This window comes from Sporacetigenium mesophilum DSM 16796, assembly GCF_059569055.1.
Map to the genome: position 1 here is coordinate 519,045 of NZ_JCANUR010000001.1, position 57,671 is coordinate 576,715.

General features: G+C 29.9%; 59 protein-coding genes, 1 pseudogene and 1 riboswitch (2 of these 61 cut by a window edge). Of the genes and pseudogenes, 48 read left to right on the forward strand and 12 right to left on the reverse strand.

Annotated elements, in window-relative coordinates; genetic code table 11:
- Positions 1–532 carry the 3' portion of a cysteine hydrolase family protein gene (locus tag BS62_RS02635; protein ID WP_496489684.1) on the forward strand. Its footprint begins 80 nt before the window's first position, so only the last 532 of its 612 coding nucleotides appear in the window; its start codon lies off the left edge, out of view; its stop codon occupies positions 530–532.
- Positions 533–663: 131 nt separating this feature from the next.
- Positions 664–765: riboswitch (purine riboswitch) on the forward strand.
- 92 nt (positions 766–857) lie between these two features.
- A complete protein-coding gene (gene tnpB / locus BS62_RS02640) occupies positions 858–1,961 on the forward strand; it encodes an IS200/IS605 family element RNA-guided endonuclease TnpB (RefSeq protein ID WP_496489685.1) in 1,104 nt (367 codons plus the stop codon).
- Positions 1,962–2,139: 178 nt separating this feature from the next.
- Here tnpB and BS62_RS02645 read toward each other — a convergent pair whose 3' ends face one another.
- Both BS62_RS02645 and BS62_RS02650 read right to left on the reverse strand, forming a co-directional pair.
- Positions 2,140–2,766: a DUF6143 family protein gene (locus tag BS62_RS02645; protein ID WP_496489686.1), complete on the reverse strand. Its 627-nt coding sequence runs from the start codon at positions 2,764–2,766 to the stop codon at positions 2,140–2,142.
- Between the two features lie 84 nt (positions 2,767–2,850).
- Positions 2,851–3,462, reverse strand: a complete 612-nt coding sequence (locus tag BS62_RS02650) for a DedA family protein (RefSeq protein ID WP_496489687.1) — start codon at positions 3,460–3,462, stop codon at positions 2,851–2,853.
- 220 nt (positions 3,463–3,682) lie between these two features.
- Here BS62_RS02650 and BS62_RS02655 point away from each other — a divergent pair, with 220 nt between their 5' ends.
- From BS62_RS02655 to BS62_RS02690, 8 genes are all read left to right on the forward strand, one after another.
- The gene (locus BS62_RS02655) at positions 3,683–4,324 is read left to right on the forward strand and encodes a M15 family metallopeptidase (protein ID WP_496489688.1); all 642 of its coding nucleotides are present in this window, start codon (positions 3,683–3,685) and stop codon (positions 4,322–4,324) included.
- Between the two features lie 105 nt (positions 4,325–4,429).
- Positions 4,430–4,951 carry a VanZ family protein gene (locus BS62_RS02660; protein WP_496489689.1) on the forward strand — a complete coding sequence of 174 codons (522 nt, stop codon included), beginning with the start codon at positions 4,430–4,432 and terminating at the stop codon, positions 4,949–4,951.
- A gap of 66 nt (positions 4,952–5,017) precedes the next feature.
- Positions 5,018–5,713, forward strand: a complete 696-nt coding sequence (locus BS62_RS02665) for a response regulator transcription factor (protein WP_496489690.1) — start codon at positions 5,018–5,020, stop codon at positions 5,711–5,713.
- Positions 5,703–6,812: a sensor histidine kinase gene (locus BS62_RS02670; RefSeq protein ID WP_496489691.1), complete on the forward strand. Its 1,110-nt coding sequence runs from the start codon at positions 5,703–5,705 to the stop codon at positions 6,810–6,812. The genes BS62_RS02665 and BS62_RS02670 overlap by 11 nt, the downstream gene beginning before the upstream one ends.
- Before the next feature lie 31 nt (positions 6,813–6,843).
- The gene (locus BS62_RS02675; RefSeq protein ID WP_496489692.1) at positions 6,844–7,269 is read left to right on the forward strand and encodes an acyl-CoA thioesterase; all 426 of its coding nucleotides are present in this window, start codon (positions 6,844–6,846) and stop codon (positions 7,267–7,269) included.
- A gap of 133 nt (positions 7,270–7,402) precedes the next feature.
- Entirely contained in the window at positions 7,403–7,924 is a 522-nt protein-coding gene (locus BS62_RS02680) for an RNA polymerase sigma factor (protein WP_496489693.1), read from the forward strand.
- Positions 7,917–9,212 carry a DUF4179 domain-containing protein gene (locus tag BS62_RS02685; protein ID WP_496489694.1) on the forward strand — a complete coding sequence of 432 codons (1,296 nt, stop codon included), beginning with the start codon at positions 7,917–7,919 and terminating at the stop codon, positions 9,210–9,212. Before BS62_RS02680 ends, BS62_RS02685 begins: the two co-directional genes overlap by 8 nt.
- 207 nt (positions 9,213–9,419) lie before the next feature.
- Positions 9,420–10,607: an MFS transporter gene (locus tag BS62_RS02690; RefSeq protein WP_496489695.1), complete on the forward strand. Its 1,188-nt coding sequence runs from the start codon at positions 9,420–9,422 to the stop codon at positions 10,605–10,607.
- 44 nt (positions 10,608–10,651) lie between these two features.
- On the opposite strand, the gene BS62_RS02695 is transcribed toward BS62_RS02690, so the two are convergent.
- The gene (locus BS62_RS02695; protein WP_496489696.1) at positions 10,652–11,716 is read right to left on the reverse strand and encodes a 4Fe-4S dicluster domain-containing protein; all 1,065 of its coding nucleotides are present in this window, start codon (positions 11,714–11,716) and stop codon (positions 10,652–10,654) included.
- 181 nt (positions 11,717–11,897) lie between these two features.
- Between BS62_RS02695 and BS62_RS02700 the strand changes: the two genes are divergently transcribed.
- The 5 genes from BS62_RS02700 (at position 11,898) to BS62_RS02720 (ending at position 16,932) form a co-directional block, all read left to right on the forward strand.
- Entirely contained in the window at positions 11,898–12,383 is a 486-nt protein-coding gene (locus BS62_RS02700) for an RNA polymerase sigma factor (RefSeq protein WP_496489697.1), read from the forward strand.
- Positions 12,376–13,536 carry a zf-HC2 domain-containing protein gene (locus BS62_RS02705; RefSeq protein ID WP_496489698.1) on the forward strand — a complete coding sequence of 387 codons (1,161 nt, stop codon included), beginning with the start codon at positions 12,376–12,378 and terminating at the stop codon, positions 13,534–13,536. The genes BS62_RS02700 and BS62_RS02705 overlap by 8 nt, the downstream gene beginning before the upstream one ends.
- A gap of 124 nt (positions 13,537–13,660) precedes the next feature.
- Entirely contained in the window at positions 13,661–14,263 is a 603-nt protein-coding gene (locus BS62_RS02710) for a fascin domain-containing protein (RefSeq protein WP_496489699.1), read from the forward strand.
- A gap of 26 nt (positions 14,264–14,289) precedes the next feature.
- Positions 14,290–15,558 (forward strand): peptidoglycan-binding protein, encoded by a 1,269-nt coding sequence (locus BS62_RS02715; protein ID WP_496489700.1) that lies wholly within the window; start codon positions 14,290–14,292, stop codon positions 15,556–15,558.
- Positions 15,559–15,663: 105 nt separating this feature from the next.
- Complete coding sequence (locus BS62_RS02720; RefSeq protein ID WP_496489701.1) at positions 15,664–16,932, forward strand: peptidoglycan-binding domain-containing protein; 1,269 nt, start codon at positions 15,664–15,666, stop codon at positions 16,930–16,932.
- 64 nt (positions 16,933–16,996) lie between these two features.
- Here BS62_RS02720 and BS62_RS02725 read toward each other — a convergent pair whose 3' ends face one another.
- A complete protein-coding gene (locus BS62_RS02725; protein WP_496489702.1) occupies positions 16,997–18,025 on the reverse strand; it encodes a DUF5667 domain-containing protein in 1,029 nt (342 codons plus the stop codon).
- Positions 18,026–18,190: 165 nt separating this feature from the next.
- Complete coding sequence (locus BS62_RS02730; RefSeq protein ID WP_496489703.1) at positions 18,191–18,652, reverse strand: hypothetical protein; 462 nt, start codon at positions 18,650–18,652, stop codon at positions 18,191–18,193.
- A 159-nt stretch (positions 18,653–18,811) separates the two neighbouring features.
- Here BS62_RS02730 and BS62_RS02735 point away from each other — a divergent pair, with 159 nt between their 5' ends.
- On the forward strand, positions 18,812–20,023 hold the full coding sequence (locus tag BS62_RS02735; protein ID WP_496489704.1) for a DHHA1 domain-containing protein: 1,212 nt from the start codon (positions 18,812–18,814) through the stop codon (positions 20,021–20,023).
- A gap of 72 nt (positions 20,024–20,095) precedes the next feature.
- On the opposite strand, the gene BS62_RS02740 is transcribed toward BS62_RS02735, so the two are convergent.
- Together BS62_RS02740 and BS62_RS02745 are read right to left on the reverse strand one after the other, a co-directional pair.
- On the reverse strand, positions 20,096–20,557 hold the full coding sequence (locus BS62_RS02740) for a hypothetical protein (protein WP_496489705.1): 462 nt from the start codon (positions 20,555–20,557) through the stop codon (positions 20,096–20,098).
- A gap of 146 nt (positions 20,558–20,703) precedes the next feature.
- The gene (locus BS62_RS02745; RefSeq protein ID WP_496489706.1) at positions 20,704–21,603 is read right to left on the reverse strand and encodes an acetamidase/formamidase family protein; all 900 of its coding nucleotides are present in this window, start codon (positions 21,601–21,603) and stop codon (positions 20,704–20,706) included.
- Between the two features lie 192 nt (positions 21,604–21,795).
- Here BS62_RS02745 and BS62_RS02750 point away from each other — a divergent pair, with 192 nt between their 5' ends.
- From BS62_RS02750 to BS62_RS02785, 8 genes are all read left to right on the forward strand, one after another.
- Positions 21,796–22,968 carry a PucR family transcriptional regulator gene (locus tag BS62_RS02750; protein WP_496489707.1) on the forward strand — a complete coding sequence of 391 codons (1,173 nt, stop codon included), beginning with the start codon at positions 21,796–21,798 and terminating at the stop codon, positions 22,966–22,968.
- Between the two features lie 161 nt (positions 22,969–23,129).
- Entirely contained in the window at positions 23,130–24,044 is a 915-nt protein-coding gene (locus tag BS62_RS02755; protein ID WP_496489708.1) for a DMT family transporter, read from the forward strand.
- Positions 24,045–24,239: 195 nt separating this feature from the next.
- On the forward strand, positions 24,240–24,917 hold the full coding sequence (locus tag BS62_RS02760) for an N-acetylmuramoyl-L-alanine amidase (RefSeq protein WP_496489709.1): 678 nt from the start codon (positions 24,240–24,242) through the stop codon (positions 24,915–24,917).
- A 130-nt stretch (positions 24,918–25,047) separates the two neighbouring features.
- Positions 25,048–26,490, forward strand: coding sequence for an MATE family efflux transporter (locus BS62_RS02765; RefSeq protein WP_496489710.1), 1,443 nt, complete (start codon positions 25,048–25,050; stop codon positions 26,488–26,490).
- Positions 26,491–26,652: 162 nt separating this feature from the next.
- Positions 26,653–27,309, forward strand: a complete 657-nt coding sequence (locus tag BS62_RS02770) for a response regulator transcription factor (protein WP_496489711.1) — start codon at positions 26,653–26,655, stop codon at positions 27,307–27,309.
- The gene (locus tag BS62_RS02775; RefSeq protein ID WP_496489712.1) at positions 27,309–28,721 is read left to right on the forward strand and encodes a sensor histidine kinase; all 1,413 of its coding nucleotides are present in this window, start codon (positions 27,309–27,311) and stop codon (positions 28,719–28,721) included. Before BS62_RS02770 ends, BS62_RS02775 begins: the two co-directional genes overlap by 1 nt.
- A 119-nt stretch (positions 28,722–28,840) precedes the next feature.
- On the forward strand, positions 28,841–29,584 hold the full coding sequence (locus BS62_RS02780) for a PepSY domain-containing protein (protein WP_496489713.1): 744 nt from the start codon (positions 28,841–28,843) through the stop codon (positions 29,582–29,584).
- A 166-nt stretch (positions 29,585–29,750) separates the two neighbouring features.
- On the forward strand, positions 29,751–30,314 hold the full coding sequence (locus BS62_RS02785) for an NUDIX hydrolase (RefSeq protein WP_496489714.1): 564 nt from the start codon (positions 29,751–29,753) through the stop codon (positions 30,312–30,314).
- A gap of 46 nt (positions 30,315–30,360) precedes the next feature.
- Here the strand turns inward: BS62_RS02785 and BS62_RS02790 are convergent, their stop codons facing one another.
- A complete protein-coding gene (locus tag BS62_RS02790; RefSeq protein WP_496489715.1) occupies positions 30,361–30,933 on the reverse strand; it encodes a nitroreductase family protein in 573 nt (190 codons plus the stop codon).
- 205 nt (positions 30,934–31,138) lie between these two features.
- Between BS62_RS02790 and BS62_RS02795 the strand changes: the two genes are divergently transcribed.
- The gene (locus BS62_RS02795) at positions 31,139–31,774 is read left to right on the forward strand and encodes an oxygen-binding di-iron domain-containing protein (RefSeq protein ID WP_496489716.1); all 636 of its coding nucleotides are present in this window, start codon (positions 31,139–31,141) and stop codon (positions 31,772–31,774) included.
- A 25-nt stretch (positions 31,775–31,799) separates the two neighbouring features.
- Entirely contained in the window at positions 31,800–32,558 is a 759-nt protein-coding gene (locus BS62_RS02800; RefSeq protein WP_496489717.1) for an HpcH/HpaI aldolase family protein, read from the forward strand.
- Between the two features lie 56 nt (positions 32,559–32,614).
- Here BS62_RS02800 and BS62_RS02805 read toward each other — a convergent pair whose 3' ends face one another.
- Positions 32,615–33,226 (reverse strand): nitroreductase family protein, encoded by a 612-nt coding sequence (locus BS62_RS02805; RefSeq protein ID WP_496489718.1) that lies wholly within the window; start codon positions 33,224–33,226, stop codon positions 32,615–32,617.
- A 421-nt stretch (positions 33,227–33,647) separates the two neighbouring features.
- Between BS62_RS02805 and BS62_RS02810 the strand changes: the two genes are divergently transcribed.
- From BS62_RS02810 to BS62_RS02835, 6 genes are all read left to right on the forward strand, one after another.
- A complete protein-coding gene (locus BS62_RS02810; RefSeq protein ID WP_496489719.1) occupies positions 33,648–34,433 on the forward strand; it encodes an ABC transporter permease in 786 nt (261 codons plus the stop codon).
- Between the two features lie 29 nt (positions 34,434–34,462).
- The gene (locus BS62_RS02815; protein ID WP_496489720.1) at positions 34,463–35,530 is read left to right on the forward strand and encodes a taurine ABC transporter substrate-binding protein; all 1,068 of its coding nucleotides are present in this window, start codon (positions 34,463–34,465) and stop codon (positions 35,528–35,530) included.
- Positions 35,531–35,599: 69 nt separating this feature from the next.
- Complete coding sequence (locus BS62_RS02820) at positions 35,600–36,400, forward strand: ABC transporter ATP-binding protein (RefSeq protein ID WP_496489721.1); 801 nt, start codon at positions 35,600–35,602, stop codon at positions 36,398–36,400.
- A gap of 227 nt (positions 36,401–36,627) precedes the next feature.
- Entirely contained in the window at positions 36,628–37,320 is a 693-nt protein-coding gene (locus tag BS62_RS02825) for a YeeE/YedE thiosulfate transporter family protein (RefSeq protein WP_496489722.1), read from the forward strand.
- A 13-nt stretch (positions 37,321–37,333) separates the two neighbouring features.
- Positions 37,334–37,558 carry a sulfurtransferase TusA family protein gene (locus BS62_RS02830; RefSeq protein ID WP_496489723.1) on the forward strand — a complete coding sequence of 75 codons (225 nt, stop codon included), beginning with the start codon at positions 37,334–37,336 and terminating at the stop codon, positions 37,556–37,558.
- 18 nt (positions 37,559–37,576) lie between these two features.
- On the forward strand, positions 37,577–38,104 hold the full coding sequence (locus BS62_RS02835) for a YeeE/YedE thiosulfate transporter family protein (protein ID WP_496489724.1): 528 nt from the start codon (positions 37,577–37,579) through the stop codon (positions 38,102–38,104).
- Positions 38,105–38,128: 24 nt separating this feature from the next.
- Here BS62_RS02835 and BS62_RS02840 read toward each other — a convergent pair whose 3' ends face one another.
- Positions 38,129–39,031 (reverse strand): LysR substrate-binding domain-containing protein, encoded by a 903-nt coding sequence (locus BS62_RS02840; RefSeq protein ID WP_496489725.1) that lies wholly within the window; start codon positions 39,029–39,031, stop codon positions 38,129–38,131.
- 253 nt (positions 39,032–39,284) lie between these two features.
- On the opposite strand from BS62_RS02840, the gene BS62_RS02845 reads away from it, so the two are divergent.
- The 7 genes from BS62_RS02845 to BS62_RS02875 all read left to right on the forward strand — a co-directional run bounded on the left by BS62_RS02845 (position 39,285) and on the right by BS62_RS02875 (position 46,270).
- Positions 39,285–40,982, forward strand: coding sequence for an FAD-dependent oxidoreductase (locus BS62_RS02845; RefSeq protein WP_496489726.1), 1,698 nt, complete (start codon positions 39,285–39,287; stop codon positions 40,980–40,982).
- A gap of 168 nt (positions 40,983–41,150) precedes the next feature.
- Complete coding sequence (locus BS62_RS02850; protein ID WP_496489727.1) at positions 41,151–42,452, forward strand: YeeE/YedE family protein; 1,302 nt, start codon at positions 41,151–41,153, stop codon at positions 42,450–42,452.
- Positions 42,453–42,678: 226 nt separating this feature from the next.
- The gene (locus BS62_RS02855; RefSeq protein ID WP_496489728.1) at positions 42,679–43,563 is read left to right on the forward strand and encodes a C40 family peptidase; all 885 of its coding nucleotides are present in this window, start codon (positions 42,679–42,681) and stop codon (positions 43,561–43,563) included.
- A 158-nt stretch (positions 43,564–43,721) separates the two neighbouring features.
- Positions 43,722–45,056, forward strand: a complete 1,335-nt coding sequence (locus BS62_RS02860; RefSeq protein WP_496489729.1) for a WD40/YVTN/BNR-like repeat-containing protein — start codon at positions 43,722–43,724, stop codon at positions 45,054–45,056.
- A gap of 164 nt (positions 45,057–45,220) precedes the next feature.
- Complete coding sequence (locus BS62_RS02865; protein ID WP_496489730.1) at positions 45,221–45,553, forward strand: PadR family transcriptional regulator; 333 nt, start codon at positions 45,221–45,223, stop codon at positions 45,551–45,553.
- Positions 45,546–45,917, forward strand: a complete 372-nt coding sequence (locus tag BS62_RS02870; RefSeq protein WP_496489731.1) for a DUF1048 domain-containing protein — start codon at positions 45,546–45,548, stop codon at positions 45,915–45,917. The genes BS62_RS02865 and BS62_RS02870 overlap by 8 nt, the downstream gene beginning before the upstream one ends.
- A 2-nt stretch (positions 45,918–45,919) precedes the next feature.
- Positions 45,920–46,270 carry a DUF1048 domain-containing protein gene (locus tag BS62_RS02875; protein WP_496489732.1) on the forward strand — a complete coding sequence of 117 codons (351 nt, stop codon included), beginning with the start codon at positions 45,920–45,922 and terminating at the stop codon, positions 46,268–46,270.
- A gap of 131 nt (positions 46,271–46,401) precedes the next feature.
- On the opposite strand, the gene BS62_RS02880 is transcribed toward BS62_RS02875, so the two are convergent.
- On the reverse strand, positions 46,402–47,022 hold the full coding sequence (locus tag BS62_RS02880) for a CAP domain-containing protein (protein WP_496489733.1): 621 nt from the start codon (positions 47,020–47,022) through the stop codon (positions 46,402–46,404).
- A gap of 401 nt (positions 47,023–47,423) precedes the next feature.
- On the opposite strand from BS62_RS02880, the gene BS62_RS02885 reads away from it, so the two are divergent.
- Complete coding sequence (locus tag BS62_RS02885; RefSeq protein ID WP_496489734.1) at positions 47,424–48,644, forward strand: RtcB family protein; 1,221 nt, start codon at positions 47,424–47,426, stop codon at positions 48,642–48,644.
- 91 nt (positions 48,645–48,735) lie between these two features.
- Here BS62_RS02885 and BS62_RS02890 read toward each other — a convergent pair whose 3' ends face one another.
- Positions 48,736–49,626, reverse strand: coding sequence for a helix-turn-helix domain-containing protein (locus tag BS62_RS02890; protein ID WP_496489735.1), 891 nt, complete (start codon positions 49,624–49,626; stop codon positions 48,736–48,738).
- 159 nt (positions 49,627–49,785) lie between these two features.
- Between BS62_RS02890 and dpaL the strand changes: the two are divergent.
- The 8 genes and pseudogenes from dpaL to BS62_RS02930 form a co-directional block, all read left to right on the forward strand.
- Positions 49,786–50,996 (forward strand): annotated as a pseudogene (dpaL, locus tag BS62_RS02895) (diaminopropionate ammonia-lyase).
- Between the two features lie 31 nt (positions 50,997–51,027).
- The gene (locus BS62_RS02900; RefSeq protein WP_496489736.1) at positions 51,028–52,263 is read left to right on the forward strand and encodes a Zn-dependent hydrolase; all 1,236 of its coding nucleotides are present in this window, start codon (positions 51,028–51,030) and stop codon (positions 52,261–52,263) included.
- A gap of 49 nt (positions 52,264–52,312) precedes the next feature.
- Positions 52,313–53,470 (forward strand): M20 aminoacylase family protein, encoded by a 1,158-nt coding sequence (locus BS62_RS02905; protein WP_496489737.1) that lies wholly within the window; start codon positions 52,313–52,315, stop codon positions 53,468–53,470.
- A 317-nt stretch (positions 53,471–53,787) separates the two neighbouring features.
- Positions 53,788–55,161 (forward strand): APC family permease, encoded by a 1,374-nt coding sequence (locus BS62_RS02910; protein ID WP_496489738.1) that lies wholly within the window; start codon positions 53,788–53,790, stop codon positions 55,159–55,161.
- A 219-nt stretch (positions 55,162–55,380) separates the two neighbouring features.
- A complete protein-coding gene (locus BS62_RS02915; protein ID WP_496489739.1) occupies positions 55,381–56,007 on the forward strand; it encodes a DUF975 family protein in 627 nt (208 codons plus the stop codon).
- A gap of 132 nt (positions 56,008–56,139) precedes the next feature.
- A complete protein-coding gene (locus BS62_RS02920; RefSeq protein WP_496489740.1) occupies positions 56,140–56,616 on the forward strand; it encodes a glutathione peroxidase in 477 nt (158 codons plus the stop codon).
- Positions 56,617–56,637: 21 nt separating this feature from the next.
- Complete coding sequence (locus tag BS62_RS02925; RefSeq protein WP_496489741.1) at positions 56,638–57,069, forward strand: MarR family winged helix-turn-helix transcriptional regulator; 432 nt, start codon at positions 56,638–56,640, stop codon at positions 57,067–57,069.
- A gap of 95 nt (positions 57,070–57,164) precedes the next feature.
- Positions 57,165–57,671: the 5' portion of a pirin family protein gene (locus BS62_RS02930; RefSeq protein ID WP_496489742.1), read on the forward strand. 327 nt of this gene lie beyond the right edge of the window; 507 of the gene's 834 nt are visible here — the first part of the coding sequence; it begins with the start codon at positions 57,165–57,167; its stop codon lies off the right edge, out of view.

Here is a 57,671-nt window from a genome sequence, read left to right on the forward strand (position 1 = left end):
ATCATTATCAAAAATGGGACTTGATACGTCAAGAACATCAATTGTTATTGAACCAATAAAAGAATTAAAAAAAGAATTTAAAGCACAAAACAGACCAGTTATTTATATACAACATACACATCGTGCAGATAAAACAGATGGAGGAATGATTGCCAAGGTGTTTCCTCCAATTATGGACTTAGGACATTGTATGGAAGGTACTTGGGATGGTGAAATAATTGATCAACTAAAACCAGAAAAAGATGATTATGTTGTTAAAAAACACCGTTTTAGTGCATTTTACAATACTCAACTAGAAGAAGTGTTACGTGGATTAGGAATTGAAACATTAGTTGTAAGTGGAATTGCTACAAATGTATGTGTTGAATCAACAGTTAGAGATGCATTTTATCGTGACTATAATGTATTTGTACCAAGAGAAACTACAGCTTCATATACAGTAGAACAAGAGCAAGGATCATTTGGAAACTTTGAATTTGCTTTTGCACGTGTTGTATCATTGAATGATATGTTAAGCGAATTAAAAAAATAGTTTATAGATTGGCTGTCTAAAAATAGAAATTAATTTCTATTTTTAGATGGCCTTTTTTCTTTTAAAATTAAATTTATAGCATGTTCATAAATAGGAATGTAGATACATATTATTTAATATAGATATAATTAACAAACAAAAATTAAAAAACTCGTATATATTCGGTGATATGGTCCGAACGTTTCTACCTGCTAACCATAAATTAGCAGACTACGAGGTATTGCGTTTATAGTGAATAGGTATATTAATACATATTCTAGGGCTCAACACCTCAATTTAATTGAGGTGTTTTTTTATATCTAAAATGAGAAAAGGAGGTGAAAATATGTTAAAAAATAAAGCATATAAATTTAGAATATATCCTAATAAGGATCAAATAACATTAATAAATAAAACAATAGGTTGCTCTAGGTTTGTATACAATTACTTCTTAGCAAAATGTAATACTTTATATATAGAAACTAATAAGGGATTTAGTTACAACCAATGCGCTAGTCAACTACCTGCCCTTAAAAAAGAATTAAAGTGGTTAAGGGAAGTTGATAGTATAGCGTTGCAATCAGCTTTAAAAAATTTAACTGATTCATATAACAGATTTTTTAAAACTCGAGATAGTAAGCCTATATTTAAGTCTAAAAAAAGTTTTTTTCAGTCATATACTACGAAATTCACTAACAATAATATAGTAGTATCAGGAAATAAATTAAAGCTGCCTAAACTTGGATTAGTTAAATTTGCAAAATCTAAAGAACTTGAAGGTAGGATATTAAGCGCTACAATAAGAAAAACATCAGATGGTAAGTATTTTGTATCTATACTTTGCGAGGTAGATATTATCCCTTTACCTAAAATTAATAAAGTTGTAGGTATAGATGTAGGACTCAAAACATTTGCTGTATTTTCAGATGACACAGAAGATATATCCAATCCAAAATACATAAGAAAATATGAAAAACAATTAGCAAGATTAGAAAAAAGTCTTAATAGAAAAAATAAGAATAGTAAAAATTACAATAAAAATAAATTAAAAGTAAATAAGATTAATAATAAAATAGAAAATTGTACATATGACTTTCTTCAAAAGAACTCAACAAATATAATCAAAAGCCACGATATAATTTGTATGGAGTCATTGAGAATAAATAATATATTAAAAAAACACAAATTAACTAAATCAATATCAGAAGTGAGTTGGTCTATATTTAAAACAATGATTGAGTATAAAGCGAGATGGTATGGAAGAACTGTATTAACAGTATCCAAAACATTTGCCAGTACTCAGATATGTTCTAAGTGTGGAGATAAAAACAAGGAAGTTAAAAATCTAAATCTTAGAGAATGGACTTGTCCAAATTGTCAAACTCACCATGATAGGGATAAAAATGCTAGTATAAATATCCTTAATGAAGGACTTAAACAGTTGGCATAAGCCATAAAACCGAAGGGACTTCGGGGGTAGCTTGGATAAACTTGTGGCTATAGCCATATTGACCAAGAAACTTACCATTTAAGTGGTGAGTAGTTCAAAGTTAATTTGACAGTATAATAAACCAATAAAAAACTCCGTTCTAATTTGCATTTTAGAAAGGAGTTTTATTTGTATTCTACTATAAGATTGGTTCTTCCCACCAACCAAAAGCAATTTTACCAGAAGCAGCTAGCTGTGGCGACTCTGGATTAGAAATAACTATAAGAAAAGATCCACCAGGTGGAAAGATAAATTTTCCCTGCTCATCATCTACTAACGTAGTTTCTGGTTGGCCTATTCTAACAAAAGCTTTAAAACCACCTTTTGGTTCTCCAATTACATTGGTTGCATATTGAAGTTCAATTTCAGGTGATGGCAGTGGACAAAAGGCAGTATTGGCTGGTGTGACAAAACTGGAATCTCGAGGTGTTCCTGGAGGCGTTGCGTTAAAGAAGAATTCCGCACGGAATGGAGACTCAGATATATCGCTAACAGTCCATACAGTTACATGTAAATTTACTCCAGAGTTAGGAGGATTGTACAATCTAGCCCAGGCACTGGTACCATTCCCAAAAGTAAGATTATCAGCGTAGCCTACAAAATATTTTCCTTCTAATGATTTTGCTAAGTTAATGGGTACATCAACAGTGTAATCAATCGTTGGTTTAAATATAGATGGATTAGGACAGTTAGGTAAGTTACAATGCTTACAAGTATTATGATTTTTACATTTTACATAACTACTTTCATCATACCAGTTACTCATAAATCACAACTCCTTATTATATAATTTTGTATATAATATGTTTCGAAGTTCAAGATTGTGATTTAGAGCAAAAATTTAAAGCAACTAAGGTTTTGTTTTTTTACGTTTAAGCCATTTAATAAAAATAGAACACACAAGGATGAATCCTAACACTGAAAATATATATTTCAAATAATTTTCAACTAAAAGAAAGACACGTTGCCACTGTTCTCCAAATACAAAACCTATAGAAAAGAAACCAATAACCCATAGAGCTAGCCCTGTATATGCATATAAAGCCACTGTTTTATATGGAATGCGAACAATTCCAATGAAATATCCGATAAACTGTCTAAGCCCAGGAATAAAGAAACCTATGAGGAGCAGTTTGTGCCCGTACTTATCATAATAATTAAGTGTTTTGTCTAAAGATGAGGAGTTCAAAGACAATAATTTTCCATAACGCTCTATCAGTGGTACCCCTAGCTTATATCCAATGCTATAGGTAATTGTAACACCTATAATTGATCCTGCATAAGCCATAATCAAAGCGATAAACCAGTTAAGTACACCTTTGTATGATAAATAACCTGTATAAGTTAAAGTGCTATTGCCTGGAGGAATTGGAAGTGCGATAAAGTCCAACGGCAATCCTAATAACAATACAAGGTACCCGAACTGTTCAAACAATTGTTCAACTACTTCAAATACATTCATAAACACGTCTCCTCAATTACTTGTCATTGTCTTAATCTATTATATTCTTAGTATTTACATTATGTACAATAGGATAATAATTATTCCTTTTATAACAACAGCAAAACAATATTGTAAAACTATTATTCTTAAGAATTCTTAAGGTTTACTTATTATTTTCTTAATCTTTTAATTTTAGAATTATATTATACAAAAGAAAAAGAGATTAAGGAGAAAACATATGAAAAATTTTATTAAAAGTGTTATATTAATTGTTTTTATAGTTTTAAGTATTGTTACTATTATTAAGCCTAAAGATGAAAGAAATCTTGAAGCAGAAGAAGTTATGTTAGTAAATAAAAGTTTTAGTTTATCAAGAAATTATGTTCCACAAAACTTAATAGAGCCAGATATTACTTACTTAAATAGTGTTGAAGGTGAAGAAAAGTTTTTAGAAAAAGACACAGCAATTGCAATAGAAAAACTTTTTTATGAAGCTAAAATGGAAAACATAAAGTTGTATGCAACATCAGGATATAGGTCATATGAGTTGCAGAAAGAAATATATAATAATAGGGTTAAATCACAAGGCAAGGTAATGGCTGATAAATATGTTGCAAGACCAGGTGAAAGTGAGCATCAAACAGGTCTTGCCATAGATATAACTAATGAAATAAGAAGTTTTACAGGAGATACTAAAGAAGCTAACTGGCTAGAAAATAATTCATATAAGTTTGGATTTATAGTTAGATATCCAGAGGATAAGGAATACATAACAGGGTATAACTATGAACCATGGCATCTTAGATATGTAGGATTAGAAATTGCCAAACAAATACATGAAAGAGAAATAGTCCTAGAAGAATATCTAAATATAAATTAAAATAATTATGATATACTCAAAAATCACAGTTATACAGTACTATCGTTAATTATTTTTAAGTTATTCTTAGATAATATAATATATTTTTGTTATGGAGGAGCAGACATGGAAATTAACAAAAACAATGAATTAAAACTAACAGGGGGATTATTTATAGTGTATTTATTAGCTTTAATCTGGATTATTTTATTTAAAATGCAATTCTCTTTTAATACTTTACCACATTTTAGAGGATTGAATTTGATACCTTTAGCTGGTTCTGTTATTAAAAATAATCAACTGGATTATAATGAGATAATTCTCAATATGATGGTGTTTATACCATTTGGATTGTATTTGAGCATGATAAAGCTTAATTGGTCGTTTTGGAAAAAAATCATCTCAATAGCAGGTGTCAGTTTATTATTTGAACTATTACAATTCATATTTGAAATTGGAGGAACTGATATAACAGATTTAATTAGCAATACACTTGGAGGCGCTGTAGGAATGGGATTTTATATTGTGTTTTCTAAAATATTGAAAGAGAAAACAAACAAAATTCTCAATATATTAGCCTTCATTGGAACAATATGCATTGTGATATTAGGAATACTAATTTCGAGAGTGGTCACTTTTAGATTTTAAGTACGTTAATTATATTCTTTATACTAGTGAATTATAAATAAAAGTTAATATAAAGAGGTGATAGTTTTGGCTAGCAAAATTCTTGTAGTAGATGATGATAAAGATATTTCAAAGTTACTAGAGATATATTTAATTAATGAAGGTTATAAAGTATATAAGGCAAATGATGGAGTAGAAGCTTTAGAAATTATTAATGAGAAAGATATACACTTAGTTATATTGGATATAATGATGCCAAGGTTAAATGGAATAGAGGTATGTAAAAAGATAAGAGAAAAGCTGACGATACCAATACTGATGCTAAGTGCAAAAAGTGAAGACTTAGATAAGATACAAGGTATAATGACCGGTGCAGATGATTATATGACAAAACCATTTAATACACTAGAATTAATTGTAAGAGTAAAGGCATTACTTAGAAGGTCATATTATTTTAATCAAATCCCAAGTGACAATAACAAAGATATTATAAAAATAAATTCTTTGAGTATAAATAAGTCAACGCATAAAGTAAGTGTAAATGATAATGATATTAGTCTAACTTCAACTGAATTTGATATCCTATATTTGTTATCAAGTAACTTAGGAAGAATATTTAGTGCAGAAGAAATTTTTGAAAGAGTTTGGAAAGAAAAGTACTATCAGTCAAATAATACTGTAATGGTACATGTAAGTAGATTAAGGGACAAGCTAGAATCTGCCATGGATGGAGAAAAAATAATACATACAGTTTGGGGTGTAGGATATAAAATTGAAAGATAAATTAGTATATAAAATAATAATTCAATTAATAGGTACTGTAATATTAAGTATATTTCTTACTTATATTACTTTAATTGTTTTGAGAAGTGTAGGAAATGACTTATATAATGATGGAAATAGTTTTGCAATACTTACAGTAGTGTTAGTAAATTATATACAACGCTATATAGGAAGATATATATTTTATATTATCTTAGTTTTTATAATTTTTTCGATATACTTTACATTATTAAGCCATAAAAAAGTAAAAACATTTGCAGATATATTTAATACAGTTGAGGATATGGCAAATGGAAATCTAGATAGGACTATAGATATAAAATCAAAGAACTTAATGGGACAACTTGCAAATAATATGAATCAAATTGTATTTAAATTAAATAAATCTATTGAAGAAGAAAGAAGGGCTGAACAAACTAAAAATGATTTAATAACGAATGTATCTCATGATTTAAGAACGCCACTTACTTCTATTATAGGATATTTGGGGCTTATAGATGATGATAAATACAAAGATGAAGTTCAAATGAGGCATTATGTAAATATAGCATATGAAAAAGCAAAAGGGCTAAATGTATTAATAAATGATTTATTTGAATTAACAAAGATGAGAAATAAAGGGGTAAAATTAGACAAAAGCACAGTAAATTTAGGAGAATTATTAGGTCAACTAGTTGCTCAATTTGAATTGCAACTTAAAAATTCTAAAATGGAAAGTAGACTATATTTATCTAATGAGAAGGTAATGGTTGATGTAGATCCTATTAAGCTAGTAAGAGCATTTGAAAATCTAATAACTAACGCCATACATTATGGAAAAGAAGGCAAATATATAGATATAGTTACTATAAAAGAAGAAAATACAGTAGTTATACAATTTATTAACTATGGAGAGCCAATACCTGTAGTTGACCTAGATCATATATTTGAAAGATTTTATAGAGTAGAAAAGTCTAGATCGTTGCAAAGTGGGGGTTCTGGGTTAGGACTTTCCATTACTAAACATATAATAGAACTACATAACGGAACTATTAGTGTAGATAGTAATTATGAAAGAACTGTGTTTGAAGTGAGAATACCTTTATGGCATAATATATAGTAATAATATGCAATATTTAGGAGGTAAATTAATGTATATATATGATGGATATGTTCGTGTAAGATATGAAGAGACGGACCAAATGGGAGTTGCTTACCATGGGAATTATTATACATGGTTTGAGGTAGGAAGAAATTCTTTCTTTCGTTCTTTAGGTTATACATATGCAAAACTAGAAGAAGAAGGCGTTATTATGCCAGTTATTGAAAGTAGTTGTACATATAAAGTTCCAGCAAAATATGATGATGAATTATTAATTAGAACAAAAATCAGTCAAATTAAAGGCATAAGACTAGAATTTGAATATGAAGTTATTAGAAAAATAGATGAAAAGCTATTGGCAAAAGGGAAAACACTACATACATTTGTAGACAAAAGTCTCAAGCCATTGAACTTTAAAAAACAAAATCCTGAAATATGGAATTTATTAAATAACTGCATTGAAGATGTAAAATAAATTGTAAATTAATTGATAAAACCCACAATTATGAAATAATTTTAGTTGGGTTTTATTTTTTTTGTCTAAAATAAAAATAAAATGAACTTTTTTCATAGTATGATACTCTTATATATGAAAGAGAGGTGTAGGGATGGATATAGATATACTAGTTAAAAAGGCAAAAAAGGGAGATAAAGATGCACTAGTTAAGTTGATTATGGATCAAAAACAAGATTATTATAAATTAGCATATGTTTATCTAAAAAATAAAGAAGATGCATTAGATGCCATGGAAGATATGATTGTAATCTTATATGAAAATATATATAAATTAAAAAATAATGATAGTTTCTATAGTTGGAGCAAGACAATATTGGTTAACTGCTGCAAAAAAATACTAAAAGAAAATAATAAAATAGTTTATATAGATTATACTGATGATTTGTCTTATGAAGATGATTTAGATAAAAACAACAATAAAATATTATTAGAAAAGTATTTAGGACAGTTGGGAGAAAAGCATCAAGAGGCGATAAAGCTAAGGTATTTTTTAGATTTGGAGTATAAAGATATAGCTGATATATTAAAAGTACCTTTAGGTACAGTAAAATCACGGATTTCTAATGGTATTAATATTCTAAGGTCAAAATTTGGAGGTGATAATATTGAATAATATTGAAAAAAATCTTAAGGATATAAAAAATGATATAGATAATATTGAAATCCCAAGTGAATTAGAAGATAGACTAAAGAAGGCACTGAATAATAAAACAACAAAAAGAAGAAAAAATATAGTAGGAAAGGTTATAGCAGCTTGCCTAACTATTTTATTAATAGGATATAACTTTGATATCTTAGCTTTTTATGGAAAAGAAATAATAGGCTATAACAATGTAATGAATAAAGATTTAAAAGAGCTTAATGAGCTAGGTAAGGGCCAAATTATTAATAAGAGCCATACTTTTAAAAACGGTGTCACAATAACACTAGATGGAATAATGGTAGATGAAAGCCAATTGTTAGCATTTTTTACAAAAAAAAATCCAAATGGAAATGTTGATGAAGTGACACCGGATATTACTTTAAAAGGACTGTTTGGTGAACATATGCTCTCAAGTGGACAAGGAGAAATGAATGATGAAGGCACAGTAATGAAAAACATATATAGCTTTGAGTCTCCATATTTCTTTGAAAAAACACTACACTTAAATTTTGGATTTTATGAAGATGGCATGTCTGAAGAAGGAGAAATTACTTTTAAGCTAGATAGGCAAAAGGCTATGGAAAATAAATTAAAGAAAAATATCAATAAAAGTATTGAGGTAGATGAAACAAAAATTCATTTTGATTCTATTTTAGCTTCACCTACTCGTACTGTAATAAATGGATCAATTCAGAATATATTAGAACTGGCTATAGATAAAATAAACAATGAAAGATTAATACCAAATGATTTAGAGATAAGACTAATTGCAAACAATAAAGAAATTCAGGCTCAAAGTAGTGGAATGAGTACAAATATTAAGGGTATTACATTCCATAGAGAGTACGATGCATTGCCACAAAACTTAAAGTCTCTGGAACTAGAACTAGTTAGTTTTTCTGCTGACCATGGCGTAGACAAAGTTATAGATTTAAAAGAAGACTCAATAAATCAAAACTATAATGTTAATAATCAATATTTAATAATTAACAAAATATATGAATCAAATGGAAATACTTTTGTAGATATTACAACTGAAGAAAATACAGTTCTTACAAAAGTTTATTTATTAGCAGATGATAAAAGTATAGAACTAAACAAAACAATTGAAGGTGAATATGAAAAGTCAGATAATGGAAAAATTCTTCACACTAGAACGCTAGAATTTAATGGAGTAGGAAAAGATTATAAACTTAATATAAAAAAGATGAAATACTCTAAGGAGTATAATAAAACTATTAAAATACCTATAGAATAGTTGTAGATAATATACTAGATTAAGCTAAATTATCCAGATATTCTAAACAATAATTATTAATTTTAAATACCTACTTATTTATATGAGTAGGTATTTTTATAATTTTAAAATTTATATTAATAAAATTATCTTTTGCATATCTATATATTTATATATTTACATAATATATTGTTAGGGGTTATACTTTAATTGATGGGAGATGATATTGTGGAAAATAAAGTAGTTTTAGAACAAGATAGACTAGGTAATTTTACAAAACTAATAGCGGTATCAATAGGACACTTTATAAATGATTTTTATATGAACCTTATACCACCAATCTTATTTTTATTTACAAACGTAATGTCACTTACTTTGACACAACAGGCTGCAATTGCCTTTGTTATTACAAGCAGTGGGTCTTTTGCACAACCAATAATAGGTCATTTTGCAGACAAAAAGGGTAAACCTTGGCTGTTAATAGTATCTGTTATTTGGATAGGGGTTTTTATGAGTTTAGCAGGTGTAATTAAAAACTATTATGTTTTATTGGTAGTTATAGGGTTAGGTGCATTAGCTTCTTCATTGTATCATCCTATGGGATCAGCAGCTGCTGTTAGATTAGGAACTAAATCAAGGGGAAAAAGCTTATCAATCTTTATGACAATAGGCGGATTTGCTGGAGCATTACCACCATTAATTGTATTACCTATTGTAAAAAATTATGGATTAAGCTCACTAACTTATTTTATGATTCCAGGGATTATTATAGCAGGGGCAATGTATTTTGCCAAAGTAGAAAAGATTGAAGTAACCCATGAACAAAGTGAAACAAACAAAAGTGAGAAAAAATTTGATTTATCTACTTTTAATTGGGTTTCTATTTTAGTGTTTATTGCTGCATATAGAGTTTTAATTACAAGAGTACTTTTAACCTTTGGAATCCAGTTATTATTATTAAAACAAGTAGATGTAAAAATAGCAGGTTTAATATTATCATCATACTTATTTTTAAACGCAGCAGGAACAATTACAGGTGGAGTATTAAATGATGTTATTGGTAGCAAAAAAGTAATTCTTATAACCAATATAGTAGCGACAATATGCTTGTTTGGAATATTTGCAACATCAGGATGGCTTTCAATAGCTTCATTTATTATAATAGGATTTACTTTAACAGGATCAAACACATCAAATATTGTAATGACCCATGATTTACTTCCAAATAATATAAATATGGGAACAGGACTAATCATGGGGTTTGCAGGTGGATTAGGCGGACTTGGAATATTATTATATGGAAAAATGGCCGATATATATGGATTACTTAACACCACTGGATTATTTGTTATTCCTTTAGTTATACTAAACATACTTATATTGTTTTTGCCAGTAAAGAAAAAACTCCTAGAGTAGTTAAAACTACCTAGGAGTTTTTTGAGCAAAGAGCAATTTCATGTTTAACGTAGCCAGTCTGGGTTGCCTGGTACAAAAGGTCTTTTACCGTATTTTTTTCTAAATTCACCAAGAACAGTACCAACTAAAACTTCATTACCCTCAAAGGTATCTATATTTTTTATAGACTCCATACTTTGACTAAAAGGGCAGCTTGCTATACACATACCACAGTCAGTACCTAAATATCTCCATTTTATGTAACATGATTCTTGATCTATAACCCAATTTAAATTACCGTTATTTTCTTTATCAGTTTCATTAGATAAAGATTGAGAAGGACATGTATGTGAACAGTTTTTACAAAGCTTACAAAAATCTTCAAGTCCAAAGGATATAGGTTCATCAACATCAAGTTCCAAATCTGTAGTTACAACTCCAAGTCTAACTCTAGAACCATACTCCTTAGTAGTAAGTACAGTATTTCTACCTACTTCCCCAAGTCCAGCATCCCTTGCTACCAAAACAGGCATAAGTAGGTAATTTGAATCCATATGATTTCTAGCTTCATAACCTAAACTTCTTATATAATAGCTGAGTATCATACCTATAATAGATACATCTACATAACATTTAGAAGTTTCTACAACCTCAGCAAGCATAGGACCTCTATTTATCATGTCTTTGTCCATTTCAACTGCAAATACTATTCCATATTTATGATTGAGGTTTATTTCTTGACCATATACTTCTTCATGTCTACCTCTATTAGTATAAAAGTGATAATCTTGTAGTTTTGTTACACCTACTAATTTTGCACCATAGTGCTTAGCAAAGCCTTTTATTCTCTTAGTTAATATTTCTTTACTAGTTTCAACTTTAACTGGATTTACAATACCTTCAGATAAGTGTTTTATATCATTTAAAAACTCAAAGGCAGAACTAGCCATAGGAGAATTTAATTCATTAAAAGTCATTGTACCTTCTTCACAAAGGTTAGGTCTAGTTCTTATGCTATCATCTATAGCTTTTTTATCGGGGTTTCTTTTATAATAATCATCATAAGCCTCAGTCCCCTTTTTATAGTTTGCTCTTGCAAACATAGTATCTCTTTCGTCAACTCTTTTCATTTATATCCCCCCAAAAATCATTGATCTCTATATTTAGTATACTATTTAAATAATGGTAATACCATAAAACAGAGAAAATTTGTTATATGTTTATCAAAAAAAAATTTATTTTTATTGTAACGAAATGCTTATTCAAATACACTAATTATTATAAACAAAGATTTGGAAAGTAGGTGAATAGATGAGAGAGAGTATTGAACTACTATATAGACTATATGCTAAGGACTTATACAATTTCATACTTTCTATATGTAAGGATAAAAATCTTTCAGACGATATTCTTCAAACTACTTTTGTTGAGGCAATTAAGTCAATAGAAGGATTTAAAGGTCAGTCATCTGTGAAAACATGGCTATTTAGTATAGCAAAACATCAGTGTTATAAACATTTAAAAAAGAAGAAAATCTACGTAAATATAGATGAGTACAACCCTATATCTGAGGAAAATGTTATTGATACAACCATTACAAATATGCGATCTCAAGATATTATGAAACATATTAATGACCTTGATGAACCGAATAGAAGTATAGTAATTTTAAGAATAGTTGGAGAGTACTCATTTTTAGAGATAGGCAAATTAATTGGAAAAAGTGAAAATTACTGTAGAGTTACATTTTATAGATTGAAAAATAAGATTAGAAAGGAGTTTGAAGAATATGAATAATCATTGTAAAATAGTTGAAGATTTACTTCCTTTATATATAGAAGGACTTACTAATGAAGAAAATACGAAATTAATAGATGAACATATATCATCCTGTAATAACTGTAGAGATATGCTCAATAACATAAAGGAAGATATACCATTTGAGTCTACTAAAATAAATTCTGAGAATATTGAGGACAAAGCTATGCTTGTAGCAAAAAATATTTCAAAGTATCAAAATATATTAAAGTTATCTTTATGTTTTGTTACACTTCTTTTTATGGTAGTTATATCATCTATACCAGTAGCTTTTGTTAACACATTAGCACCTTTAGTATTAGTACCATTTATTTGTAGATTTATATATAATAGAAATTTACCGCTAATATTATTAAGTGGAGTATGTGCGGTAGTAGGTGGAGGAATTATTACAGGGAGTATTTTAGATGGGTGGACAGTTGCAATAGGCCTTTTAATATTAATGACTATAGGCATCTTTGCAGGAGACATATATATTAAATCTAGAAATAGTAAAGGAAAAAAAGAAAAGAAAATTTTATTAACTGTTATTTCTTTTCTTATTCTTGGAGCAGGAATTTATACTAATAGTGCATTTAATGGTACTCCTTTTGGTTACTTTAATACACATTACAAAATATCTAATTATATTAGGGAAGCTTATAAAGATGAAGATATAAAAATTAAAGGTGTATTTTATAATTGGAAAGATGGATACTATGCAGATGTATCAAAGGACTCAGAGAATTTTACTATAAATTTATATAAAACAGGATATATCCAAGACAACTATACTTTAAGTCGTATAAATTCGTTTAATGATAGTTATGCAAAGACAATAGAAGTTGCATTAAAAACTAAGTTTAATAATCAGCATTTTAGAGTAGTAGCATCAAATTCAAAAGGATTGGAAAGCCTTTCATCGCCACAAGATATGGACTTAATTATTAGATTTACAGATTCAAATGCAAAGTATTCAAAACTTAGCCAAATGTCTAGAAGTAATTTTATAGATAATTCTAATAAAGTAGTTGATATACTAGACAACTTAGATTTATCTTATAACAATATTAATTTTCAAGCAGTTGATGAGAATGATGTTGAAATGTATTTGGATCTTAACAAGGGATTAAAATTAGATAATATTTACTAAAATTGATTGGTCTTATATACTTTACGTTGTATATAGGGCCTTTATATTTAAGTGAATTAAAGAACATTATACATTTTAAAGCATATTATAAGATAGACAACATAAATAGAAGGGAGTAAACTACTTGTATTTTAAATATGTAGCAAACTTATACGACTATTACAATAAAGATATATATAATTCAAATATAGATTTTTTGAAAAGTCGCCAAGGTAATAATGAACAAAATGGAACAACGGAATTGACACAACCATCAGAGGAATTTACAGGTGAAGAAGGAATATATGATGTACCTATACACAAAATTATATCTGATTTAAAATACGGAAGAATTGTGGAAATATCTATGAAAGCATATAACGGCAAGTATGTAACAGCAGTAAATGGGGGAGGAGGAATTGTATGGGCAAATCAAGATACAATAACCGAAGAAGCGGTTTTTAAAATAATTCCTCAAGGGATAGAAAGAGATAAGGTAGTTATACGAACATCTAAAGGATATTTTTTAAATGCAGAAGGTGGAGGGGGATTTTCATTAAATGCTAATAAGACATATATAGATGAAGATACAAAATTTCAGGTAATACCTTTATACCCTGATAAGTTTGCACTTAGAACTAGAAAAGGATATTACGTACTAGTAGAACCTGGGGTGTCTAGTATATTAAGAGCAGATAGTCTTTCAATAGGCATATGGGAAACCTTTACATTAGTGGAACTAGAATAAATATATAAGAAAGGATTGTATAAATTATGCAAGATGGATTTTTAACTGTATCAGTTGTTGAGAGAAACACTAATAGACCAGTACAAGATGCAATAGTTAGTATATATACTATACCTAATGATTCATCAAGTAGCTCTACTACAATCTATCAAAATTTAACAACTAATATATCAGGTCAAGTTACTGGATTAATTTTATCTGCACCAGATTTAATATACTCACAGCAGCCTTCTGATGTAAGACCTTACAGTAGATATGTGGTAGAGGTAAAAAAAGATGGTTATGAAACAACAATTATAAATGGATCTCAAGTTTTTGCTACTGTTGAAGGAAGGCAACCTATTACTTTAGATCCAAAAGAAAGAAGCCCACTTCTTTATAAACGTCAAAATGAAGAAATTTATGTTATAGATGAAATTACACTATATGGAAATTATCCACATAAAATACCTGAAGATGATTTAAAACCTATTCCGCCACCAACAGGATTTGTAGTTTTAGATAACCCTGTAGTTCCCGAATTTATAGTGGTTCATGATGGGCTTCCTGAAGATTCATCTGCACCAAATTATTGGATATATTTTAAAGATTATATAAAAAATGTAGCATCATCGGAGGTATATGCAACTTGGCCAGACCAAACCATATATGCAAATGTATTAGCAATAATATCATTTACTCTAAATAGAGTATTTACAGAGTGGTATAGAAACCAAGGATATAACTTTACTATAACATCAACTACAGCTTACGATCATAAATTTGTGTATAAAAGAGATATATTCAATACTATAAGCTTGGTTGTTGATGAAATATTTAATACTTATATAGAAAGACCTCCAGGTGCTAGGCAGCCTCTTTTAGCTCAATATTGTGATGGGGCTAAGTCTCAATGTCCAGGCAAAATGACCCAATGGGGTAGCAAAGCTCTAGGTGATCAAGGATTGAGCTATGAACAAATACTAAAATCTTTCTATGGAAGTAATTTAGTGCTTAAAAAAGCAGAAATAGTTACAGGAGTTCCAGTTTCTTATCCTGGTTCAGAACTTAGAGTAGGGTCCACTGGTAAACATGTAAGAGTTATACAACAGCAACTAAATACTATAGCCGACGTCTATTCTGTAATACCAAAGGTAAGAGAAGATGGCATTTATGGCCCTTCAACAGAAGGAGCAGTTAGAGTTTTTCAGAGGATATTTGGATTGCCACAAACGGGAATAGTTGATTTTAAAACTTGGTATGAAATATCTCGTATATATACAGCTGTAACTAAAATAGGAGAGTTTATAGTTTAATACTACTAAATAAATTGGAAGAAAAGCACACTATATCTTTTTAAAACATATTATAAAATATGTAACAAATTTATAAAAATATGTTAAGAAAGGATAGTATAAACTATGCAAGATGGTTTTTTAACCGTATCGGTTGTAGATAGAGTAACCAATAGGCCTATCCAAGATGCGCTAGTTAGTATATATAGCATACCTGATGAAGCTACAGAGACGACTACCCAAACTATAGTATATGAAAATTTACCAACTGACATATCGGGTCAAGTTACTGGATTAACTTTACTTGCACCAGATTTGATATACTCACAAGCACCTTCTGATGTAAGACCTTATAGTAGGTATATTGTAGAGGTAAAAAAAGATGGATATGAAACAGTTATTATAAATGGGTGCCAGGTTTTTCCTGTTGTTGAAGGAAGGCAACCAGTTGCAATGGAACAAAGAGAAAGAAGCTTACTTCTTTATAAACGCCAAGCTGAAGAGATTTTACTTATAGATGACAACACACTATATGGAAATTATCCACCTAAAATACCTGAAGCTGACTTAAAACCTCTTCCACCTCCAACAGGATTTGTTGTTTTAGATAACCCTGTAGTTCCTGAATTTATAATTGTTCATGATGGACTTCCTACAAATACATCTGCTCAAAATTATTGGATGTATTATAAAGACTATATAAAAAATGTAGCATCATCTGAGATATATTCAACTTGGCCAACGGCAACAATATATGCAAATGTAATAGCAATAGTATCATTTACTTTAAATAGAGTATTTACAGAGTGGTATAGAAATCAAGGATATAACTTTACTATTACATCAACTACAAACTTTGACCATAAATTCATATATGGAAGAAACACCTTTGACACAATAAATGTTGCTGTTGATGAGGTATTTAATACATTTATAAAAAGACCACCAACTGCTAGACAGCCACTTTTGGCTCAATATTGTGACGGGGCTAAGTCTCAATGTCCAGGCCAAATGACTCAATGGGGTAGTAAAGCATTAGGAGACCAAGGAAGAACTTCTGACCAAATATTGAAATCTTTTTATGGAAATAATTTAACCTTCGCAACAGCACAAGTAGTTACTGGTGTTCCAATTTCTTATCCAGGTTATGCACTTACATTATGGTCTAGTGGTGCACCTGTAAGAACTATACAAGGACAGCTAAACGCTATAGCTAATTCTTATTCTGCAATACCAAGATTAAGAGTAGATGGTATATATGGACCTGCAACACAAGAGTCAGTTAGAACTTTCCAAAAAGTATTTGGTCTACCACAATCAGGAATAGTAGATTTTAAAACTTGGTTTGAAATATCTCATATATATACAGCTGTAACTAAAATAGCAGCACTTTAATTATATACAACAAAGCCTCTCCTAACTTAGTTAGAAGAGGCTTTTGTTCTTAAATAGCCAATATTTATTGATTTTTGTTTTCTTTTTCTTTGTTATTTCCTTTATTATTTTCTTTAACTTTTTCAGTTTTTTCTACTTTAACTTTATTTACTACTTTATTAGTATTTTCTTTAACTTTTTCAACTTTTTCTACTTTAACCTTTGTAGCTTTAGATTTTGTTTCATCATTAGTTACTTGTGGATTTTCATCAGTATTTACAATTTCTTCAGTTTCAGCTACATCTTCTTCATTTATTTCTTTTTTAGCTTTATTTCCTTGGTTTAATTTAACTGCTTCTTGCTTTTTAGTAAAAGCTAATTTAAATTCTTCTTTTTTTGCAGTGTATGCAGCTTCTTTTTCTTGTAATGTTGCTTCTAAACTTGCTAAAGCTTCTTCATCTGAAGATTTTGTAGCTTTTTTGTATTGAACTTTAACGCTGTGTAATTCTTTTCTTGCAGTGTTAAGTTCATGTCTTTTTTGAACCATATTTCTAACTGCTTCTTTTTTAGCTGTTTGCATTGCTATAACTGAAGCTAATTTTTCTTTTGTTGCTTCATCTTGTACATCTTCAGATACATTATCTAAAATATCCGTAGCTTCTTCTTGTGTATCTATTATTTCAGAAGCTATATCTTCAACAACTTGAGTATCTTCTTCTGTAGTTTCTTCAGTAGCCTCTACTTCTTCAGTATTTGTTGAATCTTCTGAAGTAGTTTCTTCTGTATTAGCTATATCTTCTGCTATTTGAGTAGCTTGGTCCATATTTTCAGTATAAGCATCTAAAGCTTCGTTAGCTAATTCAGTTTTTCCTTCTTCCATCATATATTCACTTTCTCCAAGTCTTTCCTGAGCTATTTGTATTAATAACTTAGCCATTTCTTCATCATTTGTAGTAAACTTCATTTTGAAATCTTCCATTTTAAGATCTAACTTATAAAGTACGTTAGTAGGAGTTATACCTGCTGCGTCCTTAAAAGTTAATTCATCTGCATATACAGAATTAGTTGTCATTGCTAGTAATGATGCTGTAAGTAATGTTGTTAGTTTTTTCATTTTAATCCTCCTAAGTTAACTGCTAAACTTGAGCAACGGACCTGCTTTTTAAGGTCGTTGGCGACATGAGCGTAGCGAATTTTATATATTTTTCTCTGCCTATATATACGGGGAGAGTTTTATAATTTTAGGAGGTATTTATAAAAAAAAGACTAGAAAGGTTTTCTAGTCTTCACCTCTAAGGGTGTTTTCAATTTCTTGGAATACTTGGTCATATCCAAATAAATTTCCTACACTTGTTCCAACTAAATCTGATTTTCCAGATGATATTCCTTCATATAGACTTTCATAGTTTTGCTTATAAAGTTCGATTGTTTCTAAAAATCTTTTGTGAATATCAGCATACTTTTCAGGTACTTCACCAGTATAATTATATGAATTCAACTGAGCGAGTCTTAAATCAATTGGTTTTCTATTTTTTTCTGGATTAGTCTTATCAAAGGCAAATTCTATAGGATAATCGTCTTCAATTTTTTGAAATTTATCAATGAATATTATAATATATTGTTTATATTGATCTTCTGTTGGATCATGTTGTAGAGAATATGAACTTCTAAAGCCAAAACCAATTAGAGTTATAGTTGCTACTAAAGTTAATGCTATTAATATAGATTTTTTATTAAACATAATAATGTCTCCTTTTTTGTATATTTCTATAATATTTTTTGCAAAGTATGATTTTATATACATAACATATTTTTCTTGTGAATTTTGACTGTCAAAATAAAATATAGTATATAATTATAATATGGACAAGAAAAAATAGGCAAAAACGGAGGAATTAAATTGGAAAAATTATATTACAATGATCAATACATAAAAGAATTTACAGCAGAAATAGTTGATATAAAAGAAATAGATTCTAAGTTTCATGTTGTATTAGATAAAACTGCATTTTTCCCAGGTGGCGGAGGACAATTTGGTGATAGCGGGAAAATAGATATTCATGAAGTTATAGATGTATACGAAGAAAATGGGTTAGTTTATCATGTAGTAGAAAAAAACCCAATAAAAATACATAAAGTAAAATGCTATATAGATTGGGAAAAAAGAGAAGATGGAATGCATCAACATTTTGGGCAACATATATTATCAGCTTGTTTTGTAAAGTTGTTTAATGTAGGTACTGTAGGTTTTCATTTAGGAAAAGAAGTTAGTACAATAGACATAATAGGTCAGTTTGATGAAGAAAAAATAAGAGCAGTAGAAAGATATGCAAATGAAATAATAGGTGAAAATATAACTACAGAGTTTTTAGTTCCTTCGAGAAAAGAATTAAAAAAGATGGGGCTTAAAATAGATATTTCTAAAATTGATGAAGAAATAAGAGTTGTTAAAATTGATGACTTAGATGTGAATCCTTGTTGTGGAATACATCCAAGATCAACTTTAGATGTTAGAATGATAAAAATCAAAAAATACGAAAAATATAAGCAAGGTATGAGAATAGAGTTTTTAGCAGGTAATAGAGCTATAAATTATTCTATTGAAAAAGATAGTATATTAACTGAAATATGTAGATATTTAAGTTGTAGTGATAAAGATGCAATAAGAGGGATTAATAGCTTAAATGATAAGTTACAAAGTACCCTTGTTCAAAAGAGAAAAATTGAAGAAGAATTATTGAATTATCAAATTAAAGAAATGATAGAGACGTCTCAAAGAATTGGAGATATTTCTGTAGTTAAGAAAGTTTATGAAGATAAGAATGTTAAAGAAGTAGGAAAAGTAGCATCAAAAATAGTAGAACATGAAAATGTTATAGCTTTAATGGTTGCTAAAGGCGACGAAAAAGTTAACTTCATTTTTGCTTGTTCAAAAAATATAAAAAATATAAGTATGAATGACTTATTAAAAGATGCCTTAACCTTAGTAGATGGTAGAGGGGGAGGAAGTCCTTTCTTAGCACAAGGGGGCGGAAACAACAACGGAAATATAGATTCTGCAATGGACTATGCATTTATGAAAATTAGTAATACCCTAAACAATAAACAATAAATAATAAATTAAAGTCTAGGTGTAAAATCACCTAGACTTTTTTCTCTTAAAATATGGTCTAGTTGTATATAACTAAATTTCACCTCTAAGAGCATCTTCAATTTGTTGGAATATAAAATCATATCCATATAAATTTCCTACACTTTCTCCAATTAATTGAGAATTACCAGATGATATTCCTTCATATAGACTTTCATAGTTTTGTTTATATAGATTAATTGTATCTAGCAGTTGTCTGTTAATATCAGTATACTTTGTAGGTATTTCATTTGAATAATTAAATTCATTTAGCTTATTAAGTCTTAGATCTATAGGTTTTCTGCTTTCCTCTGGATTATCCTTATTAAAGGCAAATACTATAGGGTATGTTTCTTCTACATTCTGAAATTCATCAATAAATTTTAAAACGTATTGTTTATATTCTTCTTCACCTGTACCGTTTTGTAAAGAATATATATTTTTAAAGCTAAAACCAAGTAGAATTACAGTTACTACAAGAGTTAATGCTGTTAAAGTTGATTTTTTATTAAACATAATAATGTCTCCTTTTTATATATTCTGAAATATTTTTTGTAAAATATAATTTTATATACATAACATATTTTACTTATAATTTTTGATTTTCAAAATAATATATAAAGCTCCTAAGTAATTAATTTGAATTATATAGGAGCTTTATTCTAATCCATTATGTAGTTATAATTATCCAAAATATACTTTGGAAGTTCCATACGAGCTGTCATCAATGGATCGACAACTTGACATATTTTTAAATCACCAACTAAAGACAACAAAGTACCAGCTTCATAAGCATCCATTTTTAATTCATTTACTAAAAATTTATACATATGAATAGTAGCGGTGTGAGCTGCTTCATCTAATGTTTTTTTAGAAGCGATAGTCATAATATGGTCGCCTTCAACAACCATAGGTAGTGGAAGTGCTTTACCTTTAATTATATCAACTTTCACAGTTACTTCTCCAGATACTTCTAATCCGCATATAACTATTTCTCCATCAGCCATGACGGCGTGTAAATCTCCTATTGATAATAACGCACCTTTAGTATGTACTTGTAAATATACAGTAGAACCTTTTATTATTCTTTTGCAATCCATATTTCCACCATGTGTATCTGGAATAGTAGTTTTTATTTCACCATCATAAGGCGCAACACCTATAACTCCAATCATTGGATTTATCGGCATTTGGATTTTATCATTAAAAATAACTTTATCGTTTTCTATAGGAATAATTCTTGATTTTGTTTCGTAATAAAACTCACCTAAAACGCCACTATCAGGTCTTACAGTCATAACACCATGATCGTTTATCTTGATATCAATAATTTCTATTTTTAAAATATCTCCAGATTCTGCTTCATCAATATATAAGGGACCGGTAGCAGGGTTGTTAAGCTCTCTTTTTATAGTACTAAATGGCTGATCTTCACTTTTAATTTGGTCGTTATAGCAATCATATGTTTCAAATATAACAGTATCTCCTGAATGTACTTTTAGAGCTGGCTTGTGATCTTTTGACATTGTATATATACAATCTTCTTTTTTTATTTTCTTCAATTTAAACCCTCCCATAATAGAGTATATAAATAATTATAAACATTCATTTTAGAATATATTTAGCTTATTAGGTATTTTTTACATTAATCCTTTAAATTATATCATTTATCAACTAAGTAGTTCATATTTGACATAAACTATTTAACCCCTTAGAATTAATATAAAAAACATTGTTACAAAGGGGAAACAGGTATGTCAATTACCGTATTAGAAGCAACAAAGTTAGAGACATTCAAAAACTTTAGATTAGTAGCAGGGCATCGTGGTCTTGATAACATTGTAGAGAAAATTGGAATACTTGATTGGGAGTTTATTACAAAATTAGAAGGACACTTTATAGAAGGTGAGTTTGCCAAGGGAGAATTTGTACTTAGCAGTTTGTTATTTGCAAAAGATAAGCCAGATTTAGTTATTGAAGCAGTAAAATATTTAGTAGAAAGTCAAGTGAGTGGTTTGGCTATAAAAAATATTTATTATAACGATCTTCCTATTGAAGTAATTAATTATGCGAATGAAAAATCGATTCCTATATTCATTTTTGACAATAGTGTATACTTTGAAGATATTATTACTCAAACAATGGATAAAATAAGGTCTATAAATAATTATGAGCTACTTGAAACCAAAGTTGATCTGCTTATTAAAATGAATCTTAACAAAGCATTAATAAGGGATATAGCCTTTGAAATAAATAGCAGCTTTAAAGAATGTATTTTTGTTTTGTACATTAAAGAAAAAAAGTTTATTGAAGATAATAATATAATTTTAATAATAGAAAGATTAAAGAGAAATAAAATTACTAGTCTTTATGATTCTGTTTTAAAATACGGAAATGGAATTTTAATAATATCTACTTTTGAAAAACTTGAAGAGAAAGATTATAAGAACAAAGTTAATTACTTATTAAAAACTATTGGAATATACAATAAAGAATATTACATTGGCATTAGCAATTTGCATAAAAGCCTAAGTGAACTTGGCAATGGGATAAATGAAAGTATTTTTGCACAAAGAACTGGAGAGGTTTCTTCAAATAGCTTTAATTATTTTAGTGATATTGGTGTCTATAGCATTCTTATGCCATATATGAATGATACTTGGGTTCGTAATTTCCATAATAGAATAATAATGCCCATCAAAAGTTATGATGAAAAATACAATGGAGAATTGTTTAATACAGCAATTAAATATATTGAAAATGACGGAAAAATAAACGAAACTGCTAGCGAACTTTTTTTACATAAAAATACAATTAGATATAGAATAAATAAAATAAAAGAATTACTGAATATGAATGACTGTGAGGGAAGTTTTCACGAGCAACTTTCAATAGCAATAAAGTTATATAAAATTTATAATATATAGGCTATATAATCTATATAATAATATATTACATAAATTTGTTTTGTATAAAGTACAAAAAAATCTGTGTTTATTCATATTTTATACAAAGACATAAAATCTAATATTGTAGTATTATAATAATATAAGATTTATTATAAATTCTATATAAAGGGGGAAATGAAATGAGTAATAAAACATTACGCGCTAATATGCTCTTATTACTTACTGCAGCTATATGGGGGTTTGCATTTGTTGCACAAAGAGTAGGGTCTCAGTATGTAGGAGCATTTACTTTTAACGGGATAAGATTTGCTATTGGGAGTCTTTCACTTATTCCATTAATAATTTACTTTGATAAGAAAAAGAAAAATGAAAATATCGAGGATAAAACTATAGAAGAAGTTCCTAAGAAATCAATTTTACCTGGAGTAATAGTTGGGGTTGTACTCTATATAGCTGCAACACTGCAACAAGTTGGTCTTATTTATACAACTGCTGGAAAAGCAAGCTTTATTACAGGACTTTATATGGTTTTTGTACCAATCATAGGAATATTTTTAAAACAAAAAATTGGAAAGAACTCATGGATAGGAGTAGGCCTGGCAGTTATTGGTCTATATCTATTAAGTGTAAATGAAAATTTTAATATAAGTTATGGAGATTTACTTGAGGTTATAGGATCTGTATTCTGGGCTATACACATTTTGACAATAGATCATTTTTCTAATAAAATGGATTCTTTAAAATTATCATGTATTCAATTTGCAACATGTTCAGTATTAAGTTTGATAACAGCTGTAATGTTTGAAAGTATTACTATGACCGGAATATCACAGGCTTTAATTCCGATACTTTACGGGGGTCTTTTATCAGTAGGGGTAGCGTATACCCTACAAGTTGTAGCCCAAAAGAATGCTAAGCCATCTCATGCAGCTATAATATTAAGTATGGAATCAGTGTTTGGTGCTATAGGCGGTGCAGTTTTACTTGGAGAAGTTATGAGTGGAAGAGGATATATAGGTTGCATTCTTATACTTATAGGAATACTTGTATCACAGATAAAAATTACTCCTAAAGAAGCGGAATTAATTGAATAATAAATATAACCACTTAGTATAGTAACTCACTATATTAAGTGGTTTTTTAAACTTATTTATTGGTAATACAATTACTGATAATAATAAAATAGGACTATAAGATAAGTTTTTGTAACTAAATAATAAATATAAAAATATTATAATTTAGGGCTTTCTCTTAAAGCTTATCTAGAAACTTAATACAGGGGGTAAAATATGAAAATATGTATAAATCCAGGTCATACTTTAAATTCAGCCGGTAGTGGAGCTATAGGTATAAAAGTTGAAAGCACAGAAAATAGAAAGGTAGCAGATGAAGTTATTAAGTTATTAAAACAAGAAGGTCACACAGTAATAGAGTCTAGAGTAGATAATGCTAGTTCACAAAATGAATATCTTAAGAAGTGTGTTGAGCCAGCCAATTCAAATAATTGTGATTTATTTGTAAGTATACATTTTAATGCTTTTAACGGTAGAGCATTTGGTACTGAAGTTCTTGTTTATTCAGAGAGTTCTAAAGCTAAGGATGAGGCACAAAGAATATGTAATAAAATAAGTAGTTTAGGGTATAAAAATAGAGGAGTTAAGATAAGATCAGATCTATATGTTTTAAAACATACTAAAATGCCTTCATTACTTGTTGAGTGTTGTTTTATAGATAATCTTGGGGATATGAATATATACAATCCTGAAGATATGGCAAAGGCCATTGTAGAAGGAATACTTAATAAAGAAATAAAGGATAAAGTAGTAGAAGAAAAGCCTAAGGATGAAGGTGTAGTTTATAGAGTAGTTGTAGGTTCTTTCAAAGATAAAGAAAATGCAGATAAGATGCTTGAAGAAGTTAAAAACAAGGGATATAAAGATGCTTTTATAGTTACAAGCAAAATTTAAATTAAAAGCCCATTATAGGGCTTTTTAATTTTGATTAAGTTTATTAGTAAGTTTTTATGATACAATAGTATTAGAATATCTAAGTCTTTTAATAAATAACTGAAAAATTAAATTGAACAGGAGTTTTTACATGAATAAGAATACGGCAAATAAGTTAGGGACAGAAAGTGTAGGAAAATTATTGCTGAGTCTAGCACTACCAGCAATTATAGCACAAATTGTTAATATGCTTTATAACGTTGTGGATCGGATTTATATAGGGCATATACCAGAAATAGGATCAACTGCTTTAACTGGTGTTGGTGTGACATTTCCTATTATAATGGTTATTACAGCTTTTAGCTCACTAATAGGAATGGGTGGGGCTCCAAGAGCAGCAATAAAAATGGGAGAAAAAAAAGATTATGAAGCTGAGGAAATTTTAGGGAATTGTTTTTTATCATTAATAATTCTTTCAATAGCACTAACAGTTATATTACTTGCTTTTGGTAAAAAATTATTAATGATGTTTGGTGCAAGTAATGAAACTATTATCTATGGACTTCAATATTTAAATATATATGTAATTGGAACAATATTTGTAATGATTACATTGGGATTAAATACTTTTATATCGACGCAGGGGTTTGCTAAAGTTAGTATGATGACAGTGTTAATCGGTGCTGTTATTAATATAATTCTTGACCCAATTTTAATATTTGGTTTTAATATGGGAGTTAGGGGTGCAGCTATTGCAACAGTAATATCTCAAGCTTGTTCTGCCATATGGGTTCTTAGATTTATGTTAGGTAAAAAAACTAAATTAAGAATTTATAAGAAAAATATGAAATTAAGAAAAGAAATTATAATTCCCGTGCTTTTATTGGGAAGTTCTCCTTTTATAATGCATAGTACTGAAAGTCTTTTAAATATTGCTCTAAATTCTTCATTACAAAGATATGGAGGAGATATTGCAGTTGGAGCAATGACAATTATGGCAAGTTTGATGCAATTAATATTTCTACCTTTAACTGGATTAACCCAAGGATCACAGCCAATAATTAGTTATAACTATGGAGCTAAAAATTATGACCGTGTTAAAGCTACATTTAAATTGCTTATTATATCAGCTTTGACTTTCTCAATTGTTTTATGGGCATTTATGATGTTATTCCCACAATTCTTTGTATCTTTATTTAGTAAAGATCCTAAGCTTATGGAACTTACATCATGGGCAATGAGAATTTATCTGGGAGCAGGGTTAGTTCTTGGAGCTCAAATTGCCTGTCAACAGACTTTTATAGCAATTGGGCAAGCAAAAGTTTCCCTTTTCCTTGCATTACTTAGAAAAATAATTTTATTGATACCAATGATATATATTCTACCAAATTTCTTTTCAGACAAGGTATTTGCAGTATTTTTCGCAGAACCTATATCAGACATTATAGCGGTTGGCACCACTGTTATTGTTTTTGCAAGTCAGTTTAAAAAGTTATTATCTGAAGAAAATTACTTAGAACAAATGCCTATGGCGCAATGTGGTTATGAAGGGGTCTATAAACCAATAGAAGAAAAATCAAAAAAAGATATATAAAATAGAATATATTAGAAATATTAAAGGAGAGTGTGAACTCTCCTTTTTAAATATTATAATGAAATAAGATAAATGAAACTTTACAACTTCTTTACAACTTAGAGATAATTATTGAATAACTTATAATTAAACTTAAAGTAGTATACGGAAAAGGAGGACACTATGAAAAGCATATTAGTTGTTGAAGATGATAAGGCTATATCAAATTTAATATACTTAAATTTAGATGTAGCAGGATATAATAGCAGACAAGCATATAGCAGTAATGAAGCACTTAAAATACTAGAAAATCAGACATTTGATTTGATTCTCCTAGATGTAATGCTACCTGATATGGATGGATTTGAGCTTATAGAAAAAATTCGTCCTTTAAATATACCTGTAATTTTTATAACTGCTAAAAATGGGCTATCTGATAAGGTAAAAGGTCTTAAAATTGGAGCGGAAGATTACGTAGTTAAGCCTTTTGAGGCAATGGAACTTCTTGCACGAATAGAGGTTGTATTAAGACGCTACAGCAGTAATAATAACTTAATAAAATGTGATGATTTAGAAATAGATGAAGAAAAGAGACTTGTAAGAAAAAATGGGGAAATAGTAGATTTGGCTCTTAAAGAATATGAACTTCTTTTATTGCTTGTTCGTAATAAAAATAAGGCACTTACAAGAGAAAAAATTTTAGAACTTGTGTGGGATTATGATTACTTGGGAGAAACAAGAACTGTAGATATTCATATACAAAAGCTTAGAAAAAAACTAGATTGGGCTAATAAAATCGTTACAGTGTATAAGTTTGGATATAGATTGGAGATCAAATAATGAAATTGTGGCACAAAATATTTATTTGCACCTTTATATTATTTGAATTGGTGTTTAATATAAGTATACCATTTCTTATTCAATATACTTTTAATCAAAATTTAGAAAAAGAAATAGAACGTGGACTTACTGAACAACTTATCTTGCACACAAGCCTTCACGCAAATAGTCAAATTGCAAGTGATACATTTGAATATTCACAGGACTTATTGACAATCTTTTTAAAAATGACATTTCAGGCAAATACTCAGTATTTTGACAAAAAAGGTGTTTTCATAGAAGTTCTAGATGAGAAAAATAGTCCTATTTACTCAAATTTTAACTATAAATATGATAAAAAACGGGCTGAATTAGATATTTCTCTAACTAATACTCGTAATTATATTATTCGAGATGTTAAAGACAAAAGCTTTTTATTTGTAACCAATGGATTGAAGATTAAGGATAAGACTTATAAATTCACTTATATAAGAGATATTTCAAGTGTATATGATGACCGAAGTGGCCAATATAAGTTATTTTTAAAAATTAATATAATAATAGCACTATTATTAGCTGCTGCCTTATATGTACTAACAAGATATTTTACTAGACCTATAACAATTCTTACAAAATCAACTCAAAAAATTGCTAGAGGTGATTTTTCTGAAAGAGTAAAAATTGAATCTACAGACGAAGTAGGATTGCTAGCAGAAAACTTTAATATAATGGCAGAAGTAGTAGAAGATAAGATAAAAGAATTAGAAAATAATGCAAATATTAAACAACATTTTATTGAATCTTTTACCCATGAATTAAAAACACCTCTAACGTCTATAATAGGCTACGCTGATTTTTTAAGGTCTACAAAATATAATGAAAAAATTTATTATGAGTCACTAGATTATATTTATAGTGAAGGTAAGCGTCTTGAGGCCCTATCTTTTAAACTCATGGATTTAATACTTATAAAAAAACAAGATTTTAAAATGAAAGAAGAAGACCTCTTTATATTATGTAATGAAACGGCAGAAATCCTTAAGCCTAGACTTGATAGCAAAACTATTTCACTAAACCTCAATTTGCAGCATTGCAAAGCTAATGTTGACAAAGATTTGTTCAAAATCCTAATTACAAATTTAGTAGACAATGCAGTAAAAGCATCTAAAGAAGGTAGCAACATAAATTTAAACTTGAAAAAGGAAAATGATAAAATTGCAATCCAGGTTATAGATAGTGGAATTGGAATATCTGAAAAAGATATTGAAAGTATTTTTGAACCATTTTTCATGGTTGATAAATCAAGAACAAGAGAAAATGGAGGAGCAGGTATAGGACTTGCTATTTGTGCAGAAATTGTAAAACTTCACAGTGGTGAAATTAAGGTAAGTAGCGAAATAGGGAAAGGTACGAAGTTCGAAATAAGCTTCTAACAAAAATTACAACTTCTTTACAAGTAATCCGTATTTATGAAATATCTGTTTTATATAATTAAAAATGTAGCTGGAAATGGCCAAATCCAAATATATAATAGAAGGAGTGTAATTTAGAAATGAATAATTTGAAAATCAACAAAAAAGTTATGAGTACTGTAATAACATCATTAATTGTAGTAGGAAGTATAAGTGGAGCGGTTTTTGCAGCACAAAATGATGATATAGTAGAAAAAGATGTACTTATGACTGTACAAGTCCAATCAAATGAAGATCCAGTAAATCCAGATGATGCTAATAGTGTACCAACTGAGGATGCAGCTATAATTAAAAAAGGTGAATCTCATGAGAATGAGGAATATTTCAATCAAACTAATATATCAGCTAAAGTAAATAAAGATGAAGCTATTATAATAGCTAAAGATGCTGTTAAGAATATATTTGAAATTAATGTAACCGTTGATGACAAGGCAATCCAAGCTGATTATTTTGATAAATCACATAATGATGCATCTTATAAAGGTAAATCCATTTGGGTTGTTTCTTGGAAGACACAGCCAAATACAAGTTATAATTCTAATAGTGTTTTCGTAGATGCAGAAACTGGAGAAGTACTTAGTATGTCTAGTAAAAAACCTAATCAATCAAACACAATTAAAGGATTAAGCAAAGCTGAGGCAGAGTCTAAGGTTGCTGAGTTTATTAAGTCAAAAAACTTAAATAACGGAGCAGCTATACAAGCAATTCAGTCTAATATAAGTTCTAAAGGTATAATAGAAGTTGAAGCTAAATTTGATAATGGAAAAGAAATAAATGTAGTAATAAGCTGTGCTACTAATGAAATTGTGTGTTGGTGGAAATAAGAATAGTTGGATATGCTTAATATAGTATTGAAATTAAGTATGAAATTTAAGGGGGGGAATTTTTCCCTCCTTTTTGCGTAATTTATAAAAACAAAAGAAAATTAGTGTATAATTAAAAAAGGATGGCAAGGTGATTAATTATAAGATATTAAAGGAGGGGTGAACAATGAGTTTCATTGAATCGATAAAAAATTATATAACTTTTAATGAGCAAGAAGAAAAAGATAAAGAAATAACTATAAAGTGTTTGGAGATGTTTGATGATATCCTAACAAGAGATAACGAAATAGTGCACATGACAAGTTCAGGGTTCGTAGTTAACAAAAATAGGGATAAAGTCTTAATGATACATCATAATATATATAACTCGTGGGCATGGACTGGGGGCCATGCAGACGGAGAAGAAGACTTATTGTATGTTGCACTTAAGGAAGTTGAAGAAGAAACAGGAGTAAAAAATCTTTATTCTGTAAGTAATGATATTTTATCCTTAGATATAATACCTGTACAAGGGCATATAAAAAATGGAAAATATGTATCTTCACATTTACATATATCAGTTGCTTATTTAATTGAGGCCGATGAAAATGAAGAGCTTATAGTTAAGCCTGATGAAAATAGTGGAGTTAAGTGGATACCTATAAAAGAAATAGATACATATTCAAACGAACCACATATGAAAAAAATATACAGTAAAATAGTATCTAAAATAGAAGAGTTAAAAATATAATTTAAGTATTAAAAATGGGGTGGATTTAATTCACCCCATTTTTAATTTATATTTCTTTTAAAAGTAATTCTTCTATATCTAGTCTTGGTCTTTGTGAAGGAAATTGATCTGGATAACCAACAGGTAATAATGCAACTATATCATGTCTTTCATCAAGTCCTAAAAGATTTTTTGCTTTTTCTTGATCAAACATCATAACCCAACAAGTACCAAGGCCTAAGTCAACAGCTCTAAGGGTTATATGATCAATTGCAATAGCTGCATTTAAGTTTAAATAAGCCTTCACAGAAGCTAGATCTGAAAATCTTGATTTCTTATTATCTGTACCTGGATCAGCACTGTTTTTCATACTTTCTAAAACTGAATCCATTGCTCTATTATCAACACAACATGCAATTACAACTGGAGCAGCTCCTACAAATGGAAGTGGAGTACATTCATTTAATTTTTTTCTTGCTTCTTTACTTTTTATAACTACATAACGTGTAGGCTGAATATTAATTCCAGATGGAGCAAATCTTCCTGCCTCAATTAGTTCAGTTATGTAGTTTTCTGGTACCTCATCAGATTTAAACTTTCTTATACTTCTTCTAGATTCAACTACGTCTAAAAATTCCATAAAAACACCTCTTTCTATATAGTACTTTATTATTTTATATATTAATTATATATTTATACCAAAAATTGTAAATAATAAATAATGATTTACAGGAAAATTATGGGTAATATAATATTGTATTATATATATTCTCTAGGATATGATATAGATATTAGGTAAAAATCAAAACAGACATTAACAAATAAAATAAGAAGGGAAGATTTATATGATAGCAATACATGAAAATTTATATCAATTTAGCAGTTATGTACCACCTATCGACCTTACGTTTCATCAATATTTATTACTAGCTGATGAAGCTGTTTTAGTACATACAGGAAATATTCAACAAGCAAAGGTATTAGTACAACAAATCAAAGATGCTTTAAATGGAAAAACATTAAAATATATATTAATTTCACATTTTGAATCAGATGAATGTGGAGGATTATCAGAAATATTAAAAGAATTCCCAGAAGCTAAGCCAGTATGTTCTGAAATTACAGCAAGACAGTTAAGTGGTTTTGGAATAGCAAATGATTTTATTGTTAAAAAGCCTGGTGAAAAACTAACTACAAATGATTATGAACTAGAATTTATAAGTTATGTTTCTGAAATGCACTTATGGGAAGGATTACTCATGGTTGAAAACAAAAACGGAATATTCTTCAGCAGTGATTTAATGTTTAGATTAGGTGAAGCAAGTGGCAAAGTAATACAAAGCCATTGGGAAAATGAAGTAAACAGTATTACTCATGAACAAATACCAGATCCTGATAAAAGATATGAAATTAAAGAAAATTTATTAAAATTAAAGCCTGAGTTTATAGCTACTGGCCATGGCCCATGTGTTAGACTATAAGTGATTTATTAAAAGGGGGATTACTATGTTTGAAAACAAGTTAAAAAGAATGCTTAAAGAGGGAAAATCTGCAATTGGTACATTTGTATCTATGAATAGTCATGACTTAGTTGAAATAATGGGATTAACAGGTTTTGATTTCGTTATAATAGATGCTGAACACGGACCAATGGATGCAGAAACAACTATGAATTTAATTCGTGCAGCCCAGCTTCACAACATGACACCTATTGTACGTGTTAGAGAAAATTCTGAAACAGTTATACTAAAACACTTGGATGTAGGAGCTCATGGTATACAGGTTCCTCAGATAAATAATGAAGAAGAAGCAAAGCTATTAGTACAAAGAGCAAAGTACAGTCCACAAGGTAAAAGAGGGGTAGCAATGCCAAGGTCTTCCGATTATGGACTATATCCAATAATGGACTACTTTGAAAAGTCAAATAAAGAAACAATGATTATATCTCACTGTGAGAATATAACTGCACTAGAAAATCTAGAAGATATAGCAAAAACTCCTGGAATAGATGTAATATTTTTAGGGCCATTTGATATGAGTCAATCCATGGGAATTCCTGGACAAGTTAAACATCCTAGAATCGAAGAAGCAGCACAAAGAGTATTGGACATTTGTAAAAAGTATGACAAGATACCTGGAATATTTGCCACGACTAGTGATGATGCAAAGAAAAGAATAGAGCAAGGTTTTAGATATGTTCCTATAGGAATGGACTGTACTTTAATAGGAAGTGCATTTAAGGAAATTGTAAATAAGGTTAAATAAATTTTAAAGCCTATATTCTTAATTACCTAGTAATTTTGAATATAGGCTTTGTTATATTATATTTCTTTTATAAGTACTTCTTCCATATCAAGTCTAGGTCTTTGAGATGGTGATTGATCTGGATATCCTACAGGAATTAATGCTACAACGTCATATCTTTCATCAAGTCCTAAAATATTTTTAATCTTTTCTTGATCAAACATCATAACCCAACAAGTTCCAAGTCCTAAATCAACAGCTCTTAAATTTATATGGTCAATTGCAATAGCAGCATTTAAGTTTAAATAAGCTTTTATAGTAAACTCATCCATATTTCCTCCTTTTTTAGCATCAGCACCAGGATCAACATCATCAAGTGGAGTGCCTACAAAAGCTTGAGCTTCTCTAAGTTCTTTCATTCTATCTCCAGTTTTAACTATAGATTGATTATCAACACAAACTGCAATTACCACTGGAGCAGCTCCTACAAAAGGAAGTGGAGTACATTCATTTAATTTTTTTCTTGCATCTTCACTTTTTATTACTACATAACGTGTAGGTTGAAGATTTGTTCCTGAAGGAGCTAATCTACCTGCATCTATTAATTCAGTTATATATTTTTGTGGTATTTCATCAGACTTAAACTTTCTTATACTTCTTCTAGATTCTATTGCATTTAATAATTCCATAAAAAAACCTCCAAGATTGATAAAGTTGTAGTTACTCTATTTATTTTATATACTAATTATATAGATATAGAATTCAATTTAATAGTATGCACTTTAAAGTAAGATACTATACAAACACTACTTCCAACATTAGAACAAATGCACAAATGGGCATTAGAAAATTTAGAAAAGTAAGAAGTTATATGCCAAATACTAAAAGTCCTTTTAAAAGGGCTTTTTTTAATATAAATAAGTCTGTATATAACAATCTGTTATGCTACATAAGACTTAGTTAATGGGAAAACGGTTAAGTATGTAATATAATTAACATATAGATTGAAATAAATTTAACAAAGTTAAAATTAACCTTTTTAAATATTAGTTTGTTGAATTTATTTTATCTTTTATGACATTAAAGGAATAGAACGAAAGGATAACAATTATGGAAAAAGAAAGTAAGAAGAGTACAACTGAAAAAATGTTGACGGTAGCTACTTGGGTTGTAATTTTAGGAACTTGGCACCTTATAAGTAAATTAGAGTTGGTTTCATCAGTTCTAGTTCCATCGCCATATGATGTATATGTTACTTTTTTAAAAATTTTGAAAGATGGTTACAATGGAGTTTCCTTATTAAGTCACCTTGGAGCTAGTTTTGAAAGACTATTTATAGCTTTAGGGGTTGCTATTATAACTGCAATTCCTCTTGGCTTATTAAGCGGATATTCTACAAAAGTTAGGGCGATTATTGATTCAGTAGTTGAGTTTTATAGACCACTACCGCCCCTTGCGTACTACACATTGCTTATTTTATGGTTTGGTATTGATAATACATCAAAAGTTACATTACTATTTTTAGCAGGTTTTGCTCCAATATATATTGCTTGTGTATCTGCTGTTACAAAGATAAATAAAGATTACATATTAAGTGCTAAATCATTAGGTGCAAGCCAAAATAACATTTTCTTTAAGATAGTATTGCCTGCATGTCTACCTGAGATTTTTACAGGGCTTAGGACAGCAGTAGGTGTAACATATACTACATTAGTTGCTGCTGAAATGGTAGCTGCAACATCGGGTATAGGTTGGATGGTATTAGATGCATCTAATTACTTAAAAAGTGATGTTATATTTGTTGGTATCTTAGTAATGGGAGTTACAGGCATATTAATGGATGTTGTGTTACGACATATAGAAAAGAAAATAGTGTTTTGGAAGGGTCATGTATAAAATTTTAGACAAAAAAGAGGAGGATCATTATGAAAGGTTTATGGAAAAAAGTAATTACAATGTTGTTAGTAGGAGTTATGGCAAGTTCACTTGCAGCATGTGGCAAAACTACAAAAGAATCAAGTGAAGTAGTAAAGTCTTCAACATCTTTACCTAAGGAAATTAATTTTGGTATTCTTAGAGTTCCTAACGATGAGACTTTGGCAATAGCAGAAGGACTATTTGATAAGTATTTTACAGAAAAAGGTATTAAATGTAACTTTATTGTGTTTGACTCAGGGGTTGATGCTAATAAGGCATTGGCATCTGGAAGTATCGACTTTGCTACAATGGGAAATACAAATGGTATCGTAGCAAAATCTTTGGGAATTGACGTAGAAATGATTTGGATACATGAAGCCCTTGGAGAAATTGAAGGTTTAGCAGTTAAAAATGGTTCAGGTATTAACAAAATAGAAGACCTTGTTGGGAAAAAAGTTGCTACGCCTTTTGCATCTACATCACATTACAGTTTATTAAATGCTCTTAAAAACGCTGGAATTGATGATAAAGTACAACTTTTAGATATGCAAACAACAGAAATTGTCGCAGCTTGGGAAAGAGGAGATATCCAAGCTGCTTATACTTGGCAACCATCTCTTGGGAACCTATTAAAAGATGGAAAAATGATTGTTTCAAGTGAAGACATGGCAAAAGAAGGCTATATAACAGCTAATATAGATTTAGTAAGAAAAGAATTTGCACAGCAATATCCAGATTTAGTAGCTGATTTTATATCTTGTTTAACAGAAGCAGCAGATATATACAGAGAAAATCCAGAAAAAGCAGCAGAAATTGTTGCTAAAGAACTTGAAATAACACCAGAGGATGCACTAATGCAGATGAAAGGTTCTATTTGGCTTATACCAGAAGAATTAATAGGTGAAGATTATTTTGGAACTAGTGAAAAGCCAGGTGCATTTGCAACTGTTATGAAAGATACATCAGATTTCTTAAAAGATCAAGGATCAATTAAAAATTCTCCTACACAAGAAGAGTTTAATGATTATGTAAATCCATTATATATTCAAAAATCAATAGAGAAGAATAATAAATAATTTGAAATTAGTCCACCCACTATATATAACTTTTATGTAGTGGGTGAATTGGTTTAGAAAGGCGTTTAAATGATGGAAAATAAAATTAGTAAAGATATTTTAATAGATATTAAAGATTTACAACTAGAGTACAATGCAAAGAAGAATCAGACTCTAGCGCTAGACAATATAAATTTACAAATTAAACAAGGCGAATTTGTATGTGTTTTAGGCCCATCTGGATGTGGAAAAAGTACCTTGTTAAAAATTATTGCAGGTTATCTTAAACCTACAAAGGGGACATGTTTGATGAAGGGAGAACCTATAAATGGCCCTGACTGTCATAGAGGTGTTGTATTTCAATCTCCAACACTATACCCATGGATGAGCGTATCTGACAATGTTGAATTTGGTCCTAAAATGAGAGGACTTCCAAAAGATGAAATAGAACAAATAAGAACTCATTTTCTAGATCAAGTTAAGTTAACTGGATTTGGTGATAAGTCTACATTCGAGCTCTCAGGAGGTATGAAACAGAGGGTATCACTTGCTAGGGTTTTGGCTAATTATCCTGAGGTAATCCTTATGGATGAGCCATTTGGAGCTTTAGATGCACTTACTAGAGTTAATATGCAAGCATTAATTCGTAATATATGGAATGAGAATAAAAGTACCATACTATTGATTACTCATGACATTGATGAGGCATTATCACTTGGCACAAGAGTTATTGTAATGTCAAAACGCCCTGGAACCATATTAAAGGAGTTTAACGTTAACTTTACTAACTCAATATTTGGTAATAATTCAGGACATGTAAAATATGGAGATGAATATTTTAATATTAAGGATGAAATCTTAGATATTATTAATAACCAGACTGAGGAATAGCAAAATGAAAGCCTCGCATCTTAATTTACAAGATGTTAGGCTTTTTACTTTATTTAACATAATGTATTTAAATAACTTAAATATTAAATGAATGTGATTATGTTATAATTAAGATATATTTAGCTTAAAAAGTATTATAATGTCGAAATAACTTAAGGTTAAATAAATATAATATTATTATGCAAATAATTGATAAATACAAAATATTTACCTAGAGGGTGATAATTATGGTATCAAATGAAATTGAGGCATTAATACAGCAACGTCAAGGAAAATCCATAAAGAAAAAAAAGAGCCAAATTCCTTATGCAATTATAGTTATTATTGTTGCAACAATTGTTGGTGTGTTTCTTTGGAAAAATAATCATCAAAACCTTGCCTATTGGGTTGTAGGAATTGCGATTGGAATTACATTAAGATACTCTAGATTTTGTTTTGCGGGAGCATTTAGAGATCCTTTTCTTATGGGAAACACAAAACTATTTAGAGGGTTGTTACTTGCTCTTATGATAAGTACTATAGGTTTTTCTATAATTCAATACTTATACCTTGAAGGTAATACCATAGATTATAGTCATATTCCAGGAACTATAGCCTCAGTAGGTATTCATATTGTAATTGGAGCATTTATATTTGGAATTGGAATGACTATTGCAGGGGGATGCGCATCAGGAATATTGATGAGAATTGGTGAGGGACATTCTCTTCAATGGGTTACCCTTTTAGGCATTACAATTGGGAGTGTCTTAGGAGCTAAAAACTACTCAATTTGGTATGATAAAATTATTAGTAGTGCAAAAGTAATTTATTTCCCAGAGTATGTAGATTTAAAAATTGTTGTTATATGCCAAATGATTATTTTAATTACTTTATATATTATAGCAGCATGGTATGAAAATAATAGACTAAAATGTAAGTAATGGAGGAATTTTTATGGCAGTAAAGAATCTGGATTGTTTATATGAAGCATGTCCTATTCCTTTAATAAAAGCAGTAAAGGAATTAAAAAAAATGAAATCTGGAGACATTTTGATTTTACATTCTGATCAAAGCTGTATAGGAGCTATTGTAGAAGAATGGGGAGAGCAAAATAATTACCCCATAAGGGTAGTTGAATTGAATGATGGTGAATGGGAAGTTTATATTCAAAAACCTTAATGAGATAGAGGTGAGTAAATGGAATCTATAGTTAAATGGCTAAAAAAACCTTGGCCTTATTGGGTTGGAGGTGTTTTATTAGGTACACTAAACGTAGTTTTATTATCTGTAAGTGGAACTACATGGCATGTTACTAGTGGATTTTTACTATGGGGTTCAGAGATATTAGAATGGATTGGATTAGATCCATTTAAATGGGAGTTTTTTAAAATACTTGAGGCTGGATATGGAGATATAATTTCAAATCACAGTATACTCATAAATAAATACACTATTTTAAATATTGGAGTAATCTCAGGTTCTTTAATAGCAACATTATTATCATCTCAATTTAGTTTCAAAAAAATAAAAAATAAAAAACATTTTGCATTTGCTTTAACTGGAGGAATTATGATGGGATATGGGGCTAGACTTGCTTCTGGATGCAATATTGGAAGTTTTTTTAGTGGGATACCATCATTTTCTCTACATGCATGGGTTTACTGGATATTTGTTGTTTTAGGAGCTTGGGTAGGAACCAAAATATTAACAAAATATTTATTATAGGAGGACAAAATCCTCCTTATTTTTTTAACAAAAACCTCTTTTTTTAGAAATAATGAAATCTACAAACATTTGCTCATGTTGAGTAAATGTATAATTTTTTCTATAAGCAATATAATAATTAAATTCTATCTTAATATCTTCAACATGAATTTGTTTAAGATAGCCTTTCTTTAACTCCTTATCAACTATTAGTCTAGGTAAAAAAGCAAAACCGTTTCCTGCAGAAATAGAAGATTTAATTGCCTCTGGTGAATTTAAATCATAAATAACATTGAATTCTTCTAAAGAAACTCCTTTTTCACGAAACTTTTTTTCAATTAAATATCTTGCATTAGAAGTTTTTTCACGTAAAATTAAAGGTATTGTCTTTAATTTTTCTATAGAAATTATTTCATTATCACAAATTATTTCATTATCACTAGCTCCGACTAAGATAAGCTCATCTGAAGCTATATACTCTGTAGCTATACTATCTTCTTTAGGGTCATCTTGAATAATTCCAATATTAATAGAATGATCACATAAATTTTCTATAACTTTAGAAGAGTTTACCACTTCCATGTTTATATCTACTTCTTTATTTTCTTTTTTAAAAATAAATATACTACAAGGAAGAGCGTATTCGCCAACACTTTTGCAAGATCCAATAATTAATCTTGGTTTATCCTGTTGCAAATTCTTAATGTCTCTTTCTATATTTCCTTTAAGCGATAGAATAGTATCTGCATAGTTATATACAACTTTACCTTCTTCTGTCAATTTGACACCTTTATTACTTCTTATTAATAGTTTAGCCTCAAGTTCTTTTTCTAAGTTTTTAAGCTGCATGCTAAGTCCTGGTTGAGTAAGGTGAAGGGCAGCAGCTGCTTTTGATATACTGTTGTACTTCACAGTCATATAAAATGATTGCAGATATTCAAGGTTCATATTTTCACATCCTCAGAATTTAAGATACTATCTATATTGTAACATTACTTTTAATATAAATAAATACAACAAAAAAGGAAGTTTATTATAATTAGTGGTTTTACAATGTAAAATTATTACATAACGATCTGTTATGGTGTATAACACTTGCTTATTATGAAAACGCTTTACATTGTATTATAATTAACATGTCGAATGAAATAAATTTAACAAAGTGTTAGATGAAAACATTATAAAAATTGGAGGGAAATATATGAGTAAATATCTAATAGTAGGTGGAGTTGCTGGGGGTGCTTCTACAGCAGCAAGATTAAGAAGATTAAATGAAAAAGATGAAGTAATAATGTTTGAAAGAGATCCACACGTATCATTTTCAAACTGTTGTCTACCATACCACTTAAGTGGAACAGTAGAAAACGCTGATAGCTTAGTGCTTATGAATCCAGCTAAGTTTGCAGCTCAATACAACATAGACGCAAGAGTACATAACGAAGTAGTATCTATAGATAGAGAAAATAAAGAAGTTGCAGTTAGAAATACAATAACTGGAGAAGAGTACAAAGAAAACTACGATAAATTAATATTATCTCCAGGAGCTAGAGCAATAGTTCCTCCTATAAAAGGAATTGAAGATGTAAAAGTATTTACAGTAAGAAACGTTATAGATATAGATAGATTAAACCAAGCCGTAAAAGCAATGGGTATAACTAAAGTATCTGTAATAGGTGGAGGATTCATAGGTGTTGAATGTGCTGAGAACTTAAGAGAAGCAGGACACGATGTAAGTTTAATAGAAGCTGCTCCACATATAATGAGACCTTTTGACTATGATATGGTTCAAATACTACACAAAGAAATGCATGATCATGGAGTAAACTTAATAGTAGGAGATAAAGTAAGCTCTTTTGAAAAGGATACAGTTGTTTTAGAATCAGGTAAAAAAGTAGAAGCTCAAGCAGTAGTTATGGCTATAGGTGTACTTCCAGAAACTAAGCTTGCAGTTGAAGCTGGACTTGAATTAGGAGAAACAGGAGCTATAAAAGTAGATCAAAACTACAGAACTAGCGATAAAGATATATATGCAGTTGGAGATGCAATAGAAGTATTTCACGCAGTAGCAGGAAGAACAGTTAAATTACCATTAGCAGGACCTGCTCAAAAGCAAGCAAGACAAGTAGCTGATCATATACATGGAAAAGTTGTAAGAAACACAGGATTTATAGGTTCATCGGTAATCCAATGTTTTGATTACAATGCAGCTTCAACAGGATTAAACGAAGAAATGATAGAAGCTATTAACTTAAACATAAAATACGAAGTAGCTAAAGTAATACCAGGAGATAAGGTTGGTTTAATGCCAGGTGTTGAACCACTACACTTCAAATTACTTTACGAAGTACCAACAGGAAAGGTATTAGGAGCTCAAGCAATAGGTAGAGGTAATGTAGATAAGAGAATGGACGTTATAGCTACTGCTATAAAACTTGGAGCAACTATAGATGATTTAAGAGATTTAGAATTATGTTATGCACCACCATTTGGAACAGCTAAAGACGTAGTTAACTTTGCTGGATATGTTGCTACTAACTTATTACACGGAGAATTCAAGCAAGTACGTGAAAAAGACGTAAGAGGTTTAGTAGAAAGTGGAGCTTGTATAATAGACGTTAGAGAAAAAGATGAGTATGAATTAAGCCACATAAAAGGAGCTAAAAACATACCACTTAGCGAAATAAGACAAAGAACAAACGAAATACCTAAAGATGTACCAGTTTACTTACACTGCAGAAGTGCACAAAGAAGTTACAATGCATTAATGGCACTTCAAGGTTTAGGATTTGATAATATTTACAACGTTTCAGGTGGATTTATGGGAATATCTTTCTATGAATACTTCACTGATGAAACAACTGGAAGAGAAAAAATAGTTACTGATTACAACTTCCTATAAGATTTAGTTTAATAAATACAAGTTTAACTATTGATAATTATAATAGTTAAACTTGTATAGTAAATAAAAAAATAAGTCGAATAATGCAACATGAAGTTAAAAAATTAATTAACGAACTTATACAAAATAATTAATAAAAAATATGAAAACACAGAAAGGAAAGTAGACATGGAAAATACTAAAACACTTAATAAGGCACAGTCTGCTCAACGTTCAGACTGGAGCATAAACACAACTCAAGTATTAATTGGATTTGCAATTTTAGCCGCAATGATTGGATTGACTATGTATCAATCTACAAAAGATGCTAAGTTAGGATTATTCTTAATTATAGGTCTTTCAATAGGTTATTTAATGCAAAGGTCAAGATTTGGATTTGCAGGAGGTATAAGAAGACTTTATATAACTGGAGAATCAAGTTTAACAAAAGCATTAATGTTTTTACTTGCTATATCATTATTAGTTACAGCTGCAATACATTATGGTGCATATGTTAAAGGTGCAGAAGTTGCATTTAGAGCAGCAGAAGGCGCTTCTGTAATACCAGGAACTCAAAGTGTGTATAACACTAATATGGGTACTGTATTAGGTGGAGTACTGTTTGGTATAGGTATGATGTTCGGTGGTGGATGTGCTTCAGGAACATTAACAGATGCAGGTGAAGGTGAAGTAAGATCTTGGATAGTGTTACCGTTCTTCGTACTTGGAACTTTATGGGGAGTGCATGATATAACTTGGTGGAAAGAAACTATATTCTTTACTGCAGGAGCACAAGTTTATTTACCAGATGTTTTCGGATATTTTGGTGCTATAATAGTTTCATTATTAGGATTTTTAGGTATATATATTTTCTCAAAGAAATATGAAGATAAAAGAAGAAAAGCAAATACTCTTATTCCACTAGAATATGCTGAGTGGGAAAAAGAATTACCACAACCAGAAGAATACAAATTCTTTAGCAAAGAAACTTATCATAAGTTCTTTGTACAAAGATGGTCTTTCTTCACAGGAGCAGTTTTATTAACAGTTATGTTCTTAGTTGTTTTACTTACATCAGGCAAGAGCTGGGGAGTTACTTCTACTTTTGCTGAATGGGGAGCTTGGTTATTCCATGTAGATGTTTCAAACTGGGGATACTTTGCAGATAAAATGGATGCTGTAAATGGCGGATTCATGAATGATGCAGGTTCAATGAGAAACTTTGGAATAATAGTAGGTGCATTAATAGCTCCATTACTAGCAGGACGTTTCTCATTAAAAATGGGATTCAATTTAAAAGATATTCTTTTCTATGTAATAGGTGGTTTATTAATGGGATATGGTGCTAGACTTTCATCAGGATGTAATATAGGAGCATTATATTCAGCAATATCTAACATGTCATTATCAGGATGGGTATTCTTACCATCATTAACTATAGGTGGAATAATAGGAATTAAGTTAGTAAAAAAATTAAAAATTAATTGCTAAATAAAAAGCATCAATCTTATATTTGTAAATATAGGACTGATGCTTTCTTATTGTACCTTTTATTTATAGTTTTATTTGACTATCGATAGGCTGTTTTTTTACATAATAATCGAAATATTCTTACAAAGAAACTTTTTATTCACTTTTTGTCGAAAATAGTGTATTATTATACATAAGACGATACAAACTCAATTCGGCGGATAACTACCCCCAAGGAGGATACATAATGAATAAAGGTATAATAGTTGCAGCTATAAGTATGTCTGCTTTAAGCTTAGGTATAAATACAAATGAATCTTATGCACAAGAAGTAGGTACAATAACTGCTAGCTCATTAAATGTAAGAGCTGGAGCTGGAACTAATTACAGTAAAGTAGCAACGGTAAGTAAAGGTAATACAGTAGAAATAATGTCATCATCAAATGGATGGTACAAAATAAAACTGAGCAATGGTAAAACAGGTTGGGTATCATCTCAGTACGTATCAAAAGGAAACACTACAAGCACTAGTACACAAGCTTCTCAAGGTCAAGCTAAGGTAACAGCATCTTCATTAAATGTAAGAAAAAGTTCATCAGCTTCAAGTGCCAAAGTCGGTTCAGTAAGTAAGGGACAAGTTGTAACTATACTAGAAAAAAGTGGAACTTGGTCAAAAATAAAAACATCAAATGGATCAATTGGATGGGTTTCAAGTTCTTATTTAACAACTAATATGAGTCAAACTACTCAGGCTCCAACTAGAGGAGAAGGAAGAGAAGTTGTTTTAGAATTAGCCTATAAACAATTAGGTAAAAAATATGTATGGGGAGCAGAAGGACCTAATTCTTTTGACTGTTCAGGTCTTACTTACTATGTATATAAGAATGCTTTAGGCAAAACTATTCCTAGAACTTCAGCAGCTCAAAGTAATTATGGTCAATATATACCTAAGGGAGAACTTCAAGCTGGAGATTTAATATTTTCAGGTGCAAACGGAAAAGTAAGCCATGTTGGTATATATATAGGAAACGGAAAAATGATACATGCACCACAAAGTGGTGATGTAGTTAAAATATCTGAGATAAATAGTGGTTACTATAAAGATAGATATATAACGTCTAGAAGACCTTAGTAAAAAAGCTTGATAATTTGATTATCAGGCTTTTTTTATTGGAATTTATTTATTTTCACTAAAATTATTTAACATGATATTGTTAATAAGGTACTATATTGTTAAGGCAATTTTGTGTTTGTATAAATGTAGTAAAAAAATTAATGAAGGAGAGATAAATGAGTATAAATAATAAGAAGAAGTCAAGGAAGGAAATAAAGAAAATATTTGCTAGGATTTGTATAGTTATATTAATTATAGCTACTTGTTATTTAGGTTATTACAAATACCAACAAAGTAAGCTGAAATTTCAACCAGCTGAAGGGTTTTCTGTTGAAGTTAACATCATGGACCTTAATGTTGTAGGGGAAAAATGGCTAGAAGAGTATAATAAGCAGTATAGCAGAAAATATGTTCCTTGGAACAAAAAGGTAGTAGAATATTCTATTAATGATATTGAAATAAAAGAACCAAATGTAATCCAAATTGATTTTTCAGTTGTATTAAAGAAAATAGATGAAAACAGTGCATATAACTGGAATGGATTTGTAGAGGATAAAAAAATTAAGTCTCAATGGGTTTTATGGTTTGAAGAAGAAAAAAAATCAGAAGGAACTTATATTTATACTGTAACTAAATTACAAAGGCCAGCAGGATATGATTTAGAAAAATATCAAACTAGTGGAGAAAAAGAAAGAGACGAGTATAAAAATAAATATGAATCTGAAATTCCATACGAAGATCAACAATATACATATAAAATAGAAAATAAAATTTGTTATGTAAGCTATGACAAAGGAACTACATGGAAAGAAGTCCCTGTGACTCTAGAGATTTTGGTATCAGTTGGAGATGGAAGAGCTTATTATAACAAGCTACAAGAAAGAAGTTACATAATAACACCAGAGAAAACTGCCTTTATTTATGGAGGTACTAGAGAAATCCCCCTTACCATAACTTACTCTGAAGATATGGGAATTACATGGAAAACCTCACAAATAAGTAACATAGTTAGTACAAGAATGAAGTTTTGTAGTTTTCCAAATGAAAAAGCAGGATACGTCATTGCAACAAGTGATAGAACTATGTCTCAAGAAGGACAAACTATTTATAAAACAACCAATGGCGGTGAGACATGGAAAGAAGTTGGGTACGGACCTAGCACATGGCTCCTACATTCAGGAGGTTTTGTAGATGAGAATATAGGCTTTATGAGTTATCCAAAAGTAGAAGGAGCAGAAACTAATTTTTATAGAACAGTAGATGGAGGTAAAACCTTTGAACCTATAAAGCTACCTGTTAACAAACAAGAATGGATGGGGTCAACCTTTGAACCTTTCATACAACCAGAAACTCCGTATTTAGAAAATGGGGAACTTTATCTTTTGGTAGGACAAGGACAACAAGGAGATTTCAAAGGAGGTACTATTATGGCCAAATACAAATCAAAGGATATGGGAAAAACATGGTCCTTTGTAGAATTCTTCGAGCCACCTTCTAAAGAAATAGGATAAAAAATAATTAGTGAGACCTTTTATATAAAGGTCTTTTTTAATTTATATAAATATTTAAAAAATATATATATCGATATTGACACCACTGCTACTTGGTGATACTATATAGTGGTAGTAAGTAATACTAAATACCAGTAATACTAGATAGTGAAGAGGTGAATCATTTGGAAAATATAACAGAAATGTTAAAAGGTGTACTGGAAGGCTGTGTTCTTGAAATCATTAGCCATAAAGAAACATATGGGTATGAGATTACTAAAAGGTTAAATGAGCTTGGATTTTCAGATGTTGTAGACGGAACAGTCTATACCATCTTGGTGCGACTTGAGAAAAATAAATTGGTAGAAATTACAAAAAAGAAATCAGATATGGGACCTCCACGAAAGTTTTTCACGCTTAATGATGCAGGCCATGAGGAGTTGAGGAAGTTCTGGGAAAAATGGGAGTTTGTTTCTACGAAAATAAACCAATTAAAGGGGGCAAGAAAAAATGTTTGATAATTTTATAAAATTGATAATAGGGGACTTAGATGAAAAGCGTGAATATAAACAAATGATGAAGAGGGTTGATGCACTGCCAAAAGATTATAGCTTTGCATTTAAAAATATTCAAAAGTATATGTATAGTGTTGGCGCACCTGGCGGTGACATGACAATATTTACGGATATGACCATGTTTATGGATTTAGTAGATTTATTTGAAACTAACGCGGCAGATGGAAGACAGGTTATTGATGTCATTGGAAGCGATGTAGGTAAGTTTTGTGATGAATTTATGAGTGCCTATGTAACCAATTCTGAAACATTACAAAAAAAGCTAAATACAGAGATTATGGAAAAATTTAATAAGAAGGGGAGATAATAATGATAAAGTTAATCCAAAAAATGATTGGTGATAAAAAAGAGTATAAAGAGCAAATGGCAAGGGTAGAAGAATTGCCAGAAGATTATAGGTTTGTATTTGAAAAAATGCATAAATATATGTGGAGTTTCGCAGGAGGTGACGGTTCTGATATGCTGAAAACTCAGGAGGAATTGATAGAGTTGTTTGAAACTAGCGTAGCAGATGGCAGACATGTTCTTGAAGTGACAGGAGAAGATGTTGCTAGCTTTTGCGACGAGTTTATACGTGACACGAAAAAGTGGACCGATAACTATCGTGAAAAATTAAACCGCAATATGTTGAATAAAATTGGAACAAATAATGATAAGTAGAGTTGTTTAGTCAGTTGATATATGCTATTTTTAATTAGCATTATTTATAAATTATGTAATTAAATATAATTCGCTTTTATAAATAAACAGGGAGGGTTTTTAATTAAAAACCCTCCCTGTTTATTTTATTTTTATCTACCTATAAACATTTGTGTCCAATATAATCTACCGTTTTTATCTTTAGCTATACCTATACCTATTTCAGTAAAACTAGAGTTTAATATATTTTTTTTATGACCTTCAGAGTTCATCCAAGCAGTCATAACTTCTTGTGGAGTCTTTTGACCCATAGCTATGTTTTCACCAGCTGATTTATAAGTTATACCAAATTGTTTCATCATATCAAATGGTGAACCGTAAGTTGGTGAATTATGATCAAAGTAACCTTTATCTATCATATCTTGTGATTTTACAGTAGCAACTTTTGATAATTCAGCATTAAACTTAAGAGCGTTTAATCCTTTTGCAGCTCTTTCTTTATTTACTATATTTAATACTTCTTGTTGATATGCACTAAAGTCACCAGTTGGAGCTGGTGCTTGAGTAGGAGTAGTTGTATTAGTACTTGTAGTTGGTTGTTTTACTGTAGTTGTAGTAGGAGTTTTAGAATACTTACTGAAGTATTGTTGTAGATAAGTGTTATAAGAAGTAGTTGTTGTATTAGATAAAGCATCTGCGCTATTTGCCATAGGAAGTACTAATAACATACCTAACATTGTATATGATAATATTTTCTTAGCTCTTTTCATCATGGTTGTATCCTCCTTATGATTTAGAGTTAGGAAATTAAATTCATATCTATAAGTTAATTTGAGAATTTTTTTGTTTAATGTGATTTTGTAACTATTTTGTAACTTTTGCGATGAACATAGTATAGCATGAGGATTTATATTTTCAAACCCACAAATTCTTCCAGTAGATAAAATCCACATACCTCAATACCCAAGGGGTTAAAATATGTAATGTAACTTGAAATGTTAGATGATTATTATAGAGCACTTTAGGAGTTTGCTATAAAATACATGATAAAAAAGAAAAAGAGATAGAGGGTTACAGAATATCAACAGGGAATTAAGAAATAGAATAAAATAGTCATACTTTCGACAATTGAAGAATCAAATATAATAGAAAACCTGAGATGGAGGAGAATTTCGTGATTGAACTTAAAGGAAAATATAACTATGCTAAAATCTTTGCAGACAATATAGATGAAAAGGCAGAAAAACAGATAATAGAATTATGTAATCAAGAATTTGTACAAGAAGGTAAAATAAGAATAATGCCAGATGTTCATGCAGGAGCAGGGTGTGTAATTGGATTTACGGCAAATATAGGAGAAAAGGTAATTCCAAATATAGTAGGGGTAGACATTGGTTGTGGAATGCTTACTATAGAGTTAGGTAAAATAGATGTAGACTTAGCAAGACTAGATGAAATTATTAGGAGATATGTACCATCAGGTAAAAATGTTCATGAAGGAAGAGTATATAAATATCCTAAACTTCAAGAATTATATTGTTATAGAGAACTTAAAAAAGCAAAGTGGATAGAACGTAGTATAGGAACTTTAGGTGGAGGTAATCACTTCATAGAAGTAAATGTAGATAAAGAAGACAATAAATATTTAGTTATACATTCTGGAAGTAGAAATTTAGGAAAACAAGTGGCTGAGTATTATCAGGATTTAGCTATAGATATATGTAGTGGTAAGGAAAAGTATTATGAAGAAAGAGAAGCATTAATAAAATCATACAAAGAAGCTGGAAGAAGAGAAGAAATTCAAGACGAGCTAAAGAAATTAAATGAAAAATATAATATGTTATCACCTAAATTTCCAAAGGATTTATGTTATTTAACAGGAAAGTATAGAGATCAGTATCTACACGATATGGATACATGCCAAGAGTACGCAAAGATAAATAGGGAAGTCATGGCTAATATAATATTAGATCATTTGTTTAATAATGACATAAGTAATTATAGTTATTTCCATACAATACACAATTATATAAACTTTAAAGATAATATTATAAGAAAAGGAAGTATATCTTCATATGATGGAGAAAAAGTTTTAATTCCAATTAATATGAGGGACGGAAGTATACTTGGTGTAGGAAAGGGAAATGAAGATTGGAATTTTTCAGCTCCTCATGGAGCAGGTAGATTAATGAGTAGGTCTAAGGCAAAAGAGAATTTATCACTAGAAGAATTTAAAAATGTTATGAAAGATGTATGGACTACATCTATAAACGAAGAAACATTAGATGAAGCTCCTATGGCATATAAATCTATAGATGATATTTTAAAACATATAGACCCAACAGTTGAGATAATAGATGTTATAAGACCTATATACAATTTTAAAGCTAATTAACCTGAACGTTTTAATCCTAAATATATAAATGCAGATCATAAGGCTATGAGAATTAATTACTCATAGCCTTTTTAAAAACTAATCAATATTTTCAGACAATGCAGTAATTTTGAAATTCCTTTGGGGTGTAATTTGTATGTTTTCGAAATTTTTCAATATAATAACTTACACTACCAAAACCAACTTCTTCAGCAATTTCTGTAATAGATAAAGTACTATTCTTTAATAGTTGTATACTTTGATTGATACGGTAAGAAATTAAATATTCGAAGGGCGTTAATCTAGTCATTTGTTTAAAAAACCTACAACATTCAGAGCGACTGACATTTGCAGTTTTTGCCATATCTTCTAATGTTATCTTTTCTTTATAGTTTTGATGAATATAAGATATAATTTTCTTAATTCGCTGATCTTGGGCAAAAGTATCAGAGCTAACTTCCATCATATAATCAGGAGTATTAGAAATTATTAAATGCCATATATTTAATAGTACGGCATACATGTTTAGTTCAAAACCAAAAGATTTGCTTGTATAAAGTTCAAATAACTTATTTAAGTCCTCTAATATTTTACTTTGCCAAGGGATTAAAGTACTTAGTGTAATAGTTGATTTTGATTTTAAAAAGGGTTCTATATATTTTTTATATATAATGCTTTCTGAAGAAGCAAGAAGTCCTGGACTTATATCGAAGCATATATATTCGCTATCTTCTGAATTATAGGATCTTGCAGAATGAAGGCAACTGGAATTAATAAAAATACCATTTTTTTCTTCAATATAATAGGTAGACTGGTTTACATTAAAACTTACACATCCTTTTACCACAAGGACAAATTGTATTTCATCATGCCAATGTAGGGGAACATATCCATGTACGTTTTTACTTAACTGAGTCTTGTACACCCCTATTGGAAATAATTGATTTCCGTGCATTGTTAGTTCTTGAAGATCATTGGTGATTTGTATATCAAATATTTGCAATTAATTCCCTCCTCAAATCAATATTACGATATTATTAGGCAATAAGCTGATAGAAAGCTAATTTAAATCACTCTATAATAATAACAAAGTTATATTACGCATTAAATATTTATTATAATGGATGGGTTGTTAATAGAAAATTAAAGGGAGATGATATGGATGGAGAAAATCAGCGAAGTATTTGGAATTAAAGCTGTAATAAATAATAGAAAAGGAGAAAACAGACCAGATTTTTTAAGTGAAGAAGAAGTAAGAAGTGTAAGGAGATTTCACTCTACTATTGAAGGTTACAAGGCTACACCTCTAGTAAGTCTGGATGGATTGGCTAAAGAATTGGGAGTTTCTAAGATATATATTAAGGATGAATCGCATAGATTTGGACTAAATGCATTTAAAAGCTTAGGGGGAACTTTTGCAATAGCAAAGCTTTTATGTGAAAAGTTAGATATTGATATAAACTCTATAAGCTTTGACTACTTTAAATTACCAGAAGTTGCCCAAAAAATAAAAGATATGGTGTTTGTTACTGCAACTGATGGAAATCATGGAAGAGGAATAGCATGGGCTGCAAATCTATTGTATATATGCCGAAGGGATCTTCATTAAGAAGACTTCAAGCTATTAAAGATGCTGGCGCGGAGTCTTATATTACGGATTTAAATTATAATGATACTGTGAGGTTGGCTAAGCAAAAGGCGGAAGAGAGTGGCGGTTTTTTAGTTCAAGATACAGCATGGGAAGGATATGAGAAAATCCCTAATTGGATTACTCAAGGTTATCTAACTATGGCATCTGAAGCCTTAGACCAAATGAAGCTAGATGGTACTAACAGACCTACCCATGTGTTTTTACAAGCAGGGGTAGGATCTTTAGCAGGAGGAGTTTTAGGATATTATGCAAACGTTTTTAAAGATAGATGTCCTATAACTACCATAGTTGAACCAGAAAAAGCTGATTGTATATATAAGTCTGCCTTAGCTGATGATGGAAAGCCACACTCTGTTACTGGAGATTTAGATACTATTATGGCTGGATTAGCTTGTGGAGAGCCAAATATAGTTACTTGGGAAATTTTAAGAGATTTTGCAAAAGCTTATATATCATGTCCTGATTATGTATCAGCTAGAGGAATGAGGGTACTAGCAAATCCTATAGGAAATGATAAAAAAGTAGCATCTGGTGAATCTGGAGCAGTTGGGTTAGGACTTTTATCATTATTAATGGAAAGAGAAGAATTAAAAGAGTTAAAAACTAAACTAGAATTAGATGAAAACTCAGTAATAATTTGTTTTAGTACAGAAGGAGATACAGATCCACAGCATTATAAGAAAGTTGTTTATGATGGAAAAAATCAGAGCATTTTTGCTTAAATATATTAAAAATTAATAAGGGGGAGTTTATATGAATTACAATTTAAATGAAGTAGCTAAAAGAGTAGTAGCAGATTTAAGAGAGTTAGCAAATTTAACTTCAAATGTCAATGGAGCACAGAGAGTTGCTTGGACACCAACATGGCAAATAGCAAGGGATTGGTTTACAAACAAAGCTATAGAAGCTGGAGCGGAGGTAACAGTAGATGCTGCAGGAAATACCTGGGCGAAAATTCAAGGAACTAGCAATGAAGCTGTAGTAATAGGTAGTCATTTAGATTGTGTTCCTAATGGTGGCTGGTTAGACGGTGCTTTAGGGGTCGTTGTTACGCTTGAGGTGTTAAGACGTTATGGTAAGGGAAAAGCAATGCCAAATAAAACAATTTATGCTGTTGATTGGGCTGATGAAGAAGGTGCTCGTTATGGAAACAGCGTAATGGGATCATCAGCTGCCAGTGGAACTATAAATGTTGATGAAATCATCAATCGTGTAGATAACGATGGAATAAAAATAACTGATGCCCTTAAGGCTTATAATGTAGAAGTAACTGATATGATACGTGCAAATGAACAATTAAAACAAAAAAACATTACGAAATACTTAGAGTTGCATATTGAGCAAGGACCGGTACTAGAAAATATGAAAAAGCATGTAGCTTGTGTATATGGAACTACTGGTGTTGAACGTCATTATATAGAGTTTACAGGTCAGCCAGCACATGCTGGATCATTTCCAACTTTGATGCGTCAGGATGCATTTTTAGCTGCTGCACAAGCATCACTAGCATTTAAAGAAATTGCACTTAAATATGATGCTGTATGTACTGTTGGAAAAGTTAGCGTAGAACCTGATGTAACAACTATTGTCCCAGGAAAATGCGTTATTTCTTTAGACCAAAGAGCTATTGACCCATCAGTGCTACAACAAATGAATGAGGATGCAAGAAAAGCTACAACTCAGGCGGCCAACGATCAGGGGGTGTCAGTACGTTGGGAAAAAATATATACTATTGCACCTACATTATTTGATGATGAGCTAATAAAACTTTGCAAGGAAGCTGTAGAGGAAGAAACAGGTGAGGCAACAACTATGTTCTCAGGCCCACTTCATGATGCAGTGGAAATGGCGAAAATCGTGCCGACAGTAATGATGTTTGCCATGTCTGAGAGAGGTCTTTCACATTGCAAAGAAGAAAATACTCCTGATGAAGCCGTTAAAACAGCAGTTCGTGCGTTTTTACGTTTAACAGATAAAGTGGTTAACTAAAGTATGTATATAGAAAAAACTAAATTAAATTAAAATGGAGGGATTAATAGTGAATACTAATTTTGAAAAACAACTTAAAGAATGGAGACATTATTTACATATGTATCCTGAAGTAGCCTTTGAAGAAAAGAATACTTCAGAATATTTAGCTAAGATACTTACAGATATGGGACTTGAGGTTCATAAAAATATAGGGTTTACAGGTCTTGTAGCAAATCTTAAAGTTGGAGATGGAAAAGAGGTTATTGGTCTTAGATCAGATATGGATGCTATTAAACTTACTGAAGGGGTTAAGCATCAATACAGTTCAAAGCATTCTGGAGTAATGCATGCATGTGGACATGATGGTCACATGGCAACATTATTAGGTGCAGCTAAATTGCTATCTGAGAGAAAAAACTTTAATGGTACAGTAAGATTTATTTTTCAACCAGCGGAAGAACCAGGTAAAGGCGCACAAGCTATGATAGATGACAAGTTATTTGAGCGTTTTCCTGTTGACGAAATTTATGGAATGCATAATATGCCAGGATTGCCAGAGGGAACAATATCAACTAGAGTAGGTGGTATTATGGCAAGTGAAGATAATTTTGTTATTAGAATTAAGGGAAAAGGAGCACATGCTTCTAGTCCGCATATGGGGGTTGATCCTCTTGTAATTGGTGCTGAAATTATTCTTGCATTACAAACCATAGTTTCTCGTAATGTAAGTCCAATTCATAATGCAGTTGTTTCTTGCACGGAAATACATACGGATGGAGTTAGAAATGCAATACCTACTAACGTGGAAATTAAAGGAGATACAAGAAGTTTCACTCCTGAAGTTCAGAAACTAATCGAAAAAAGAATGAGAAAAATTTGTGAAAATATATGTGACTCTTATGAAGCTGAATGTGAATTTGAATATACCCATGAATTTTCACCTACTGTAAATTGGGAAAAATGCACTGAAGTTGTTGCACAAGCGGCAAGAAATATAGTTGGAGAAGAAAATGTAAATGCAAACTGTGAACCAATTATGACTTCAGAAGATTTTGGTATATTTATGGAAAAAGTGCCTGGTTGCTTTATATTCTTAGGTAGTGCTAAAAGTGAAAATGAGATTATTCCTTTACACAATTATCTTTATGATTATAATGATACAATATTAAAGATTGGTGCAGAGTTATTTGTAGAAATAGTTAGAATCCGTCTTTCTGAAATGTAAATGAAGTTAATTAAGCAATAAAAATATGCTGAGGTTGTTGATAATTATACCAACAACCTTTTTTGTATTTGAGTAATATTACTCAATATACTAAATAGAAAAAATTGTAAGAATGTTTATAGTTTTTAATCATTTTTGATAATTTTTTAACTAAATAATTTAATATTCTGTGAAATTTAAATCCTATAGAAGATTAAATAATAGCGTGCTATAATCAAAATATGTCGAGAAAAGTCTTTTTAGTGACTATACATAATTAGAACAAGGCTTTATTCTTGGATTAATAGTTAATATAATAACAAACGGAGGAATGTTAAATGAGCACAAAGAATAATACGCAAAGCCAAGAATTACAAAAAACATTAGGCTTTGCCGCTGCATTATCTACAGTTGTAGGTATGGTAATAGGGGCTGGAGTATTCTTTAAGCCTTATGCTATGTATAATGCAACAGGAGGAGCTCCAGGATTAGCAATAGTAGCTTGGATAATAGGCGGAATTATAACAATAGCAGGAGGTCTTACTGCAGCTGAAGTTTCTGCAGCGATACCAAAAACTGGTGGAATGATGATTTATCTAAAAGAAATATATGGGGAAAAATGGGGATTCTTAACTGGCTGGATGCAAACGGTTTTATTCTTCCCTGGATCAATTGCTGCACTAGCAACTATATTTGCTACTCAGGCAGTAGGATTATTGGGATTAAGCACAGATAATATAACTGCAAAAGTAGGAATAGCTATAGCAACTATAGTTTTAATAGCCTTCTTAAATACATTAGGTTCTAAAATGGGTGGTGCTATACAAACGGTTTCTACTGCATGTAAGTTAATACCACTTGCTTTAATAATAATATTTGGATTTGTTAAAGGAAATGGAAATCCTATAATGTCTCAAATGGCTGGAGAAAGTGTAAGTATAGGAACAGCACTAGGACAAGCATTAATAGCTACATTATTTGCATATGATGGATGGATAAATGTTGGTGCTATAGCTGGTGAAATGAAAAATCCAGGTAAGGACTTACCAAAGGCAATAGTTGGAGGCTTATCATTAGTTATGGCGGTATATTTACTTATAAATTTGGCTTACTTATGGGTTATGCCAGCAAATGAATTGATGATGACAGAAACTCCAGCAACAGCTGTAGCTACGGCAATATTTGGAGCAATTGGCGGTAAATTAATTACTATAGGTATATTAATATCAGTATTTGGAACCTTAAATGGATACTTATTAACAGGCCCAAGAACTCCTTATACTTTAGCTAGTGAAAAAATGTTACCAGGGAGTAATTGGTTTTCTAAGTTAAATGTAGGAGGGGCTCCAGCTAATTCTACTTGGTTTATAGCCGTATTATCATCAATATATGCTTTATCAGGAAAGTTTGACTTACTATCAGATTTAGCAGTATTTACAATATGGATATTTTATATAATGACATTCTTTGGTGTTATTAAGTTAAGAAAAGATCAACCTGACTTAGTTAGACCGTACAAAATACCATTGTATCCAATAACTCCAGCAATAGCTATAATAGGTGGAGGATATGTAGTTATAAATACATTAATTACTCAGCCTGTAAATGCAATATCAGGTTTAGTTATAACAGCTTTAGGATTACCTGTTTATTCATATATGAAAAAGAAAAATGCTCAAAATGAAAATAAAGACATGAAGTTTACAGCATAGTAGCTTTTAAAGGAAATGTATAAATTAATTAACCACTGATATTGATATAATTTAAATTTAATTATATTATAGTATCAGTGGTTTTTTATATGAGTTTATACTAATTTGAGTTTTAGTTTATAGTAAATATAATTGCATATAAACGTTTTGTTTTAGAATAAATAAAACGGTGTATATATAGCTATACATATATAATAAAAACAAAAAGGAGAATGGCATATGAGAAATAGTGAGCTAAAATCACTTGCAAGAACTCAACTAAAAGGAAGATGGTGGGAAGCGATATCGTTTCATTTAGTGTATTTTGCTATAATATTTATACCTTCATTTGTAGTAGCATATAATTCTGACCCATATTATTACAACACTGGAGAAACTGTATTTGATATAGTAACTTTTATACTTACAGCTCCTTTTGCATTAGGATTTTGCTATTTTTCTTTAAACTTTATTAAACATGAAAACAAAATGAGCGATATATTGTTTGGATTTAAAAAGTTTGGGAAGGTATTTATAGCTTATTTATTAACTACACTAGCAATTATAATAGGACTTATCATATTAATAATTCCTGGAATAATAATAGGTTTAATGTTTTCACAAATATATTATATAATGGCAGAAAATGATGATATATCTGCTATAGAAGCTATAAAGGAAAGTGCTAGAATAATGAAAGGTAATAAATTTAGATACTTTATTTTAGGTCTTAGTTTTATAGGATGGAGTATAGTTGGAATTATAACTTTAGGTATAGGATTTATATGGATTATTCCATACTATAATATTACTTTAGCTAACTTTTACAAAGACATAAGCAAAGATATAACATGGTCCGAGCAATAATGCTTGGGCTTTTTTAATTTATTAAAAGCTGTTGACATTATAGATAAAAAGGAATAATATATAAATAAATCGGTTGAATACAATTAAATTTAATAAAACTAAAGATATAAATAGATTAAAGGAGAATAACATATGAATTTTTATGACTTTTCAGCAAAAGATATATTTGGTGACGATATTAATATGAATGAATACAAAGGAAAGGTAGTATTAGTAGTAAATACTGCAAGCAACTGAGGTTTAACACCACAATTTTCTCAGTTAGAGGAATTATATAAAAATTATAAAGATAAAGGATTTGAAATCTTAGGATTTCCTTGTAATCAATTTGGAAACCAAGATCCAGGAAGTAACACTGAAATAAATAATTTTTGTTCATTAAATTATGGAGTAACTTTTAATATGTTTGAGAAAATAGATGTAAATGGAGAAAATGCACATCCATTATATAAATTCATAAAAAGTGAAACTAAAGGATTCTTAAATAGGGATATAAAGTGGAACTTTACAAAGTTTTTAATTGATGGCGAAGGAAAGGTAATTAAAAGATATGCTCCAACAACACCTCCGATGAAAATAAAAAATGATATTGAAAATTTACTAAAGTAAAAAAGATAGTAGGTGAACTTTATGGATAAATATGATTATTTAAAATTAGATAATCAAATATGCTTTTCTTTATATGCAGCATCAAGAGAAATAATTAAACTATACAAACCATTTCTTGATGAGCACAATCTTACTTATACTCAATATGTAGCATTGTTAGTATTATGGGAAGAAGAAAAAGCAACTGTTAAGGATATAGGTAAAAGACTGCATTTAGATTCAGGTACATTAACACCATTACTAAAAAAACTAGAAAGTATGGAGTTAATAGATAGATATAGGGATAAAAATGATGATAGAGTAGTTATTGCAGAGTTAACTAAAAAGGGTCGTGAATTAAAAGATAAAGTAGTAGATATACCAGAAAAGCTGTTTTGTAAAACTAATATGACAATAGAGCATGCAATGGAATTGAAGAAAAACTTAGATAAGCTGTTACAAACTCTAGAGTAATTCAAAATCCTTTGCATAATTGTAAAGGGTTTTTGAGCGTTATATTAAATATAAATATAATATATATTATTTTTAGGGGCAAAGGAGGTTATTGTATGAGAACTATTAATAAAATTGTAAAAGGACAAAGTAAAGAAGATGGTGCTGGTGTTAAGTTAGTAAGGGTTTTTGGATACCATGATGTTAAAGACTTTGATCCTTTTTTAATGCTAGATGCTTTTGATTCATATAATCCTGATGACTATACTAAAGGATTCCCATGGCATCCTCATCGTGGAATAGAAACAGTAACTTACTTAATAAAAGGGGATATAGAACATGGAGATAGTTTAGGCAATAAAGGAAGTATATTAGATGGAGATTGCCAATGGATGACTGCTGGAAGTGGTATAATCCATCAAGAAATGCCAAAAGCAAGTGAAAGAATGTTAGGGGTTCAGCTTTGGATAAACCTTCCAGCTAAATATAAAATGACTAATCCTAAGTATAGGGACATTAAGAGTGATTTAATTCCTGTTGTTGAAGAAAAAGATAGTAAAGTTCATATTATTTGTGGAAACTATAAAGGAATTTCAGGAGCTACAGAAGGAGAGTATGTTAAA

Coding starts and splice junctions, on each gene's coding strand:
- BS62_RS02750 (WP_496489707.1), top strand. CDS start 21,796: ATGTCAATTACCGTATTAGAAGCAACAAAGTTAGAGACATTCAAAAAC.
- BS62_RS02695 (WP_496489696.1), bottom strand. CDS start 11,716: ATGAAAAGAGTTGACGAAAGAGATACTATGTTTGCAAGAGCAAACTAT.
- BS62_RS02655 (WP_496489688.1), top strand. CDS start 3,683: ATGAAAAATTTTATTAAAAGTGTTATATTAATTGTTTTTATAGTTTTA.
- BS62_RS02650 (WP_496489687.1), bottom strand. CDS start 3,462: ATGAATGTATTTGAAGTAGTTGAACAATTGTTTGAACAGTTCGGGTAC.
- BS62_RS02720 (WP_496489701.1), top strand. CDS start 15,664: ATGCAAGATGGTTTTTTAACCGTATCGGTTGTAGATAGAGTAACCAAT.
- BS62_RS02815 (WP_496489720.1), top strand. CDS start 34,463: ATGAAAGGTTTATGGAAAAAAGTAATTACAATGTTGTTAGTAGGAGTT.
- BS62_RS02860 (WP_496489729.1), top strand. CDS start 43,722: ATGAGTATAAATAATAAGAAGAAGTCAAGGAAGGAAATAAAGAAAATA.
- BS62_RS02760 (WP_496489709.1), top strand. CDS start 24,240: ATGAAAATATGTATAAATCCAGGTCATACTTTAAATTCAGCCGGTAGT.
- BS62_RS02800 (WP_496489717.1), top strand. CDS start 31,800: ATGTTTGAAAACAAGTTAAAAAGAATGCTTAAAGAGGGAAAATCTGCA.
- BS62_RS02805 (WP_496489718.1), bottom strand. CDS start 33,226: ATGGAATTATTAAATGCAATAGAATCTAGAAGAAGTATAAGAAAGTTT.
- BS62_RS02875 (WP_496489732.1), top strand. CDS start 45,920: ATGATAAAGTTAATCCAAAAAATGATTGGTGATAAAAAAGAGTATAAA.
- BS62_RS02910 (WP_496489738.1), top strand. CDS start 53,788: ATGAGCACAAAGAATAATACGCAAAGCCAAGAATTACAAAAAACATTA.
- BS62_RS02915 (WP_496489739.1), top strand. CDS start 55,381: ATGAGAAATAGTGAGCTAAAATCACTTGCAAGAACTCAACTAAAAGGA.
- BS62_RS02880 (WP_496489733.1), bottom strand. CDS start 47,022: ATGATGAAAAGAGCTAAGAAAATATTATCATATACAATGTTAGGTATG.
- BS62_RS02730 (WP_496489703.1), bottom strand. CDS start 18,652: ATGTTTAATAAAAAATCTATATTAATAGCATTAACTTTAGTAGCAACT.
- BS62_RS02705 (WP_496489698.1), top strand. CDS start 12,376: ATGAATAATCATTGTAAAATAGTTGAAGATTTACTTCCTTTATATATA.
- BS62_RS02810 (WP_496489719.1), top strand. CDS start 33,648: ATGGAAAAAGAAAGTAAGAAGAGTACAACTGAAAAAATGTTGACGGTA.
- BS62_RS02755 (WP_496489708.1), top strand. CDS start 23,130: ATGAGTAATAAAACATTACGCGCTAATATGCTCTTATTACTTACTGCA.
- BS62_RS02790 (WP_496489715.1), bottom strand. CDS start 30,933: ATGGAATTTTTAGACGTAGTTGAATCTAGAAGAAGTATAAGAAAGTTT.
- BS62_RS02675 (WP_496489692.1), top strand. CDS start 6,844: ATGTATATATATGATGGATATGTTCGTGTAAGATATGAAGAGACGGAC.
- BS62_RS02645 (WP_496489686.1), bottom strand. CDS start 2,766: ATGAGTAACTGGTATGATGAAAGTAGTTATGTAAAATGTAAAAATCAT.
- BS62_RS02700 (WP_496489697.1), top strand. CDS start 11,898: ATGAGAGAGAGTATTGAACTACTATATAGACTATATGCTAAGGACTTA.
- BS62_RS02785 (WP_496489714.1), top strand. CDS start 29,751: ATGAGTTTCATTGAATCGATAAAAAATTATATAACTTTTAATGAGCAA.
- BS62_RS02780 (WP_496489713.1), top strand. CDS start 28,841: ATGAATAATTTGAAAATCAACAAAAAAGTTATGAGTACTGTAATAACA.
- BS62_RS02925 (WP_496489741.1), top strand. CDS start 56,638: ATGGATAAATATGATTATTTAAAATTAGATAATCAAATATGCTTTTCT.
- BS62_RS02715 (WP_496489700.1), top strand. CDS start 14,290: ATGCAAGATGGATTTTTAACTGTATCAGTTGTTGAGAGAAACACTAAT.
- BS62_RS02900 (WP_496489736.1), top strand. CDS start 51,028: ATGAATTACAATTTAAATGAAGTAGCTAAAAGAGTAGTAGCAGATTTA.
- BS62_RS02845 (WP_496489726.1), top strand. CDS start 39,285: ATGAGTAAATATCTAATAGTAGGTGGAGTTGCTGGGGGTGCTTCTACA.
- BS62_RS02870 (WP_496489731.1), top strand. CDS start 45,546: ATGTTTGATAATTTTATAAAATTGATAATAGGGGACTTAGATGAAAAG.
- BS62_RS02660 (WP_496489689.1), top strand. CDS start 4,430: ATGGAAATTAACAAAAACAATGAATTAAAACTAACAGGGGGATTATTT.
- BS62_RS02830 (WP_496489723.1), top strand. CDS start 37,334: ATGGCAGTAAAGAATCTGGATTGTTTATATGAAGCATGTCCTATTCCT.
- BS62_RS02725 (WP_496489702.1), bottom strand. CDS start 18,025: ATGAAAAAACTAACAACATTACTTACAGCATCATTACTAGCAATGACA.
- BS62_RS02770 (WP_496489711.1), top strand. CDS start 26,653: ATGAAAAGCATATTAGTTGTTGAAGATGATAAGGCTATATCAAATTTA.
- BS62_RS02820 (WP_496489721.1), top strand. CDS start 35,600: ATGATGGAAAATAAAATTAGTAAAGATATTTTAATAGATATTAAAGAT.
- tnpB (WP_496489685.1), top strand. CDS start 858: ATGTTAAAAAATAAAGCATATAAATTTAGAATATATCCTAATAAGGAT.
- BS62_RS02855 (WP_496489728.1), top strand. CDS start 42,679: ATGAATAAAGGTATAATAGTTGCAGCTATAAGTATGTCTGCTTTAAGC.
- BS62_RS02825 (WP_496489722.1), top strand. CDS start 36,628: ATGGTATCAAATGAAATTGAGGCATTAATACAGCAACGTCAAGGAAAA.
- BS62_RS02680 (WP_496489693.1), top strand. CDS start 7,403: ATGGATATAGATATACTAGTTAAAAAGGCAAAAAAGGGAGATAAAGAT.
- BS62_RS02740 (WP_496489705.1), bottom strand. CDS start 20,557: ATGTTTAATAAAAAATCAACTTTAACAGCATTAACTCTTGTAGTAACT.
- BS62_RS02765 (WP_496489710.1), top strand. CDS start 25,048: ATGAATAAGAATACGGCAAATAAGTTAGGGACAGAAAGTGTAGGAAAA.
- BS62_RS02775 (WP_496489712.1), top strand. CDS start 27,309: ATGAAATTGTGGCACAAAATATTTATTTGCACCTTTATATTATTTGAA.
- BS62_RS02835 (WP_496489724.1), top strand. CDS start 37,577: ATGGAATCTATAGTTAAATGGCTAAAAAAACCTTGGCCTTATTGGGTT.
- BS62_RS02795 (WP_496489716.1), top strand. CDS start 31,139: ATGATAGCAATACATGAAAATTTATATCAATTTAGCAGTTATGTACCA.
- BS62_RS02850 (WP_496489727.1), top strand. CDS start 41,151: ATGGAAAATACTAAAACACTTAATAAGGCACAGTCTGCTCAACGTTCA.
- BS62_RS02840 (WP_496489725.1), bottom strand. CDS start 39,031: ATGAACCTTGAATATCTGCAATCATTTTATATGACTGTGAAGTACAAC.